44 protein-coding genes and 2 pseudogenes (1 of these 46 running past the window's edge) are annotated in these 57,671 nt (G+C 66.9%); 23 read left to right on the forward strand and 23 right to left on the reverse strand.

Features of this window, described 5'->3' with window-relative positions:
• A partial coding sequence (locus AC2EWF_RS09495; protein ID WP_483639139.1) for an STAND family AAA ATPase occupies positions 1-2,205 on the forward strand: 2,205 nt, incomplete at its 5' end.
• 96 nt (positions 2,206-2,301) lie between these two features.
• Here the strand turns inward: AC2EWF_RS09495 and AC2EWF_RS09500 are convergent.
• From AC2EWF_RS09500 to AC2EWF_RS09520, 5 genes are all read right to left on the reverse strand, one after another.
• Entirely contained in the window at positions 2,302-2,712 is a 411-nt protein-coding gene (locus AC2EWF_RS09500) for a hypothetical protein (protein WP_483639140.1), read from the reverse strand.
• Between the two features lie 341 nt (positions 2,713-3,053).
• A complete protein-coding gene (locus AC2EWF_RS09505; RefSeq protein WP_483639141.1) occupies positions 3,054-3,695 on the reverse strand; it encodes a hypothetical protein in 642 nt (213 codons plus the stop codon).
• A gap of 393 nt (positions 3,696-4,088) precedes the next feature.
• Positions 4,089-5,066 (reverse strand): hypothetical protein, encoded by a 978-nt coding sequence (locus AC2EWF_RS09510; protein ID WP_483639142.1) that lies wholly within the window; start codon positions 5,064-5,066, stop codon positions 4,089-4,091.
• Between the two features lie 176 nt (positions 5,067-5,242).
• Entirely contained in the window at positions 5,243-5,779 is a 537-nt protein-coding gene (locus AC2EWF_RS09515) for a flavodoxin family protein (RefSeq protein ID WP_483639143.1), read from the reverse strand.
• A gap of 339 nt (positions 5,780-6,118) precedes the next feature.
• Complete coding sequence (locus AC2EWF_RS09520) at positions 6,119-7,141, reverse strand: alpha/beta fold hydrolase (protein WP_483639792.1); 1,023 nt, start codon at positions 7,139-7,141, stop codon at positions 6,119-6,121.
• Between the two features lie 512 nt (positions 7,142-7,653).
• On the opposite strand from AC2EWF_RS09520, the gene AC2EWF_RS09525 reads away from it, so the two are divergent.
• Entirely contained in the window at positions 7,654-9,420 is a 1,767-nt protein-coding gene (locus AC2EWF_RS09525) for a DUF2339 domain-containing protein (RefSeq protein WP_483639144.1), read from the forward strand.
• Between the two features lie 148 nt (positions 9,421-9,568).
• The gene (locus tag AC2EWF_RS09530) at positions 9,569-10,363 is read left to right on the forward strand and encodes a PA3715 family protein (protein ID WP_483639145.1); all 795 of its coding nucleotides are present in this window, start codon (positions 9,569-9,571) and stop codon (positions 10,361-10,363) included.
• Between the two features lie 472 nt (positions 10,364-10,835).
• Here the strand turns inward: AC2EWF_RS09530 and AC2EWF_RS09535 are convergent, their stop codons facing one another.
• Complete coding sequence (locus AC2EWF_RS09535; protein ID WP_483639146.1) at positions 10,836-11,831, reverse strand: sigma-70 family RNA polymerase sigma factor; 996 nt, start codon at positions 11,829-11,831, stop codon at positions 10,836-10,838.
• A gap of 152 nt (positions 11,832-11,983) precedes the next feature.
• On the opposite strand from AC2EWF_RS09535, the gene AC2EWF_RS09540 reads away from it, so the two are divergent.
• A complete protein-coding gene (locus tag AC2EWF_RS09540) occupies positions 11,984-12,568 on the forward strand; it encodes a dihydrofolate reductase family protein (RefSeq protein ID WP_483639147.1) in 585 nt (194 codons plus the stop codon).
• A gap of 418 nt (positions 12,569-12,986) precedes the next feature.
• Here the strand turns inward: AC2EWF_RS09540 and AC2EWF_RS09545 are convergent, their stop codons facing one another.
• A complete protein-coding gene (locus tag AC2EWF_RS09545) occupies positions 12,987-15,065 on the reverse strand; it encodes a beta-L-arabinofuranosidase domain-containing protein (protein ID WP_483639148.1) in 2,079 nt (692 codons plus the stop codon).
• A 332-nt stretch (positions 15,066-15,397) separates the two neighbouring features.
• On the opposite strand from AC2EWF_RS09545, the gene AC2EWF_RS09550 reads away from it, so the two are divergent.
• Together AC2EWF_RS09550 and AC2EWF_RS09555 are read left to right on the forward strand one after the other, a co-directional pair.
• Positions 15,398-15,763, forward strand: coding sequence for a YciI family protein (locus AC2EWF_RS09550; protein WP_483639149.1), 366 nt, complete (start codon positions 15,398-15,400; stop codon positions 15,761-15,763).
• 73 nt (positions 15,764-15,836) lie between these two features.
• The gene (locus AC2EWF_RS09555) at positions 15,837-16,385 is read left to right on the forward strand and encodes a DUF1801 domain-containing protein (protein ID WP_483639150.1); all 549 of its coding nucleotides are present in this window, start codon (positions 15,837-15,839) and stop codon (positions 16,383-16,385) included.
• Positions 16,386-16,408: 23 nt separating this feature from the next.
• On the opposite strand, the gene AC2EWF_RS09560 is transcribed toward AC2EWF_RS09555, so the two are convergent.
• Positions 16,409-18,628: an alpha-N-acetylglucosaminidase gene (locus tag AC2EWF_RS09560; RefSeq protein ID WP_483639151.1), complete on the reverse strand. Its 2,220-nt coding sequence runs from the start codon at positions 18,626-18,628 to the stop codon at positions 16,409-16,411.
• 95 nt (positions 18,629-18,723) lie between these two features.
• Positions 18,724-19,581, reverse strand: coding sequence for a hypothetical protein (locus AC2EWF_RS09565; protein WP_483639152.1), 858 nt, complete (start codon positions 19,579-19,581; stop codon positions 18,724-18,726).
• Between the two features lie 832 nt (positions 19,582-20,413).
• On the opposite strand from AC2EWF_RS09565, the gene AC2EWF_RS09570 reads away from it, so the two are divergent.
• From AC2EWF_RS09570 to AC2EWF_RS09580, 3 genes are all read left to right on the forward strand, one after another.
• Positions 20,414-23,344, forward strand: coding sequence for a PPC domain-containing protein (locus AC2EWF_RS09570; RefSeq protein ID WP_483639153.1), 2,931 nt, complete (start codon positions 20,414-20,416; stop codon positions 23,342-23,344).
• A 166-nt stretch (positions 23,345-23,510) separates the two neighbouring features.
• Entirely contained in the window at positions 23,511-23,792 is a 282-nt protein-coding gene (locus AC2EWF_RS09575) for a type II toxin-antitoxin system RelE/ParE family toxin (protein WP_483639154.1), read from the forward strand.
• A gap of 16 nt (positions 23,793-23,808) precedes the next feature.
• Positions 23,809-24,099 carry a HigA family addiction module antitoxin gene (locus tag AC2EWF_RS09580; protein ID WP_483639155.1) on the forward strand — a complete coding sequence of 97 codons (291 nt, stop codon included), beginning with the start codon at positions 23,809-23,811 and terminating at the stop codon, positions 24,097-24,099.
• Positions 24,100-24,174: 75 nt separating this feature from the next.
• Here AC2EWF_RS09580 and AC2EWF_RS09585 read toward each other — a convergent pair whose 3' ends face one another.
• A complete protein-coding gene (locus AC2EWF_RS09585) occupies positions 24,175-25,983 on the reverse strand; it encodes an amidase (RefSeq protein WP_483639156.1) in 1,809 nt (602 codons plus the stop codon).
• 803 nt (positions 25,984-26,786) lie between these two features.
• Between AC2EWF_RS09585 and AC2EWF_RS09590 the strand changes: the two genes are divergently transcribed.
• On the forward strand, positions 26,787-27,509 hold the full coding sequence (locus tag AC2EWF_RS09590) for a hypothetical protein (RefSeq protein ID WP_483639157.1): 723 nt from the start codon (positions 26,787-26,789) through the stop codon (positions 27,507-27,509).
• 85 nt (positions 27,510-27,594) lie between these two features.
• Here the strand turns inward: AC2EWF_RS09590 and AC2EWF_RS09595 are convergent, their stop codons facing one another.
• The 3 genes from AC2EWF_RS09595 to msrB all read right to left on the reverse strand — a co-directional run bounded on the left by AC2EWF_RS09595 (position 27,595) and on the right by msrB (position 29,434).
• On the reverse strand, positions 27,595-28,350 hold the full coding sequence (locus AC2EWF_RS09595; protein WP_483639158.1) for a M90 family metallopeptidase: 756 nt from the start codon (positions 28,348-28,350) through the stop codon (positions 27,595-27,597).
• 125 nt (positions 28,351-28,475) lie between these two features.
• Positions 28,476-28,988 (reverse strand): peptide-methionine (S)-S-oxide reductase MsrA, encoded by a 513-nt coding sequence (gene msrA / locus AC2EWF_RS09600; RefSeq protein WP_483639159.1) that lies wholly within the window; start codon positions 28,986-28,988, stop codon positions 28,476-28,478.
• On the reverse strand, positions 28,985-29,434 hold the full coding sequence (msrB, locus tag AC2EWF_RS09605; protein ID WP_483639160.1) for a peptide-methionine (R)-S-oxide reductase MsrB: 450 nt from the start codon (positions 29,432-29,434) through the stop codon (positions 28,985-28,987). Before msrB ends, msrA begins: the two co-directional genes overlap by 4 nt.
• 159 nt (positions 29,435-29,593) lie before the next feature.
• Between msrB and AC2EWF_RS09610 the strand changes: the two genes are divergently transcribed.
• The 3 genes from AC2EWF_RS09610 (at position 29,594) to AC2EWF_RS09620 (ending at position 31,795) form a co-directional block, all read left to right on the forward strand.
• Positions 29,594-30,550 (forward strand): alpha/beta hydrolase, encoded by a 957-nt coding sequence (locus AC2EWF_RS09610; protein WP_483639161.1) that lies wholly within the window; start codon positions 29,594-29,596, stop codon positions 30,548-30,550.
• 88 nt (positions 30,551-30,638) lie between these two features.
• The gene (locus AC2EWF_RS09615) at positions 30,639-31,130 is read left to right on the forward strand and encodes a gluconokinase (protein ID WP_483639162.1); all 492 of its coding nucleotides are present in this window, start codon (positions 30,639-30,641) and stop codon (positions 31,128-31,130) included.
• Between the two features lie 131 nt (positions 31,131-31,261).
• The gene (locus AC2EWF_RS09620) at positions 31,262-31,795 is read left to right on the forward strand and encodes a dihydrofolate reductase family protein (protein ID WP_483639163.1); all 534 of its coding nucleotides are present in this window, start codon (positions 31,262-31,264) and stop codon (positions 31,793-31,795) included.
• Positions 31,796-31,905: 110 nt separating this feature from the next.
• On the opposite strand, the gene AC2EWF_RS09625 is transcribed toward AC2EWF_RS09620, so the two are convergent.
• From AC2EWF_RS09625 to AC2EWF_RS09635, 3 genes are read right to left on the reverse strand one after another with little or no spacing between them, the layout of a single operon-like run.
• Positions 31,906-34,167 (reverse strand): beta-glucosidase, encoded by a 2,262-nt coding sequence (locus tag AC2EWF_RS09625; RefSeq protein ID WP_483639164.1) that lies wholly within the window; start codon positions 34,165-34,167, stop codon positions 31,906-31,908.
• The gene (locus tag AC2EWF_RS09630) at positions 34,143-35,594 is read right to left on the reverse strand and encodes a hypothetical protein (protein ID WP_483639165.1); all 1,452 of its coding nucleotides are present in this window, start codon (positions 35,592-35,594) and stop codon (positions 34,143-34,145) included. The genes AC2EWF_RS09625 and AC2EWF_RS09630 overlap by 25 nt, the downstream gene beginning before the upstream one ends.
• Before the next feature lie 50 nt (positions 35,595-35,644).
• Positions 35,645-38,890, reverse strand: a complete 3,246-nt coding sequence (locus AC2EWF_RS09635) for a TonB-dependent receptor (RefSeq protein WP_483639166.1) — start codon at positions 38,888-38,890, stop codon at positions 35,645-35,647.
• 238 nt (positions 38,891-39,128) lie between these two features.
• On the opposite strand from AC2EWF_RS09635, the gene AC2EWF_RS09640 reads away from it, so the two are divergent.
• Positions 39,129-40,142, forward strand: a complete 1,014-nt coding sequence (locus AC2EWF_RS09640) for a LacI family DNA-binding transcriptional regulator (RefSeq protein ID WP_483639167.1) — start codon at positions 39,129-39,131, stop codon at positions 40,140-40,142.
• Positions 40,143-40,207: 65 nt separating this feature from the next.
• On the forward strand, positions 40,208-41,506 hold the full coding sequence (locus AC2EWF_RS09645) for an MFS transporter (RefSeq protein WP_483639168.1): 1,299 nt from the start codon (positions 40,208-40,210) through the stop codon (positions 41,504-41,506).
• 150 nt (positions 41,507-41,656) lie between these two features.
• Here AC2EWF_RS09645 and AC2EWF_RS09650 read toward each other — a convergent pair whose 3' ends face one another.
• Complete coding sequence (locus tag AC2EWF_RS09650) at positions 41,657-42,340, reverse strand: DsbA family oxidoreductase (RefSeq protein WP_483639169.1); 684 nt, start codon at positions 42,338-42,340, stop codon at positions 41,657-41,659.
• Positions 42,341-42,446: 106 nt separating this feature from the next.
• The gene (locus AC2EWF_RS09655; RefSeq protein WP_483639793.1) at positions 42,447-42,785 is read right to left on the reverse strand and encodes a dihydrofolate reductase family protein; all 339 of its coding nucleotides are present in this window, start codon (positions 42,783-42,785) and stop codon (positions 42,447-42,449) included.
• 248 nt (positions 42,786-43,033) lie between these two features.
• On the opposite strand from AC2EWF_RS09655, the gene AC2EWF_RS09660 reads away from it, so the two are divergent.
• Positions 43,034-43,714 (forward strand): hypothetical protein, encoded by a 681-nt coding sequence (locus AC2EWF_RS09660; protein ID WP_483639170.1) that lies wholly within the window; start codon positions 43,034-43,036, stop codon positions 43,712-43,714.
• An 18-nt stretch (positions 43,715-43,732) separates the two neighbouring features.
• On the opposite strand, the gene AC2EWF_RS09665 is transcribed toward AC2EWF_RS09660, so the two are convergent.
• From AC2EWF_RS09665 to AC2EWF_RS09675, 3 genes are all read right to left on the reverse strand, one after another.
• A complete protein-coding gene (locus AC2EWF_RS09665; protein WP_483639171.1) occupies positions 43,733-44,008 on the reverse strand; it encodes a hypothetical protein in 276 nt (91 codons plus the stop codon).
• Between the two features lie 155 nt (positions 44,009-44,163).
• Positions 44,164-44,430, reverse strand: coding sequence for a hypothetical protein (locus AC2EWF_RS09670; protein ID WP_483639172.1), 267 nt, complete (start codon positions 44,428-44,430; stop codon positions 44,164-44,166).
• 188 nt (positions 44,431-44,618) lie between these two features.
• Entirely contained in the window at positions 44,619-44,999 is a 381-nt protein-coding gene (locus AC2EWF_RS09675) for a YidH family protein (RefSeq protein WP_483639173.1), read from the reverse strand.
• A 158-nt stretch (positions 45,000-45,157) separates the two neighbouring features.
• Between AC2EWF_RS09675 and AC2EWF_RS09680 the strand changes: the two genes are divergently transcribed.
• From AC2EWF_RS09680 to AC2EWF_RS09695, 4 genes are all read left to right on the forward strand, one after another.
• Positions 45,158-46,093 (forward strand): GlxA family transcriptional regulator, encoded by a 936-nt coding sequence (locus AC2EWF_RS09680; protein WP_483639174.1) that lies wholly within the window; start codon positions 45,158-45,160, stop codon positions 46,091-46,093.
• Between the two features lie 172 nt (positions 46,094-46,265).
• Positions 46,266-47,255 (forward strand): VOC family protein, encoded by a 990-nt coding sequence (locus tag AC2EWF_RS09685; protein WP_483639175.1) that lies wholly within the window; start codon positions 46,266-46,268, stop codon positions 47,253-47,255.
• A 186-nt stretch (positions 47,256-47,441) separates the two neighbouring features.
• Complete coding sequence (locus AC2EWF_RS09690; protein ID WP_483639176.1) at positions 47,442-48,740, forward strand: M24 family metallopeptidase; 1,299 nt, start codon at positions 47,442-47,444, stop codon at positions 48,738-48,740.
• A 184-nt stretch (positions 48,741-48,924) separates the two neighbouring features.
• Positions 48,925-50,721, forward strand: coding sequence for a peptide-N4-asparagine amidase (locus AC2EWF_RS09695; RefSeq protein ID WP_483639177.1), 1,797 nt, complete (start codon positions 48,925-48,927; stop codon positions 50,719-50,721).
• A gap of 38 nt (positions 50,722-50,759) precedes the next feature.
• Here AC2EWF_RS09695 and AC2EWF_RS09700 read toward each other — a convergent pair whose 3' ends face one another.
• Positions 50,760-51,959 (reverse strand): amino acid deaminase, encoded by a 1,200-nt coding sequence (locus AC2EWF_RS09700; protein WP_483639178.1) that lies wholly within the window; start codon positions 51,957-51,959, stop codon positions 50,760-50,762.
• A gap of 325 nt (positions 51,960-52,284) precedes the next feature.
• On the opposite strand from AC2EWF_RS09700, the pseudogene AC2EWF_RS09705 reads away from it, so the two are divergent.
• From AC2EWF_RS09705 to AC2EWF_RS09715, 3 genes and pseudogenes are all read left to right on the forward strand, one after another.
• A pseudogene (locus AC2EWF_RS09705) lies at positions 52,285-52,734 on the forward strand (autotransporter-associated beta strand repeat-containing protein); the annotation flags it as partial.
• A gap of 89 nt (positions 52,735-52,823) precedes the next feature.
• A pseudogene (locus tag AC2EWF_RS09710) lies at positions 52,824-52,883 on the forward strand (hypothetical protein); the annotation flags it as partial.
• A gap of 12 nt (positions 52,884-52,895) precedes the next feature.
• Positions 52,896-57,065, forward strand: coding sequence for an autotransporter outer membrane beta-barrel domain-containing protein (locus tag AC2EWF_RS09715; protein ID WP_483639179.1), 4,170 nt, complete (start codon positions 52,896-52,898; stop codon positions 57,063-57,065).
• Positions 57,066-57,243: 178 nt separating this feature from the next.
• Here the strand turns inward: AC2EWF_RS09715 and trxC are convergent, their stop codons facing one another.
• Positions 57,244-57,671 carry the 3' portion of a thioredoxin TrxC gene (trxC, locus tag AC2EWF_RS09720; protein ID WP_483639180.1) on the reverse strand. It continues 10 nt past the right edge of the window, so the window shows 428 of its 438 coding nt (coding positions 11-438); its start codon lies off the right edge, out of view — the gene reads right to left on this strand; it ends in the stop codon at positions 57,244-57,246.

Here is a 57,671-nt window from a genome sequence, read left to right on the forward strand (position 1 = left end):
GACCGATACGTACGAAAACATGCCAAGCTGTTGGACGTCGGGGCTGCGCATCGGATCAAGCGGTCAGTGATTGAGAGCGTCTATGACCGCGGCGATGCGCGGAGGTTTCTCGACAGCCTGCTAGGTGTGATCCTCCGCGTCGGTGGGAGAGCAGACGTTTGTTTGGAAGATGTATTTATCTTTCCAGACCTTGAAGCCTCATCTGATGATGGTGAGGAGACGGGCGTGGTTTATGGCGAGTCCTTGATTCAAAGTGTAGAAAATGTTGCAGGTTTCGTGCTTCAGGGTGATGAGCGGTCTGGGCGCACGACATTATTGAAGTATCTCTTTAGGAAATACGTTGAGCTTAATGCTGTGCCGCTTCTTATGCCTGGATGGCGCATCACTCGCGCTACAGAAGACGAGATCGAATCGTTGCTGGAGGTGTTGGTACTTCAACAGTACAACAAGCGGTTAGATCAATACTTGCAGTTGCCATTGTCAAAGCGAGTGCTGCTGGTTGATGATTTTGACGAGGTGCCGATCAAGTCCGAAAAAGCTAGGCGGCAGCTCCTTTGTCGCTTGCGCGCCCGATGCGGTGTCTTTGTGTTGTCAGTGAGTGATGTTTTTGAGGCGACATACCTAGTTGATCAAGAGGACGGCAAGGTTTATGACCGTCTTCCTAAGTACCGCGTCCTTCCTTTTGGTCGCCTTAGTCGCGCCAAATTAATCAGTAAATGGGTGACGCTGGATTCGGATGAATTCCTCGATGAGGAGGATCGAATTCGCCGCATCGACGAGGCAACTAAATACGTCGAGCTCGTGATGCGGTGGAATGTGGTTCCCCGTTATCCGGTGTACTTGTTGACTTTGCTCCAAGCTCAGAAGACTGGTACACCGGAGAATTTCAAGGACAGCGGGCTTGGTTATTATTACCAATATCTAATCAGCGATGCGATGCTGGAGGCTGGAGTTGCGAAAAATCAACTCACGGATGTTGAACAGTATTGCACGCAGCTCGCGTGGCAGCTAATGGGTCTTGGTCGCTCTTATCTTTCGCTGGATGAGCTTGGTGACTTCAATAGAAAATTTACCGAACGATGGATAGAACTTGATTTTCTAAGGGTGCGCGAACAGCTTTTACGATCTCGTATCATTAATATTACGGGTGAAGTTGCGGAATTTAGGTACAGCTATATCTATTATTTCTTTGTGGCAAAGTATTTGGCGGAAAATTTTGATGACCCTGGAGTGCAGGATTTTGTGAATTCTGCAGCGAAGCAGCTGTACGTTCGCTCGAATGCAAATATTCTTATATTTTTAACTCATTTTGCTAACAAATCTAGTGTGATTTCGGCAATTGTTGACACATTGAATGATCAGTTTAAAGGATTGCCGGCCGCTCAGTTTGCGCTTCGTGATGAATCTGTGGAGGCTATGCTCCGGCAGTTGCCAGGTGTTGTCTATCGTGGCGGTAGTCCTGAAGAAAATCGTGAAAATGAGGCTAGGCGTACGGACGCCCTTGTCAAGGATGAGTCCGATGGATTGGTAGAGTGCGCTGAGGAAGCAAATATACTCAGTTTGTCGGCGCAGATGACGGTCGTCTTTAAGGCGATTGAAATACTCGGTCAAATATTGAAGACGCAATACTCGCGTATTCAAAGGTCGCAGAGGGAGTCGATTATTCGCGACATGCTTAACGGGCCGTTGAAGGCGCTTGAATTTTTCTACGCCAGCCTCAGGGAGGGTCCTGAAGCACTTGTTGCAGAATTTGAGGCTAGGCTTGCGGAGGCCGGTGGGGAGCAGACCCCGGAATCCAGAAGGGTGCTTGCGCAGCGTGTCGTTGGTTCTATTGTACTTGCCATCACTTTTGGATTTATTCGGAAAGCGGCGGAGTCTGTGGGCGCTGAAGCTATAGCAGATGATTTGCGCACTGTCGTTGGACGGAATGACGATCTTGGGCAGATGCTTATTCGTATCGCTGCTGTGCTAGACGGACAAAGGCCGCTGCCTCGGGTCGAGATTGAAAAGATCAGAAAATTGGGTGCAGGGAGCTTGATTGTTGATCGAGTGATTCAGGTGCTGGTCGTCTACCATATGTACATGTTTAGAACGAGTTATGCTGACATTCGTTGGGCGCATGAAGTACTTGGTATTCCAGACCGAGTCAAAGTGAGAACCATGCTTTCCATCGGAAAAGGAGTGGATACCCAAATTTGGCTCTAAAGAACGGGGTTAAGTTCACTTCCGAAACAGGGGTCGGAGTGCTTTTTTGGGGACACTCAGACCTCTGTTTCTATTGATGTAGCCGTCCGACGAAACTCAATACGACACGTCGTTCGAATGGACTGGAGTGGTCACCGGCATCTGACTAAGCCCTTCGGCTTGCTCGCTGAGGAAGTACAAAGCGGCGAAGAGGCCTTCGGTGGCGGGCGCATCCAACGGGCAGCAGCCGGGTTCGATGGTGTCGCTCTGACTGTTGGCGTGGAAGTCGCGGAAGGCTTCGCTGTTGGTGAGGACGCGGACGAGGGCGCGGATGGCGGTGGTGAGGCCGGCCAGGGTGGCGGCGTCCTGCTGGTCGGGATCGGCTTCGGCGAGGGTCCAGTAAGGGCGCGAAAGCGGATTGGTGGGGATGCGCGCATCGTCGTGCGCGACTGCCGTATGATCGGGCTTAGCCATGGTCAACTCCCAGAAGTTGGTTGTGGTCAGCGGGTCGTATGGGTTGCTGCCCATGCGGCCCGCGCTGCTTTTGGTCTTGCGGATTTCCTTTGGTTAGGATTTTCTCCGGCCGGCGGTCATTGCACTGCGGCGGTTTTCATTATAAAGCTGAAGTAAAACAAAATCTGCCAGGTAGGCGGGATCAATTTGTAGGAATTGGACTTTATTTTGTAGTCCATGTTTTGATTAATTCGTTGGGCGTTATTGGCGCTTTTTGCAATTAGGGTAAATAGGCCATGGGCGGTTTCTGGCGTCGGGAAAGGTGTCTGGAGCAATGCCCGACGGGGGAAGAGGTTGACGCGGTTTGTGCGGATGGTCGTTAGGGGCGGTTATCCGTGGTCGAGCTATGGCCTGCGTCACGTCGCCAGCGCTTTTTTCAGGAGCATGTCGTACAGCTCCAGGCGAAACCGCACTCCAACCTGCAGCAGGCTCAGCCAGTAGACGCCCATCAGTACGGCGAACAGGTAGACCTCGGGCCAGCTGACTTGCGGCGGCCAGTGCATATCCTTGAACTGGATGACGAGGGCGACGAGGACCGGCAGGATACCCAGCTTGTCCAGCCCGCCGGTCAACAGGGGGAGTTTGCTGCGTAACCGCTCAACGCGAAAATCCGTGAAGTCGCTCATGGCTTGCAGGCGCTCGCGCGGAAAATTCCGCAGCCAGCCGATCAGCGCTTCGTGATGCGGCATGTCGAAGTCCAGGACCTCGACAAACTCGCGGCGTTCGCTGGACGGCTTCAAGTTGAAGCCTGGCAGTTGCGCGGTGAAGGCCACAAAGAATCCCGACAGCTCGATGACCAGCAACACCATTACGGCGGCAAGTGCCCAGCGGTTGTTGGGCAGCGTTTTGCCGATGATCAGGGCCAGCAACGCCGATGCGAAGCCAATGCTGCTGCCCCATCCCGCGCGACGGCTGGGGGTGAACTGGCGAGACGGATGCAGCGGCAAGCCCTCGATCCGCTTGTCCAGCATGGCAAACGTCAGTGTCGATGATTCCATTCGCGTTGATCCCCTGTGATCGACGTTCGTGAGGCTCTAGCCTGCCACGGAAACCTGAGCCCCGTCCGTGATGCGAATTGAGCGCGCTCGTGCGGGATCTATTCCGACCCCGCGCTTGAGTCGACGCATGAACTCACAGGCGTGCTGCGATTCATCCGTCAACGACTGCAGGCCAGCTGCCAACCCGCCGGCTGTCCGCCTGGCCAGGACGTCATGCATGCGTCTCTTCCCTCATCGTTGAGTCTCCGCCGCCTGGTCGATGAGGGCATTTGCCTCGGCGACGACGCCGTGTCCGGGTCGAAGCACCCGCGGGACGCTTCGCCGCGGCCCGGTCACCCGGCAGGCCGCCGCGGCGTTCGAATTGTCCGTGATGCCTTTTGTTCCGTCCTTGGGCTAGGGGTGCCCGCCGTTGTCCTGGTTGTTGCCTCTCTGTTTCTTGCCCTTTTCGGCCGGGCCCTGCGCACCCTTCCTATCGGTGCCGCGGGCTCGCTGCGCGGGCGGTGCACCTTGCTGCTGGATGCGCTGCGGTCGGTGCTGCGGGATGGCCTGCTGCGGCCAGGCATGTTGCTGCTGTTGCTGCTGGACGCTCTGCGGCGGTCGGGCATTCCGCTGCTGCTGGAGGTTTTGCTGCGACCGGACACTCCGCTGTTGTTGTAGCTGGAGGTTCTGCGGCGGCCGGGCGCTCCGCTGCCGTTGCTGCTGCAGGTTCTGCTGCTGCACGGCATTCCGCTGCTGCTGTTGCTCCTGCTCGCGCGCTGGCACACCCTGGCGACGCTGTTCGAGTATCTGCCGGCTCACTGCTTCGCGCGGCTGGTAGTGATAGCTGCGCGACTCGATCGTGCGTTGCTGCTCCCGCTGGCGGGGGTAACGGTTGCCGGTGTAGCTGCGTTGGTAGCTCGGCAGCGGCGCGGCCACGGGTACGGAGCGACGGTCCCAGCGATCCCATCCGCTGCGCTGGCGCTCCCAGTCGCGCCCCCAGCGTTCGCCCCAGTGCGGGGCGGCATCGGCACGCCAGTACCGGAAATAGGTGGGCGGGCGGCGGTAATAGCGCACCGGGACGCGCAGGATGAACAAAGGCACGTAGATCGGTGGAATCATGTCCCACGGGCCGTTGTACCAGGCGCTCGAATACCAGTTGTCGTCCTCGTACAGCCAGTACAGGCCGTCGTAGAAGAAGTAGTTCGCGTCCACTTGCGGGTCGTAATAGACCGGATAGCCCGGGATGTGCACCAGCACCGGATACGTCGACATCACGAATCCGAGGCTGACGCCGCGATCTGAGATGCCGATGCTCAGCTGGGTCTGCGCCTGGGCCGGGGGCGGGACGGCCGGAGCGAGGAGTATCGCCATGGCAAGAAGTACGTATCGCATCGTCTGAACTCCTGAGAGATGGATCGGAGATCAAAACGGGGTCAGGTTCACTTGCGGCTATCCCGACGGCCCCGCACCGTTGAACCCCTGGCCTGACGTGGTCCGCTCACTGGGTGACCCGCCAGGCTTGTTCAGGGGCGCGCGCGTCCCGGCATGCCGTCGCCGCCTTTGCTCGCCTAAAGCTGCATAGGGACGCCGCTGGGTGCCGGCTGGCGTGATGGCGGCGAGTGCGCATTGCCGGTCAGTTGCATCGCGAAGCGGTCGAGCGCGCCCAGATAACTGTCCGTGTCCAGTGCCTTGGCGTCGAACGAGCAGCTTGCGCGCGGCGGCCTGCCCAGCCGCGCCTGCATGTCTTCGAAGGTGGTTGCGGCACCGCTGCCGCCCATGGTGCAGAAGAACGCCACCGCGGGCAGGCTCGGCCCGTAGTCCTTGAGAAACCGGCGCATCGGGGCCGCGGCGCGCCCTCCCCAGACCGGTGTTCCGAGCACGATCAGGTCGTAGTTATCGAGATGCGCCGCGATCGGGGCGATGGGTGGCAAGGTATTGAACAGGCGATCGAGCAGTGCCCGCCAGACGGACACGTGACCAGGCGCCCGCTTGTCCTGGATCATCGCCTCGTCCGCGCCCAGGCGCTGGGCCAGGGCGTGGCCCACGAGCGCGGTCGTGCCGCTGCGGCTGTAGTAGACGACGAGCGTGCGATTGGCGGGTGTCATGGCTTGTCCTCTCCGCCCGGTGAGGTGGTCGTGGACTCCATGGTGGGACGGCGGCGGGCGCTGCTGTTGATGCAGGTCAAGGACGAGCCGGGTCGAAGAGCCGGGTCAGGTTCACTTCCTGCCTTCAGCGGCGCCGGTCGGTGTCATGCAGCAAGCAGGGCAGGCGGTTGTTGCCTTGCTGGGGCGACGTGTTGCGGGATGCCTGGAAGGTCGAGTCGTGGCAGTCGGGCCAGGCGCCGCGCGGCCCCGGCGGCGGCAGCGCGACGAGGCCCGGGGCGGTGCAGGTGCGTAGTGCCAGGGGTTGTCAGGACGTGAACCTGACCCCGTCAGCTGGCCACCTTACTTCGGCGCAGGCTGCGCCATCCCCAGGGCTTGCACGACTGCCTTGACCACCGCCCCCGGCTGATCGATCTGGATGTCGTGCGAGGTATTCGCCACGTGCACCAGCGTGCCGCGGGAGGAGGTGGCGACGATCTGTGCCTGCGTGTGGGCGCGGGCCGCTTCCAGCCCATTGCGGTCGCGCGGCAGCGCATCGGCGTAGGTGTTGGCGGCGGACAGCACGATCAGGGGTGTGGCGCCGTGGGTCTCCTGCTTGGACACGGGCGGCTTGAATATCGCGGGATTGCTCTGGAGCACCGACAGCACGGTGTGCCAGTACGCGGGCTTCGTCATCAGGGCCAGGTTCACTGCGTTGAGCTTGGCGCTGGCGTGTGGATCGGGGCCGCCGAGGCACTGGCTCAGCTCCTTGTGGGTGGACGTCAGTTCGTGCTTTTCGGCGGCGGCCTCGCACTGGCGAAGAAACGCGAAGCGCTGTACCGAGAGGGTGTCCTCGTCCTTCTGCCAGCCGGGAGCGAACCGGCCGATGTCCTGCGCGGGCGGGTCGAGCAGCACCATTGCGCTCACGTCGCCGGGATAGCGGCTGGCGTACTGCCGCACGATGTTGCTGCCCAGCGAATGCCCCACCATTACCAGCGGGGTGGACAGGCGGGCGTGCTGGATCAGCGCGTGCAGGTCCGCCACGTCGGCGTCGAGATCGCGCGGCAACGGCCCCGCGCTGCTGAAGCCGAAGCCGGCCCGGTCGTAGGCGCAGACGCGGGCGTGGGCGGCCAGCCGCGGCTGCACTTTGAACCAGGTGGAGGAATCGTTGAGCGCGCCGGCCTCCAGCAGGACGGTCTGCGGCCCGCTGCCCGAGCAACGCAGGTTGAGGAAGCGGCCATGGCCGATGTCGACCCGCTTCGCCGCCTGCGCATAGCTGTCCGGTATGCGCTGCGGCGTGGGTGTGGAGGTGTGGCTGGCTTCGGCGGCCGCGGCCTGGCCGAACATCACGGCCAGCAGCAGGGCGCCGCCTGCTTTCAGGTGCATGCGGTTCACGGTGGGTCTCCCGTCGATGGCCCGGGCTGGAGCGCCGGGCAGGCTCCTTCATCGACTGGAGGCGGCGCCGGAAGTTCAGGGCGTTCGGGTCACTGGGCAATACGGGGCAGTTCGCTGGGTGACGGCGATCCGCGAAAGCGGGGTTCCGCGCAAACGGGTCGGAGTACGTTTTCCGGAAATTCGACGCTGCCCCTGTTTTCCGTCGCGCAAGAGTGAGCGGATCGCTTTGGCGCGATCAGCCAACGGGCCGCCCGCGCACAGGTGCAAATTGTGCCGGACAGTTTTTGCTGAGCCGCCTTGCTGGTCGGTTGACCTTGAAGCGCCAGCGCAATGATGATCGCGTGCAGCACGAGACAGCCGGGGCGTTGCCGGCTGGGCCGCTGGCGCCGCGGGGAGTCATGGCGAGGGGGCGTCGGCCGTATGGGCGAGCCTCCACGGCGGCGGCATGCAGGCTCGGGTCGCAACGGTTGGATGGGCACGATCGCTACGGAATGGGGGATGCCATGTCGACGGAGAGTGTGGAAGAGCGGCTGGCGGCGCTGGAAAGACGCCTTGCGCAGATCGAGGAACGTCTGGATGTGCGCTTTGTCTGGCCGCAATCGTCGCGCACGATGCCGCCGCCGCACGAGTCCTCGCCAGGGCCGGCGCGACAGGCATCGCCACCACCGCTGCAACCGTCGCGGCCGCAGCAGGCCCCGCCACCGGCGGCTGGCGCACCATCGCCGGCGGCCCGGCCGGCCGTTGCGGCGCAAAGCGCATCGGCCCAGGCCGCACTGGCACGCGCACGGGCGGCGCCCGACAACCCTTCGTTCGCGACGAGCATCCTGGGTTGGGGCGGCGCGGCGGCGTTCGTGCTGGCGGCGGCCTACCTGATACGCCTGGGTATCGACAGTGGCTGGCTGACTCCGCTGGTGCAGATCGCCGCGGCCGTGGTGGGAGGACTGCTGTTGATCGTCGCGGGGCTCTGGTTGCGCGACGCCCATCCGCATTACGCGGGCTACCTGCCGGCATGCGGCATCGTGATCCTGTTCCTCGCGATCTATGGCGGGCATCTCTACTACGCGTTGATTGCGGCGAAGATGGCGACGCTGTTCGTCATCGGCGTCTGCGCCCTGTCGCTGTGGCTGTGCCGGGTCTTCGACAGCGACCTGTACGCCTTGTTCGCGGTGGCGGGGTCCTATTCCGCGCCCTTCCTGCTCGCCCGCGACGGCGGCTCCATCACCGACCTGGTGATCTACTACTCGGCCTGGAGCGTGGTGTTCAGCATCTACGCCGTCTGGTGCGGGCGGCGCCTGATCTACTTGCTGGCGCTCTATCTGGCGCTGCTGGGATTCGACGCGATCTGGCAGATGCATGCGCCGAAGGAATGGATCGCCGGGCTGTCGTTCCAGACCGTGCAGTTCGTGATTTTCGGCATCGCCACGGTGGTGTTCTCGGTACGCCGGCAGCAGCCGCTGGACGAGGCCGGGGCGATGCTGCACCTGCCGCCGCTGCTGATTTTCTATGTGCTGCAATACGTGGTGCTGGACCAGCACGTGCCCGCCCTGGCGCCATGGATTTCATTCGCCAGCGTGGTGGCGGTGGGCGTGCTCTACCTGGTCGCGCGCCGGCTGTCGGGTGGGCCGCTTCCGGGCGGCGAATGGCTGCTGTGGTGCTACCTCGCCGTGGTGCTGCTGCATGCCGGCTACCTGGAGGCATGGCCGAGCGACTGGGCGCCCTGGGCCAGCTTCATCCTGGTGCCGGTTGCGTTCTGGATCACGCGCAGGCGCGCGGGCGGGATCGGGCCGTTGTGGGCACTGTGGGCGGCAGTGGGTGCGATCTTCCTGCTCAATTATGTCCGTGTCGTCGCCGGCTTCAACCTGGGCCAGGTGCCGGGACACGCCATCCTGGCCATCGCCTACGCGGCGATGCTCTACCTGGGATATGCCGTGGTTTCGCGCAGGGACGGCGGGCGCGAAACGCGCATGCTGCTGGTCTACGCGGGCCATGTCAGTGCGATGGCGGCCGCCGAGCATTGGCTCGATGCGCGCATCGTCGTATCCACCGCCTGGGGACTGCTGGCGCTGGCCTGCCTGGGCATCTCGATGTGGCGGCGCGACCGGATGCTCGGCCAGTCCTCGCTGCTGGTGTTCGGCGCCACCGCAGGCAAGGTGCTGCTGTATGACCTGAGCGGCGCGCAACCCCTGGCGCGCATCATCAGCCTGGTGGTGCTGGGCGCGACGTTCTACATCGGCGGGATGTTCTACCAGCGTTTGACGGGGGCGCGTTGACCGGGTCAGGACCGCCTGGATAACTGACGGAGGCCGGTCCACTGGCCGGGCGCGTGAAAGTGAACCGGGCGCCGTCAGGCACGCGCTCCGTGGCCAAGATCCGCGCCATGACGCCAGGCAAAGTCGGGGAAAGAAGGAGGAGGGCTCGATGAAGCGACTGGGAATGGTGGTGCTTGGCGTGGGACTGCTTGCAGCGCGCTGCCACGCGCGGGACGGCTCCGCCGGCGCGCCGCGGGATCCGTCCTGCCCGCCCGCGCTGGTCCAGTCGGTGTCGGAGCAACTGAAGCTGCCGGGCCGGGTGGGTGCCGCTGCAGGTGACGACGCCGATGCATCGATCGTGGTCGCGGCGGCATGCAAGGCCAGCCCCGCGGATCGCAGCCAGACCTATGTCGCCCTGGCGTATGACGCGGGCGACCAAGACGGCAAGCGCCTGGTGCTGGCGATCGTCCAGGGCGGTCGCGTGGTTGCCGACTACCGTGGCGAGATTTATGAAGACGCCACGCTGACCGTGCAGTCGGACAGCCTGCACATCGACACCGCACCCTACGTGCTTGCCCAGGGCGTGCGGGCGTTCGGCCTGGACGTGAGCGGCTGGGCCTCCCCCCATTGCGGCGATGGCGGCGAGGGGCCCACGCGCTCGCTCTATGTCCGCGAAGGGGCGCATATCCGTCGCGTGCTGGCGGACATGACCGTTTCTTCCTGGCGCTATGTGCAGGAGGGCAACGACCGCTGCAACCCCAGCGCGCCGGCGGATGCGCCGACCGTCGTCGAGAACACCCGCTATACCTTGAGTGTGCTGCCGGAAACCCACCACGGTTTCCACGACCTGCAGGTCACCGCCACCGCCACGCGCGACGACGGCAAGCCGAGCCAAGACGGCAGGCATTACCTCCTGAAATACGACGGCAAGCGGTATCCGGTGCCGGGTGCGTTGCAGGGGTAGGGCGGACAAGGGCGGCGCCGGGACGGGGAGCCGATGTTGCCTGCTGCGTGTGGATGGCAGGCAGGCCGCCTGCCGACGTGCAGTCGGGTGTCGTCAGCGGAAAACGACCGGAAGAGGGGGCGGATTCGCCAGATGGCACGGGCGCCAGCAGCGTGCCGGGGCCGGGGCGGTGCAGGCATGCGGTGCCCGGGTTTGCCGGGAAGTGAACCTGGCCCCGCTCCCCGACCTGATGATCGACATCGACCTTGATGCGACGGTGGCCGGATAGACCGGAACACCTCAGGGACGGGTAGGGGCGATAGGGGCGAGGGATCTCAATCTGACCGTCGACGGGGCAGTTTGCGTCGCTGTGCGCGCGCTGAAACCACGAAACGAAACTGCAAATGGGGGCTTTCCGCAAAACCGGACCCACAGACCAGTCTCCGGCGGACGCCTCCCGCCGCCGCCGCTGCGAAGGAAGGAGGCGATCAGCCTATTCATCCGCGGGGCCCGGCAGCGAATGCGGAAGACCGAACCGCGGGAGCAGGCTATTTTCGAAGCGGACGATGGCGTTGATTCGGTCACCGGCGAGCCTCAGGACGATGAGGCCGGTTCCGTGGCTGATGCCGGCGGGACTGCGTAGATAGACTCCGAAGGCCGCCTGCCCGTTGGCGCGCGTCGGCACGAGGCGGAATCGCCGGCCTGTGCGGAAGAGCAGGCCGAGGAACTGGGCGACGACGTTTCGGCCGTGGTATTCGAGGGGTATCGGCGGCATCGACAGGAAAACGTCGTCGGTCAGCAGACCCACCAGCATATCGATGTTGGCGGACTCGAAGGCGCTGACGAAATTCGCCACGATCGCACTCTCGGTCGCCGGTTTGCGGCTCGCATCGACCGGCCTCCGGTGGCGCTGCATGCCGGCTCGGGCGCGCTTGAGGGCGCTCTTGATCGAGTCGACCGTCGTGTCCAGCATGTGGGCTACCTCCAGCGCATGAAACCCGAGGACGTCGCGCAGAATCAGCACCGCGAGCTGGCGTGGCGGCAAGACCTGCAGCGCAGTCACGAAGGCCAGTGAGATGGCTTCGGTCTGCTCGTACCGGACCTTCGGGCCGTATGCCACGGCCTCATCGAGAAGCGCATCGGGATACGGCTCGAGCCAAGTGACTTCGCCCAGCCGGGTCGGCTCGGGCGGTTCAATCTCGGGGTGGTCCCACTCTTTGGCCGGGCGCCGGCTCGCCGTACGGAGCAGGCTCAGGCACCGGTTGGTGGCGATCCGGTAAAGCCAGGTGCGCAGCGACGCCCGTCCGTCGAACCCTTCCAGCCCGCGCCACGCCGACACCAGGGTGTCCTGCAGCGCATCCTCGGCGTCCTGCAACGAGCCGAGCATGCGGTAGCAATGCACCTGCAGTTCGCCGCGAAATGGCTCGGTCATCGCGCGGAACGCCTCACCGTCCCCGGTCCGCGCCCTCGCTATCAGTTCGGTCTCCACCCACTGCACCCCGCTCTACCCATGACGCACCTTCCCATAGAGACGCCGGCCGCCCGCGAAAGGGGGCGCTCCCCCGAGCGCCCCCTTTCGTGGGGTCACGGCGTCCACATCGAGCACCAAGGCAGCAACACCATCCTCCAAGGAGCTCGAAAATGGCAAGAATCATCATCACCACGAACATGACCCTCGACGGCGTGGTCCAAGACCCGGACGGCAAGGAGGGCACCGCATTCGGCGGCTGGTTCCGCCAGTACGTGGGCGAGGACTTCGACGCATGGACTGAACGCGAGATCGACGAAGCGATGCACGCCGATGCCTTGCTGGTGGGCAGGCACAGCGACGCATGGTTCGCCATCCGGATGCCGACGGCCTGGTCCGCCGAATGGGCGGCCAGGATCACCAGTCTGCCCAAGTACGTGGTGTCCTCGACTCTGGAGCACGCCGGATTGAGCAACGCGACGATACTCCGCGGCGATGTCGTGAAAGCGGTTTCCGAGCTGAAGCGCAAGCTGGACGGCGACATCATCGTCTACGGCAGCTGCCAGCTTTGTCGCACGCTGATGGCACAGGGCCTGGCTGATGAACTGCGGCTGGTCGTGTTTCCCGTTGTACTCGGCGCCGGCAGGCGCCTGTTCGATGAGATCGGCACCGCGAAACCGATGCGTCTGATCGACACCGGACGGCTCGGCAGCGGCCTGGTCTTCTGTTCCTACGAATTCCTGGCCGTTGCAGGGTAGTTCCCTGAGGGGGTCCGATCGCGAAGGTCGGGCCCCCAGCTCGATGCCGCTTGTATTCGATGTCGGCGACAAGTACCGATGCGGCCGTCCAGATTGCCGCGGTGTCTGTTGCGGCCAGAGTCCGCCCTCCGAAATGGCACAGGCGCCAGCAGCGTGCCGGGGCCGGGGCGGTGCAGGTATGCGGTGCCCTGGGCTTGTCAGGCGGTGAACCTGACCCCGTTTCCTGTTCGTTCAAGGTGTGTCTCCCGTCGATGGCCCGGGCAGGCGGGCTCTTTCATCGACCGGAGGCGGTGCGGGACGTTCAGGGAGCTTGCGGGCCGCAATAACAGGCAAGAACAACGGCGGCAGGTTCACTTTCTTCCCGCGTGTGCGTCGAACGCGACGAGCGGTCCTTGAACCCGAGACGTCGCTTCGCCCCTCAGCTCACGTGGTCATCCTTGGGGTGCTCGTTGCTGCCCGGTGCCAGCAGCGGGAAGGCGGTGATGCGGAGCTTGGGCGCCGCATAAGGCAGCAAGGTGAGCAGCTCCGGCGTGTCGGTGGCATCGGCCTGTGGCCGGCGCGGTACCGGGTCGGCGGCGCCTTCCTCGGCCTTCCAACTGGCCACCGCGCGCCCTTCCACGCTGAGCGTCACCGGGGGCTGGTGGCGCGAGAACGGCACGGCGCCGACCGGATGTTCGTTCCTGCGGAAGCTCGCGTTTTCCGGCAGGCCCATGTTCCAGCGCGAGGCCGGATACACCTGCCAGTCGGCGGTCAGCCCGCGCTGGCGCCACTTGATCCACGACTCGGCAATGGGCAGCGCGAACACCAGCGCACCATCGCGCACACTGACCGAGTCGTTGAAGCCGGACACCGTCGTCGGCTGGCTCGCAAACGTCAGCGCAATCGTGTCGCCGGGCCGCCACTCGCGGTGCAGCGTCACGAAGCGCCCGGCCTGCCCCGTGGCTTGCGCGTGGCCGTTCACGCTCAACGTCGATGCAGTGGCCCAGCCGGGAATGCGCAGCTTCAGCGCGAAGCTGGTGGCCCGTGCCGGATGCAGGACGATCTCCACGCGCGAGCGGAACGGGTAATCGGTATTCTGCTCGATCCGTAGCGGCACGCCCTGCACGACGGTCTGCACCGTGCAGGGCGCATAGACCATCGCCGCCATGCCACCGTCCGCCGTCGCCATCCACAGGCTGGCGGTGAGCTTGGGCCAACCTTGGTGGAAGTTGGCGGTGCAGCAGCCGAAGTGCGGCTCCAGCCCGAACAGGTTGGCTTCCGGGCCGTTGCTGGTCCATGGGCGCCGGTGCAGGCTGCATTCCACCTGGTTGGATTCCTGGTCGTACTGGTGCGCCCACATGTCGTCCGTGAAGGTGCCCGGCAGAGCGTTGTAGGCAATCGTCTCCAGCCGGTCGGCCAGGGCCGGGTCACCGGTGATGGCCAGCGCCACTTCCAGCGAAAACATCGTCTCGACCACCGTGCACAGCTCGGTGCCTTGCGAGGGGTTGCGGCCGGCCAGGTGCTCGTCGGCCGAGAACATGCCGTTCGGCATGCCGTGGTAGGTGTCGAGCATCTTCAGCTGGTGGTGCACGGCCTCGCGATCCTGTGCGCTGCCCGATACCAGTGACCAGACGGGCGAGGACTTGATCGACATGCCGATGTTGACGCCGTGCACGCGCTGGCCGAGGTCTTTCATGAAGACCGCGTCGCCACCCTTGGCCTCGAGTGCAGCTACGTCGACTTTTTCCTTGAAGCGGAAGTCGGCGAACATGCCCTGCCAGTCGAAGCCTTGCCGGTGGAGCAGGGCGGCCAGTTGCAGCAGGCGCGCATCGCCGGTGCGGTCGTAAAGCCACAGCACCGAGAGCAGTTCGTCCTGCCAGCGCGAGCGGCCCCAGTCGCGCAGCGGCCGCTGCGGCAGCGCGCCCAGCTGGTAGACGAAGTAATTCGTCATCAGCGGTATCACCCGCGCATCGCCGGTGAGCTCGTGGTACTGCGTGAGCACCTTGAGCATCACCATGCGCGGCCACCAGTCGTCATTGCTGCGCGGGCCGAACATGCCGTTGGGCCAGGGGTGCTCCAGTGTCCAGTCGATGAACTTCTGCGCCTTGGCCTTCAGTACCGCCGAGTCCAGCTGCCAGGCCAGCGGCAGCAGTCCGTCCAGAAAGTAGGGGCCACGTTCCCAGGATTCGCCGGTGCCGCCGAGCCAGCCGCTGTCGGGGCCGACATCGGCCCAGGTTTCGTCCAGGTGACCACCCAGCCCGGATGCCTGGATCTCCAACTGGCGCCGTAGCCAGCCGGCCGGCCGGATGGCGCCTGCGGGCAAGCGCCGGAAAGGCTGCGACGCCAGCGGCGCACGTGACGGCAAGGGCGCGCCTGCGGCGACGCCGGTAGCCCTGTGCAGTGGCGAGTCGACCGCGCGCACCGCGCCGGGCAGCATCGCCGCCAGCCCCAATGCGCCGGATGCGCGCAGAAAATCGCGTCTGCCCTGGAACGGGTCGAACGGGTCACGCTGGGTCATGCCTGGTCTCCGTGCAGGATCTGGCGCCTCTGCCGGCGCAGGAGCGGGGCGCGTGCCGCGGCCGTGGAGCGCTCATCGACGGAGCGGATAATAGTACGACAAATGCGCGTGCCTCCCGGCCGAAGAACCAGAGCGGGATCAGGTTCATCCCTGTCCCGGGGCCTTGCAGGTGTGCGGTGTGGGGTTTGTAAGGAGGTGGATCCGACCCTTTCAGGCGGCGTCGTGCCGGTTCCGCCTGGGAGGCCCGGCGTCCGCTTTTGTCGATCCGGGCGGCGCCCGTTCGTCGCGAGGAGGAAGGCAGCCACCGGGGCTGCGTGGCCTTGGGGTAGGACGTGAGCGAGTATCTGATCTACTTCAACCAGCCGTGGGTCGGCGAGCACACCGAGGCATGGTTCAGCGAGCGCGGGCCGCTGGCGAAGGCCGTGGTGGATGCGATGAAGGCGGCGGGTGTCTACGTGTTCGCCGGCGGCCTGGAGGAGGATCCGGGTGCAGCCTTCACTGCGGACGCCACCAGTGGCACGCTGAAGTTCACCGACGGGCCGTACGTGCGGAATCTCCAGTTTCTGGGCGGGTTCACCGTGATCGACGTGGCCGACGAGCGGGCGGCACGACAGTGGGCCGGCCAGCTGGCCGAAGCCTGCGGCTGGCCGCAGGAGGTCCGCCGGTTCAAGCCGCGGCCGGGAGGAAGCAGAGCATAAGGGTCGCCTTCAGGCGTTTGATTGGAGGCGGTGGCAGGGATATCTCTCCAGATTCCACGACGGGAGGCTGGCGATGGCACGCACCGTTGATACCGAGAAAGCAGGCGGCAAGGCGGCGGGAAAACGCGGTGCCGAGCCGGCCGCCAAGGCCCGGTCGAAAGCACGCCAACCCGGCGCGGGCGCGGAAGCGCCGGCGGTGGCCACGACGCTGCCGGTGGCCATGACGGGCCGGGCCAGCCCGGCGAAAGCCAAGGAAGGCGACGAGCCGGTTTTTGCCTATATCCGCAGCCTGCCGCAGCCGCAGCGCGGCATCGCCGAACACGTGGATGCGCTGGCAGCCCGTACGCTGCCGGGTTTGCAGCGCGCCGTGAAATGGGGCATGGCGTGGTACGGCGTCGGCGACGGCTGGTGCTTCTCCTGCGGCGGCTTCGTTGGCCACGTCAAGCTGACGTTCGGCCGCGGCACCTCGCTCACGCCGGTGCCACCGGTGACGCCGATCGGGATGGGCAGGGACTCGCGGGGCGTGAACCTTGCATCGGTGGAAGACCTCGACGAACGCCAGGCCGCGTCGTGGATGAAACAGGCCACCGCCCTCCCAGGCTTCGGGGGAAAGAAGCGCTGAGTGCGGGCAGGGCGCGGGAAACGCTAGTCCTGTGCGTTGCGCGTCAGGTCGCTCAGCACTTCCTCCGCGATGGCGTGGATGTCGCCGCTGGGTCGGACCGGGTAGGTATTCCGCGCGTGCGACCACTGCTCGCCGATGGCGTACCAGTCGATGGTCCGGGGTTTGCCGCCGGTGCTGAGCGCCGTATCCAGCGCGTCGAAGTAAAGCTTCCAGCGCGCGTAGTAGTAGTCGCCGACCAGCCCCTGCCACTCGCGGCGCGCGTAGTCCGCTTCCTGGGGGTTGCCCCAGATCGTGATCAGCGCCCGTGCGTCGTATTCGATCCCCGCCCACGCTTCGGGGGAATGCGCATAGGACTTCGCGTTGGCCAGCCACGGCCCCAGCATGAACTGCCGGTTGGTGCCCAGCACGGTGTCGAGCTCCTTCATCTGGTGCAGCCACTGCGCCGTCAGGCGGTCCAGCCGGACCTTGTCCTTCGCCTCGAACGCGGCCTTGATCCTGGGCAACAGGACCCGGCTGTGCACCGACAGTGCCTGCCGGGTGAGGTCGGCCAGGTCGTAGCGATAGGCGCTGCTGCTCCGCAGCGCGGGAGCGACCTGGAGCAACTCGGCCAGCGCCCGGTCGATTTGCGCCGGGTCGTAATGCAGTGGCCGGCCGCCGGGTTCGGACAGGTTCGGAGCCAGTTCGTAAAACCCGGTCTGGTACTTGCTGTCCCAGTTGGCGGGCAGGTTGTAGGCGGTCTGTTGCAGGATGTGCCACGCGGCTACCGCGTGCGGATCAGGCGCGGAGCCGCCGTAACGACGCCATGCCCAGTTGCGGAACCACTGGTCGAGATCGGCCGGTGTCTCGCGCCATGCCAGCTCGGTGAAAAACGCCGATGCCGCCGGGTTGTTGTCGCTGGCTTCCGGCATCAAGGCGATGCCTGCCAGCGCGCTGTCCGGTTTGCCTTTCCACGCCCAGTACCGGCTGTTCCATATCGAAACATTGGCGCCCATGTTGGTATGGCCGCCGAAGTTCCAGATCGTGCCGAAGGCGTACGGCGTGCCGCGCCACTCGGCCTCCCGGTCGGCCGTGGCCGTGCTGGATTCGGCGCTGCCATCCACGATCAGGGCGTGGGATTTGTCCAGCCCCTGGATCACCGCCGGCAGCGGATTGCCCTCCCAGCCCAGCAGCACCCAGATGGCGCCGGGGTGGGCCCGTTCCAGCGCTTTCTGCGTGTCCCTGACGGCGGCGGTCAAGTCGATGTCGCCGCTCTCCGCACCCTCGCTGCCTTCGTGCAGCGGATCCATCTTGTACAGGTGGCTGTCGCCATACAGGGCCGATTGCCTGCGATAGAAATCGGCGGCGACCTTGGCGAACCAGGCATTGGTCGGGTCGAGCCAGTCCGGCCGGGGGAAGTTGTCCCATGTGCCCGTGCTCACCGCGTGCGCGCCGGGGTTGCGGTCGTTGAAGTGGGGCGGCACGGTGCCGTAGTAGCCGGGGAACACCGGCATCATGCCCAGTTCGCGCAGCCGTGCGACCAGTTTGCGGGTGAGTGCGGCGTCCTGGTCGATGACGCTCTGCGGGATCGGATCGTGCGAACAGCACATGTTCTGCAGCAGCCACCACGGCTGGTGCGTGATCTGCGGTATCCAGTGCAGCATCTCGGCCTGGCTGTAGCCGAAATCCTGGAGCGTCTGCTCGTACACCTTGGCCTGTCCCTGGTACACCAGCACCTCGTTGATGCCTTGCAGGGCCAGTACGTCGATCTTGTGCTGCCAGTAATCCCAGTTCGCGTACGGCTGCGTGTAGGCCTTGTCCACATCGTTGAACGCAAATCGGTGGACGCCCGTGGCTTTGCGGGCGATCGGCTGCCGGGGCAGCGGCAGGGTGTCCGGCAGGTCCAGTTGCTCGCCATTCAACGAGATGTCGGCATGCGCCACTTCATCCAGATACCAGCCAAAACCGGCGAGCAGCGTGGCCGGCGAGGTGGCCTTGATGACGAGCCGGTGGTTCTTCCCCGCAACCCGGAAATAGTCGCCTTGCGCACGTTTGGGTACGGCCTGCAGGCTCACCTGGTCGGCGTACTTGCTGCCCACCAGCCGCTCCAGGGCGGCGTGCGCCGGAGCGACGTCGAATGCGGGTTGACCGGTGCCTGCCCTTGCCGCGGAGACTCCCGCAAACGCGCCTGGCCCTGACGCCATCCATAGAACGGCTCCCGCAAGGCCCATGGCGGGAAGCATCTTGAATCGACGGTTTGAGAGCATGGAGCGGCCTTTTCCTGCGTTCTATGGTTGTCGCTGCATTGCCGCGGGAAGGGCTCCGGCCCGCGTCGATCCCGGCGTCCGGCCGGTGCCGTGGCTTACTGCGAGGCCGGCGTGAGGGATGCCGATGTGGCCGCCGCGGGCGACGCGGCCGTGGTGGCGCCGGCCGGTTGTGCGCCGCCGGCCGCGAATTGACCGACCTGCAGCGCGAACGTTGCCCGTTGTCCGGACGGCATCGCCGCGGGATCGACGTACACCTGGATCGTGTAGGTCGTCGCCGTGGCCACTGGCGCGGACCAGGTGTTGGTGGCGGTCGTGCCGGTGTCGACCAGCTGTTGGTGGCTCGGGTCCTGCACCTTGAAATGCAACTGGGGGTTGCTCGCGACGAGGTGGACCGAGACGGTGGTGCCTGCCGCCAGGGCGACGGTGTAGTCGTGCGCGGTGGCGCCGGCCGCCAGGCTCGCCTGTTCCACCGCCCAGGGCTGGTTGGGCTGGAAGGTCACGGCGGTGGTCGGTGGCTGCAGGTCCGCGGCCCCGTATTGCCCGACCTGCAAGGCGTATTTCGCGACTTCGTTGCGCTTCACCGCGGCAGGGTCCATGTACACCTGGATCGTGTAGGTGGTGGCCGTCGCGTTGGGCGTCGACCAGGTCGAGGCACCCGTCTTGTGGGAGTCGAGCAGCTCTTTGCCGAGTGTCTGGTCGGTGACCTTGAAATACACATTCGCATTGTTGCTGAGCAGGTTGAGCTGCAAGGTCTTGCCTGCCGCGATCGCCACCGTGTAGTCGTGCGCGATGGTGGCAGGGTCGAGGTTGCCGATTTCCTGCGCCCAGACGCTGTTGGCCGCGAAGGTCACCGTGTCCGGCGCGGTGGCGAAGGCGGCCGGCGCCATGCAGGCAGCGGCCAGGCCGAGGCTCACGCCCAGGGCGGTGCGGCGGAGAACGTGGAAACGTGGCATGGGTGGAATCCTCGCGTTTGGAATTCGGCTGTCGAACACGGGAGCGGTGTCCGGAAATCTGTCGGATGGTAGTTGGAGCTTGCGGCTCAAGGCTGCGGACGAAGCGGAAAGGGAGCGGAAGCCACCCAAGGCGCTACGCAGCAGGTGGCAAGCATGGCGGCCAAAGCATCCCAGCCATCGGCGTCGGTTTCATGAGTGCCCCTGTTGTCGCCGATACATTAAAAGGGCCATGGGTTTTGGCCAAGTGGCGCCAGCCAAGGCTTCATGCCGAGGCGATAGAAGGTCCTGGCGCGATCTGGTACCGCGGCGACAAGGGCGGTGCAGGCCGTGTGGGGCGTGAGCTGCGCATTGTCACGTTGGCCGCAGTGGGAGGGGAGGCTCCGCATCCGGTGCGCACGGTGTGCCGAGCGGTGCCTGGCGCAGCAAGTGCAGGTGGCGGCGCCGGTCGGTGTCATCCAGGAAACAGGGCAGGCCGTTAGTGCCTTGCTGGACGATGTGTTGCGGGGTATCGGATAGGTCGAGTCGTGGGAGTCGGGCCATCCCAGGGCGGTGGTGGCGTGCCTGGGGCCGGGGCGGTGCAGGTGATGCCCGCCCTCGCGGGCAAGCGAATCGCCCCCTCGTTGGGCGGGTGAAGGCCCCGCTTCGGGGCCGGTTGCGAAAACAGGGATAGTGATCACGTTTTTCTTGCGCCGCCCCGGGGCGGCCTAACGATTGGTAAAGGTTCGCCTGCGTAGCTTGCTACGTCGGATCGGAGCTTGGTCCATTCCCCCCCGAGATGTAGACGAAGGCTTGTCGCAGGCACCCGGGGAACCGACGAGTCTTGGAGTCTTGAATGAATTTTCCCCGCAATGTCGCGGCGGGGCGTCTCGCGTGCGCCCTCGCTTCCAACCCTGCCGTCGCTTCAACCGTTGCCGCCGCCGCTCCGCGCGCGCTGGGCAAGCCGTCCAGGTTCCTGCGCGGTGTGGGCGCAGGTAGTTGCGCCACGCTGTTGACCCTGCTGATCACTACGTTGTCCGCGAATGCTTTTGCCGCGACGGCGCCCGCCGTGACCGCGGCGCATCCCCGGCTGATCCTCGACGCGCCGACCCTTTCGGCCCTGCGCCAGAACGCCGCCGCCAACACGCCCGAGTGGCAGATGCTGAAGACGGTCTGCGACTCCTACATCGGCGGCACGGTGAATTATCCGACCGGCACCGCCTACCCGAACCTGCCCAATATCGGCTCGGGTTACCAGGGCGAGTCCTACCTGCCGGCACTGCTGTCCGAGGGGCTGTGCTATCAGACCTTGAAGACCAGCAACCCGACCGCTGCGGCCACTTACGGTGCGAAGGCGGTCGATATCCTGATGAAGATGGCTGCACCGTACGGCAGCCAGGGTGAGAACCCGAACGTCGATGACGGCTACGCCATACGCTTCTACGGTGTGGGCTTCGGCCTGGGCTACGACTGGCTGTACGACCTGCTGACCCCGGCGCAGCGGACCCAGGTCTACACCACCGCCAATGCGTGGGTGACGTCCTTCGAAACGCAGACGTTCGAATACAACCACCCGCAGAGCAACTACTTCGCCGGCTATTTCCACGCCAAGGCGGCCATTGCACTGGGCACCTACGGGGACAACCCCAGCGCGCCGGCGCAGTGGAACGACTGGTACACCAACCAGTTCGGCCAGCGCGTGCAGCCGTTCTACGCGCAGCACCTGGCCGGCGGCGGCTGGCCGGAAGGCTATGGCAACTACGCGCCGTTCGGCATCCTCAACATGACGCTGCCCGCCCGCGAAGTGATGACGGCGACCGGCACGGACATCATCCACGCCACGGCGGCACCGTACAGCTTCCCGCTGGACAGCGCCGACTACATGATCCAATTCACCTGGCCGTCGCGTGCGTATTTCGACGACCGCGACACGAACCACGCGGATGGCTCGCCTGTCGGCATCGGGATGCCCGGCACCACGCAGGTAGGCCTGGCGGAGATGATCCTGGGCGAGATCGGGTTCTGGAAGTCGCCCAGTGTGGGCGTATTCCACGAGTACCTCAACGAGGTCAGCACGGCCACCAATGGTTTCAATTCCTCGGCGCCATGGCTGCTGTTCCTGGAGACCAACCCTGCCGCGCCCACCACATCGCTTACGTCCCTGCCGCTGTCGTACTTCGCCAAGGGCATGAACGCGGTGGCGGCGCGCTCGGACTGGGGCACCGCCGCCAGCTGGATGTCATTCCGCGCAGGGCCCTACACCAATGCGCCGTCGCAGGGCGAGGAGTACTTCGACCAAGGCAGCCTGGCGCTGACGCAGGGCAATACGCCGCTGCTGGTCAACGCCGGCGGCTGGATGGTGCACGGACCCACCGGCAGTGCGGACGAAAACCTCATCTACAACGACAACTACGGCAGCAGCAACGGTACGCTCTACATGGGCAACCGCCAGCTCTACAACATCTTCTACGTATTCAACAAAAACGGCAGCACGATCGTCGAAGGCGGTTCGCAGGCCGCGGCAACCACCGAAGACAACCAGGTGCGCACGCACATCGCGGCGTTCGAGGACGGTGGGCCGTACGTCTATACCCGCGCCGAACATATCGAGGACATGTATCGCACGTTCTCCGCCGGCCCGGCCGTGGCGGCCTGGTCGCGCGAGGTGGTGTACCTGCGGCCGCACCGGTTCGTCGTTCACGACCGCACCACCGCCGGTAGCAGCGCCTACGACCAGTACCTGGCGTGGCATTTCCCGGCCGCCCCGGCCAAGGGCTCGGCGCCCACCGGCGAGACACGGCTGGACGTGACCTACAACGGAACCTACGCCGGCGCGATGACCTCGGTGCTCCCCGCCAATGCGACTACCACCACGGTCGGCCTGTATCCGACCAGCAACCCGGTGAAGGTGTGGCAGGTGCAGGAGCGCGCGCCTGCCGCAGGCCTCAGCCAGCAGTGGTTGAACGTGTTCGATACCTCGTCGTCGCCGACGGCCGTGGCCTCCGCCACGCCCGTCACCGTCAACGCGGGCGCCATCGTGGGCGTGAGCCTGTCGGGCAGTGATGGCAACGACGTGGTGATCAACAGCGCCGGGGCCGCCGGCACGCCCATCAGCGGGGCCATCAGCTACACCGTGCCCGCGAATGCCGCCACTCACGTGGTCACCGAGCTGGTCCCGCAGACGGGCTATTCGGTGACGGTGGCCAACGTCAACGGACAGCAGCAGGTAAGCGTGTCGCCCGGCGGTACGTTCATGGTTAGCGCCAACGGCGTGCTTGCCTTCAACGTCAGCGGCGGCGGCACCGTGACCGCGGTTCCGCCGCCCCCGGCACCTGCGCCCGCACCTGCGCCCGCACCTGCGCCCGCACCTGCACCGGCACCCGCACCCGCACCCGCACCCGCACCCGCACCCGCACCCGCACCCGCACCCGCACCCGCACCCGCACCTGCACCTGCACCTGCACCTGCACCGGGCGGCCAGCTGCAGAACGACATCCCCGTGACCGGTTTGAAGATCTCCACGGGTGGGGATCTGCGGTACACCGTGACGATCCCCAGCGGCACCACCTACAGCGAGGTGATGACCGTGAACGGGACGGGCAACGCCGATCTGTACGTCAAATACGGCTCGGCGCCGACGCTGACCAGCTACAACTGCCGCTCGTACCATGCCGGCAACAACGAGCTGTGCACCTGGAGCAATCCGAAGCCCGGTACGTACTACGTCCTGGTGCATGCCCGGGCCGCCGTCACCGGCCTGACCATCCGAGCCCAGTGGTTGCCGTAAGGGCGAGTGACGTCACCCTTCGGTGACGTTGTGGAAAGGGATGCTCCGCGATGGCCGGCCCGGCCATCGCGGAGGTCCGGAGCCGGCGTCGTCGCAACAGCTGGCATTCCCTGCGGTCGGGCCATGACGATTTGCGTCATATGACGGATGGCGTTATGGTTCGTCCGTGATCAGGAACTTTGCCGACAGGGAAGCGGAGAAGATCTGGGGCGGGACGCTCTCCCGGCGCTTGCCTGCCGATATCCAGTCCGTAGCGCGCCGCAAGCTTCGCATGCTGGCAAACGCTTCGGTGCTGGATGATCTGCGCATTCCTCCAGCCAATCGGCTGGAAGCCCTGAAGGGCCAACGCAAAGGCCAGCACAGCATCCGCATCAACGATCAATGGCGCGTTTGTTTCCGCTGGATTGACGGTGACGCCCACGACGTGGAAATCGTCGACTACCACTGATGCCAACGAGTCGATCATGAAGAGCCTGCCCAACATCCATCCCGGCGAAGTGTTGCTCGAGGAGTTCCTTACGCCGATGGGCATCAGCCAGAACGCCCTGGCGCGCGCGGCCGGCGTGTCGCCGCGCCGCATCAACGAGATCGTGCTCGGCAAGCGCGGTGTCACGGCAGATACGGCCGTGCGCCTGGCTGCGGCCCTGGGGACCAGCGAGCGCTTCTGGCTGGGACTCCAGGCGGACTACGATCTGGAAGAGGCGCACCGGACACTCGGCGAGGCCGTCGACCGGATCGAGCGGATTGCGGCGTAATTGGGTATTACCAAGAGACGCGCCGGGTCGCCCCGGCACGTTTTCGATCCAGCCGACCGCACCGGACCACGCGGATCAGAAGCCAGGAGGCCGCTCCCCGCCCGCCGCCGCCTTGGCCTCCAGCGCGCGGCCCACGCGGCCCAGCGTGCCTTCCTCGAACAGGCGGCCGATCAGGGTGACGCCGTAGGGCACGCGGTGCGGCTTGCCCAGTTTCGGCAGCGGGTGCTGCGGATCGGGCGCCCAGTCGCTGCGTACTTCGCTCACTTCCACGAAGCCGGTGCGCAGGGTGAGCGAGGGCTGGCCGGTCATGTTGGAGATCACCATCATCTCGTCGCGCAGCGAGGGCACGAGCAGCAGGTCCACCTCGCCCATCACGCGCTCCATCTCCTTCGCCACCTTGCGACGCAGGCGGTCGGCCTGCACGAAGTCCACGGCGGAGAGGAAGCGCGATTCGCGGAACAGGTTGGGCCAGGCATCCGGGGTCTGCACGCGCATCCGGTCGGCGGCGCCGGAGAGGGTGAGCTCTTCGAAGGCCGCGGCGGATTCGGCGAACAGCAGCACGTTGAGGTCGTCGTACGGCCAGTCGGGCAGGGACACCTCGGTGGGCACCAGGCCGAGCGCGCGCAGCTGGTCGAGGGCGGCGCGGTCGAGATCCGTGGCCGGCGCCTCCTTCATCCAGCCGGGGAAGTAGCCGACCTTGAGGCCCTTGATCGAAGCGCCCGCGTCGTAGTCGAAGTGCGCCGCCACGCTGGCGGTGTCGCCCGGATCGGTGCCGCGGATGGTTTCGAGCACCAGCATGGTGTCCTCCACCGTGCGGGTGATCGCCCCGAGCTTGTCCATCGTCCAGCACAAGGTCATGGCGCCGGTGCGCGGCACGCGGCCGTAGGTGGGGCGCAGGCCGGTGGTGCCGCAGCGCATGCACGGGCTGATGATGCTGCCCTGGGTTTCGCTGCCGATGGCGAAGGCCACCAGGCCGGCCGCCGTGGCCGAGGCCGGGCCGGCGCTGGAGCCGGAGGCGCCTTCCTTGAGCAGCCACGGGTTCATGGTCTGGCCGCCGAACCAGATGTCGTTGAGCGCCAGTGCGCCCAGGCTGAGCTTGGCCACCAGAACCGCGCCCGCCTCGTTGAGCTTGCGGGTGACCGCGCCGTCGTCCTTCGGCACGCGGTGCTTGAACGGCTCGGCGCCGTAGGTGGTGGCGATGCCGGCGGTGTCGAGCAGGTCCTTGGCGCCCCACGGGATGCCGTGCAGCGGGCCGCGGTAGTGGCCGGCGGCGATTTCCTTGTCGGCCTGCGCGGCCTGCTTCAGCGCGTGCTCCTCGCACAGCGTGATGACGCAGCGCAGCTGTGGGTCGTAGCGCTTCAGGCGTTCGAGGTAGATCTTCGTGAGCCGGGTAGAGCTGAGCTTGCGCGCGCGGATCCACGCGCCGAGCTGGGCCACGGAAGCGAAGGCGATGTCTTCGTCCTTCGCCGGCAGCGGCGCGGCCGCCACCTTGGATGGCGCGAAGCGATCCTGCGCGGGGCCGACGTGGGCGCGGCCCATCGCCGGGAACCAGGTGGTGGCCGGCGCCAGCCCTTCTTGCAGTGCGACCTTGCGCGGGCCGGTGCGGCGCTCCAGCAGCGCGGCCATGGAAGTGGGCCAGTTGGCCACCGCCATCGCGCGCTGCGCCTCGGTCATGCTCACCTGTGCCAGCTTCTCCGCTTCGGCGAAGGTGGCCGTGCTGAGCTTCGGCCCCGCCGGCGGCGCGGTGTTGAACGCGCCCGGCGAACCGGGCGGCGGCGTGGCCGGGGCGGGGTTCTGCCCGGTCTGCGCCAGGGCATTGCCGGCCACCACGGCACCCAGCAGGCCCAGCGGCGCCTGGGTGAGAAAATCGCGACGAGTCTTCATGCTGCTCCCCGATGCGCTCCGCAGCCGGAGCGCGTTGCTGTCGAATCCGGCGAGGCCGCGGCCTGCGCCACTCCCCGGCATCCCGAACGGGTCGGAATGGCTGCCCACTGTGAACGAGCGCCGGCGCGGGCACAACTCGACGGCGACACGGTGCCCGCCCTTCCGGCAGACCGCAGGGCGGAGCGGGCGGTGCCGACGTTCCTGGGCTTGACGGCTCGCCCACGTCGGGCCCCGGTCTCAGGCAAGGAACGTGGCCAGGTGGCGTTGGTCCGTTCGGCATCGCCCATAGTGTCCCTGGCACCTTTTTGCCTTCCGGCCCGGGCTGTTGCGCGCCGGGTCCGGAAAGCACACCATGGCCGCCGCGCAAATACTTGCGCCCGGTCGAGCCGCCTGGGGGCGTTGGCTTTTCCTGGGATGGGCGGCGAGGCATGGCCCCGAAGGCTTGCGGGGTTGTGCCGCGCCGGCTCCGCCACCGCGGCAGGAGTCTTTCGGGAGAGAGCTGTGGTGGCGCCGGAGGCGTGGTGTCCGTCCGGAGAGGGCGTGCTGGGGTAGTGAGGGGACGTATCGGCTTCAAGGGGCGCAAGCGCCTTCGTTCCAGCGCGTCGCGGCGGGAGCGGAGGCGCATTGCGCAATCGGGCTCATCGGTGCATCCGGCGCCTTGGACTACCAAGGTGGCCGGTCCCGGTTGAGCCATCCGTTGCGGAACGAGTAGGGGGTGTGTGATGGCCACGAATTACGCGCAACCGCTGCATGTGCCTGCCAGGCCGCTTGCCCTGGCGATCGATCGCTGGATCTGGGTCTTCATGGCGGTGTTCTTCATCGCCATCACGCTGACCGGTTTCGTTCCGGACGCGATCATGAAAGTGGCAATGGTGCGGGCCGGGGCCCGGCCGCCTTTCCCGCCCATCCTGCACGTGCATGCGGTGCTGATGGGGGCCTTCCTGCTGGTGCTGCTGGCCCAGGCCTGGCTGATGGCGACCGGACGGCGCGACCGGCACATGCTGCTGGGACGCGTGGCTTTCCTGCTCGTTCCGGCCATCGTCGTCGCCGGGTTCATCCTGGTGCCGAAGATCTACCAGCAGGTCTGGCACGGCGCCCAGGCGGCACCGCCGCCGGTGCAGGAAAAGCTGCGGCAGACGCTGCAGTTCCTCGACAACATCGCCTTGCTCCAGGCGACCGCCGGCGTCCTGTTCCCCATCTGCATCGGGCTGGCCCTGCACGCGCGGCGGACCGATCCGGGCTTCCACAAGCGGATGATGTTCCTTGCGGTGGCCGTCCCGCTGATGGCGGCGGTCGACCGCATCGCCTGGCTGCCGACCACCGGCCCGGCCAGCCCGCTGTCGACCCTGCTTTACCCGCTGCTGGTGGTGTCGCCGATCTTCCTGTGGGACGTGGTCCGGCATCGGACGGTGGAACGCGCGTACCTGGTCTGGCTGGGCCTGTACCTGCCGTTTGCCGTGGCCACCTACTTCTTGTGGGACACGCCAGGGTGGCACGCGCTGGTGCCGCGGATCCTGGCGCCGTAAGCGGTGCCCGCGGCACCTGAGCCGCGCCGGCAAACTTTTCCGGCGCCGGGCGTGACCCGGAGGGGGAGCGATGGAGTCTTGCCTCTCAGAACGGATGCTGCCGGTAGAACAACTCAAGCTGGCGGTAGACCTCCGGCAGATGCTGCTGCAGGTGGGCCGGGCTTTCGAAGAACTGTTCGCTGGCCACCGCGAAGAATTCGGCCGGGCTCTCCAGCGCATACGGGTCGATCGGCAACTCGGCGCCGTTGCGCCGGTCTTCGTGCAGGCGGTCCCATGCGCCCGAGAACACCCGGGTCCACACGCGGCGGTCCATGCGCCGGTGCAGGGGCGGGAAACCGTTGGCGTCGCCGTTGAGCATGTCGAGCTTGTGGGCCATTTCGTGGACGACCACGTTGTGGCCCGGCCGGCTGCCGCCGTGCAGCACGTCCGCCCACGAGACGATCACCGGCCCGCGCCCCCATGCTTCGCCGGCCATCACGGTGCGGGTCCGGTGTTCCACGCCGGCAGCGTCGGTTTGCGTGCGGCCGGGAATGAATGCGCCGGGGTAGACGATGAGGCTGTGCCAGCCGTCGTACCAGTCGAGCCCCAGTTTCAGGATGGGCAGGCAGGCGTGGGTGGCGAGCAGCACGCGGTCGGCGTCGTCCAGTTCCAGCCCCTTCACCGGCTCCAGCGACTTGCGCTCCAGGAACAGCGTTGCCAGCACGCGCAAGGCGGCCTGGTCGGAAGCGCCCAGCCGGCGCGCCGGCGCGCAGCGCCGGAGCGCGTCCTGCCAGGGCGCCTCGGCGAGCGGGTGCCGCGCGACGATGCGCCGCGCGCGCCAGTTTCGGATCGTGTTGAACATGTTCGGCCGGGGCAACTCGGCTGCGTGGCGGATCAGGCCCCGCCGTGCGCGCGGTCAGGCGAGGGTGGCGTGGTTCGCAGCGCGCGCCGTGGAGGCCGGCCACGTGCGGCGGGCTGTGCCACGATTCAGCGGGCCACGCTTTCTTTGCGCGGCAGGCGCCAGCCCGGCCGCGGGTAGTGGCAGGTGTAGCCGTCGGGGTAGTGCTGCAGGTAGTCCTGGTGCTCCGGTTCGGCCTCCCAGAAATCGCCCGCCGGCGCGACCTCGGTCACTGCCTTGCCCGGCCACAGGCCGGAAGCGTCCACGTCGGCGATGGTTTCCAGGGCGATGCGTTTCTGCGCCTCGCTGGTGTAGAGGATCATCGAGCGGTACGAGCTGCCGCGGTCGTTGCCCTGCCGGTTCGGCGTGCTGGGGTCGTGGATTTGGAAAAAGAATTCCAGCAGCGCGCGGTAACTCGTGCGCGCGGGGTCGAACACGATCTCCACCGCTTCGGCATGCGTGCCGTGGTGGCGGTAGGTGGCGTTCGGCACGTCGCCGCCGGCGTAGCCCACGCGGGTGGAGAGCACGCCCGGTTGCCGGCGGATCAGCTCCTGCATGCCCCAAAAGCAGCCGCCGGCGAGGATGGCGCGTTCGCTGCTCATCGCACGTCCTCCACCTGGTCGAGGTAGCGGCCGTAGCCTTCGGCCTCCATCGCCTCGCGCGGTATGAAGCGCAGCGAGGCGGAGTTGATGCAGTAGCGCAGGCCGCCGCGCTCGCGCGGGCCGTCGGGGAAGACGTGGCCGAGGTGGCTGTCGCCGTGGGCGGAGCGCACCTCGGTGCGGATCATGCCGTGCGAGGTGTCACGCAGCTCCCGCACGCTGGCCGGCTCGATCGGCTTGGTGAAGCTGGGCCAGCCGCAACCGGATTCGAACTTGTCCGAGGAGGCGAACAGCGGCTCGCCGGATACCACGTCGACATAGATGCCCGCCGCCGACTGGTGCAGGTGTTCGCCGGTGCCGGGGTATTCGGTGGCACCCTGCTGGGTTACCCGGTATTGCTCGGGAGTGAGCGCGGCCAGCGCTTCGGGCGTCTTGCGGTAGGCGGTCATGGCGATCTCCGGCGGCGGGACTGCCTGCTACATGGTGGCGTTTGCGGCAGCCTAAAGTGCTTGCCGTCACCGCGGCCGGAACCCGCCCGGTCTTTGCTACAGTCCGCCGACCATGCCACGGGCGCAGCGGCGCACGGCGGCGACCACGGGAGAACCGTCATGCATCGCGCAGCGACCACCGTCGCCTTCTCGTTTGTCCTTGCCGGCCTGCTCGGCCTGGCACCTGCGCGGCTGGGCGCACAGCCGGCGGCGGACAAGCCCGTCGTCGCCCCCAAGGGGGGCGATCGCGCGGAAATGCAGGTGATGCAGATCCCCAGCCACGGTGCGGGGCTGAATGCGCTGGTCTATGTCGCCGCCGGCGCCGGACCGCACCCGGCGGTGGTCCTGCTGCACGGGCTCCCCGGCTACGAGCGCAACCTCGACCTGGCGCAGGACATGCGCCGCGCGGGCTGGGACGTGCTGTATTTCGACTACCGCGGCTCGTGGGGCACGCCGGGCGACTTCTCGTTCGCGCACGGCATCGAGGACACTGCGGCCGCGCTGGCCTACCTGCGCCAGCCCGGCGTCGCCGCCAAGCTGCGGCTCGACCCGGACCGCATCGTGCTGATCGGCCACAGCATGGGCGGTTTCACGGCGGTGGAAGCGGCGGCCGGCGATCCGGCCATCAAGGCCTTCGCCACGATTTCCGCCGTCGACTTCGGTGGACGCATGCAGTCGCTGCGGGCCACGCAGGGCGAGCACGGGGCGATTGCCCGCGCCAGCGCGGCGCTTGCCGGCCAAAGCATGGTGCCGCTGGCCGGCTGCACCCCGGAGGGTCTCGCCCGCGAGCTGCTGCGGCACGCCGCCGGCTGGTCGTTCCAGGCCAGGGCCGGCGCCCTGAAGGATCGCCGCGTGCTGGTGGTCACCTCGGACGACGGCATGGCCGCGGAGAACGACGCCTTCGTCGCGGCCTTGCGCAAGGCGGGCGACACCCGCGTGAGCACCGCGCACCTGCCGACTGACCATGTCTATTCCGACCAGCGCCTCGAACTGTCGAAGACGGTGCTGGCGTGGCTGGCGGGCTTGCCGGACGCGCCCGGTGCGGCGGGGAGCGGGGAACCCCTGCACGGACGGTGATCCCTCGATGGACGCAGCAGGTCAATCCGTCGTTCCTGGGCCAGCCTTGCAGGTGGAGCCGACGCCGGCATGCCCGACGATCGTCGTGATGGGCGTTTCCGGCAGTGGCAAGAGCCATGTCGGCGCCGCGCTGGCGCAGGCCTGCGGCGTGGACTTCGTGGAAGGCGACACGCTGCATTCCGCCGCGAACATCGCGAAGATGAGCGCCGGCCTGCCGCTGGACGACGCGGACCGCGAGCCCTGGCTCGAAGCGGTGGCCGCGGCGATCGCGACGCGCCGCGGGAAGGGCGCGGTACTGGCCTGCTCCGCGTTGCGCCGCGCCTACCGCGATGTGCTGCGCCGGGCGGATCCGGCGCTGCGCCTGCTCTACCTGCGCGTGCCGCGCGACGAACTTGCGCGCCGCCTGCGCGAGCGGCGGCACTTCATGCCGGCCAGCCTGCTCGACAGCCAGCTGGCGACGCTGGAGGAACCCGCCGCGGACGAGCACGCCATCGTGCTGGAAGCCGGCGCCGACCTCGCGGCCACGGTTGCGATGGCGCGGCGCGCGCTGTCGGTGCCGGCGCCACCGGCCGGAGACTGAAAGCCTTGGCCGCCCCGGGTCGAATCCGGGCCCGGCCGTTCGTCGCAGCGATGAAGGGCAGCCAGGGCGCGCCCCGGCGCGCGGGTCGGCTGCCTGCGCATTTCCTGGCGAAGCGGGAGTGGAGGTTTTCCATGGCGAAACTCGTGTTCGAAATGAACCAGTCCCTCGACGGCTACGTCGACCACCAGGCTCTGGGGCCGCCGGATCCGGCGCTCTTTCGCCACTTCACGGAGCGGGTGCGCGAGCTGGCGGGCATGGTGTACGGCCGCGGCATGTACGAGGTCATGCGTTACTGGGACGAGGACCATCCGGAATGGGATACGGCGGGGCGCGACTACGCGGCGGCATGGCGGAGCCGGCCGAAGTGGGTGGTGTCGCGCTCGCTGGCGTCGGTCGGCCCGAACGCCACCCTGGTCGCCGACGGCATCGAGACGGTGGTGCGGGGACTGAAGTCGGAGCTCGCCGGGGAGCTCGAAGTCGCCGGGCCGGGCCTGGCGCGAAGCCTGGGCGACCTCGGCCTGATCGACGAGTATCGGATCTACCTCCATCCCGTCGTGCTTGGCCACGGCAAGCCGTTCTTCGCAGGTCCTCGCCCGCGGCTGCGACTGGTGGCCAGCGACTTGATCGTCGAGGACGTGGTCCGGCTGACCTACGTTCCCGCTTGATGGCGAAGCACCGAAAAAGCGGCAGCGGCGCACCGGATGCGTACCGGGTCGCGGCTCCGGACGGGCGCCGCCCCGCTGCGGCAGGCCGCAGCAGGGCGGCGTGGTACGCATCACCGCGCCTCGTCGACCAGGCAGGGCTGCGCCACGCCGGCCGGCGAGGCATCCGCGGCCCAGGCGGCGGCCGGCAGCGCCAGCTTGCCTTCACCCTGGAAGGACGTCGCCGAGTGGCCCAGCTGCAGGCGGTAGTCGCCCGTCGGCTGCTGCCAGCGCTGGCCCTTGCCGTCGAAGTTCACCAGCAGGCGCGGGTCGGCGTTGACCGTGAGGTGCGCGGACTGGCCGGGCTTCAGGCTGATGCGGCACCAGCCGGCCAGACGGCGCACCTGGGCCGAACCGGGCAGGGTCACGTAGAGCTGCGGCACGTCCACGCCGGCGCGCGCGCCGCGGTTGGTCACGGTGAACGAGGCGGTGACCTTGCCGCTGGCCAGGTGCGGCGCGAAGCCGCTGTAGTCGAAGTGCGTGTAGGTGAGGCCGTAGCCGAACGGGAACAGCGGTTCGAGCCGCTTGCGCTGGTACCAGCGGTAACCCACGTCGGCGCCTTCGATGGTGTAGTCCACCTCCTGCGCCGGCTGTCCCTGCGGCGGCAGGCCGATGGCGGCGAGGCCGGCACCGGAGATGCCCGGGCGCGGCAGTTGCGATTCGTCGCGCGGCCAGCTCAGCGGCAGGCGGCCGGACGGATCGACGTCGCCGTACAACAGCCGCGCGATCGCCTCGCCGCCGCCCGCGCCGGGGTACCACGCTTCCAGCACGGCGCCGACCTTGTCCAGCCACGGCATGGCGACCGGACCGTTGTTCTCCAGCACGACGACGGTGTGCGGGTTGGCCCTGGCCACGGCTTCCACCAGCGCGTCCTGATTGCCCGGCAGGGCGAGGTGTGGCGCGTCGAAACTTTCCGCCGCCCATTGCTCGACGAATACCACCGCCACTTTTGATTGGGCGGCCAGTTTCGCGGCGGCGGCGATGTCCTGGCCGTCGGCGTAGCTCACCGTGCCGTGCGCGTGTTGCCGGATGGCGGCCAGCGGCGCGGACGGCTGGTAGATGCGCGGCCCCGGCCATTCCGTGGGCGGCAGGCCCGGCACCGCGTTGCCCTGTGGCGACTGCACCGCGGAGGAACCGCCGCCGGTGAGCACGCCCTTGTCGGCATGGCCGCCGATCACCGCTACGGACTGCGCGGCGGGCAAGGGTAGCAGCGCTTCCTGGTTGCGCAGCAGCACCGCGCCGGCTTCCTCGGCGCGCTGCGCCACCTTGCGGTCGGCGGCGAAATCGATGGTCGCCTGCTTCGCCGGATGATCCATCACGCCGGCCGCGAACAGGCTGCGCAGGATGCGCCGCGCCATGTCGTCGATGCGCGACTGCGGCACCGCGCCGGAGGCCACCGCGGCGCGCAGCGGCCGGTCGAAGTACACCTCCTTGTCGAAGGTTTCGCCGGCGGATTCCTGGTCCAGCCCGGCCAGCGCGGCTTTCGCGCCGCTGTGCACCGCGCCCCAGTCCGACATCACGAAGCCGGGGTAGTGCCAGTCGTGCTTCAGCACCTGGTTGAGCAGCCAGTCGTTCTCACACGCGTAGACGCTGTTGATGCGGTTGTACGAGCACATCACCGAACCGGGATGGCCGGTGGCGATGGCGATCTCGAAGGCGAGCAGGTCCGATTCGCGCGCGGCGGCGCGGTCGATGTTCGCGCTCAGCGTGGTGCGGTCGGTTTCCAGGTCGTTGAGCGCGTAGTGCTTGATGGTGGAGACGAGGTGCTGGCTCTGGATGCCGGCAATGGCGTTGCCGGCGATCACGCCGGCCAGCAACGGGTCTTCGCCCGCGTATTCGAAATTGCGGCCGTTGCGCGGGTCGCGCACCAGGTCCACGCCGCCGGCCAGCATCACGTTGAAGCCGCGGCGATGCGCCTCGCCGCCGATCATCGCGCCGCCGGCATAGGCGATTGCCGGATCGAAACTGGCTGCGGTGGCCAGGCCCGAGGGCAGGGCGGTGGCGCCGAGCTTGTGCGGCTTGGCCACGCCCAGGCCGGCGTCGCTCTCCTGCAGGGCCGGCAGGCCCAGCCGCGTGATCGCCGGGCCGTAGCCGGCGGAACCCAGCGCGCCGGGCGCCATGACGTGGCCGTTCTCGGTATCGCCGAAATCGACGCGGATTAGCCGGAACTTCTCGTCCTGCGTCATCGCCTTCAGCACCAGTCCGGCGCGCTGGTCGGGCGTGAGCGCGGGATTCATCCACGGGCGCGCCTCGCCGCTCGCGTTCGCGGTTGTCCCGCCCAGGGCGAGCAGGGCGATGCCGATCAAGGAAGCTATGCGGGTCTTGTGAAGTGCCATGACGTTCCCTTCGTTTTTGCGGAACAGGTTGGAAGCATGCTCATCGCAGGCGCGGGATGGCAAGCGCGACTGGGAGCCTGGGCGGCAGAAAGCATCCGGGCTTTTCGCCTCGAATTGTTTCTACCGTCCAAGCTCCTGGGCAGGTAGGGGTTGCGGTCTGACGCGGCGATCACGGCCCACGCCGTCGCGGCGAGGCATGGCCGGCGGTAGTACCAGGCATACAGCGCCACGATGCGCGGCTCGGGTGTGGCGTAGAGGAAGCCGCCCGGCGCGGCCTGTTGCGCGACCGAGGCGAGCAGCATGTCCGCCATGGCCTCGTCGCCGATCCGGCGCCAGGCGAGCGCGGCCTGCGCGGTGCCTTCGGTCCACATGCCGTCGCGGGCGTCGGTGAACGCGTAACCGCCCTTGACCGCATGCGCGCGTTCGACCCAGTCCAGCGCGCGCCGCCAGGTCGGCGGTGCGTCCGGCAGGAGCTGCGCCCAGAGCTGCACGTCGAGGGCGGACGGCGAGCGCAGCGGTGTCGCGCCGTCACTCTCGGTGCCCGCCCAGAAATGCCCGCTCACGGCATCCCATTGCATCGCCACGAAGTCGCGGGCGCGCCGCGCCTGTGCGCTCCAGTCGCCGCCCGGCGCGGAGATCCGCGCCAGCCATGCGAACATCGCGGCGAGGTCGATGTTGTGCTCGGTTGATTTCCACGACGCCTTGCGCGGCACCCGCAGGTAGGATTCGACGCCGCCGAGGAAGCCGGCCGCGCCGCGCGCGTCCGACGCGTGGGCGACGACCCAGCCGGCGAGGTGCACGGCGGCATCGCGCCAGCGCGTGTCGCCGGTGGCGTCGTGCAGCGCCAGCAACGCCAGCGCCGTCCAGGCGACGTTCCCGCACGAGCTGCCGTCCTGGTACGCGCCGGCATACTGCCGCGCGGCATCGATCCAGCGCTTCCGCTGCGTGTCGCGCCAGCCGTTCGGCCGGGGCATGTCACCTTCGACGACGCCGGCGCGGTACGCATCGCGCAGGCGCGTGTCGTGCATGGCCGCGCGCCGCAGCGCCTCGCCGATGCGTTCCGCCTGTGGCCGCCTGCCGCAGGTGAGCAGGGCGATGACGGCGAGCGCGTTGTCGTAGGTGAACGCCGCCGAATGCAACGGCGGCAGGGCGGGCGCGCCTTGTCCGCGCCCGCTGTCGTAGCTGCGCAGCAGGAGCGGGGCGTTGCCCGGCAGCGCGTCGACGCGGGCGGCGATGGCGTCGCAGCCTGCGCGTTCGAGCGCGGCAATCCCGGGCGCCGCCGCCGCCACCCTTGCCGTCGTTGCCGCCTGCGCCCGCGTTGCCGTGGATGTGGCGAGCAGCAGGCAGGCGAACAAGGCCGCCATTCCCGCCTTCGCGGGAATGGCGGCAACCGGGGAGTTCGCCGTGTTGCCTTGCCATCCCGCCATGGCACGTGGTCCGGCATGCGCCATGGCGGGAGCCTGTTGCACGGGCCCGGTCAGAAGTCCGCGCGCAGGCTGAGGTTGTAGCGGGTGTCGTCGCGGAAGAAGCCCTTGGGCACGGTGGTGCCGTTGGTGTCGATGATCTCGCGGCTCTTGAACGTTGAATTCAACAGGTTGGCCACCTGCAGCGCCACCTTGACGTGGTCGTTGAGCGCGTAGATCAGCGAACCGTCCAGCCGGCCCTGGGAGGCGGCCATGACCGGCAGGAACGGATAATCCGCCTCCTGGCCCGTGATGAGGAACTGCGAGCGCCAATTCCAGGCCAGGCGTGCCGACAGCGGGCCTTTTTCGTAATACGCGGTGAAGTTGAAGGTGTCGCGGGACAATTCGCTTGGCGGCAGCTTGAGCTGGTTGACGCACTGCGTGGCCGGCAGATAGGTGGCGGGGCAGTAGTTGACCTTGCCGAAGGCCAGTCCATGCGGCTTGATGTAGGTGTAGTTGGTCTGCACGCCGAAGCCGGACAGCCAACCAGGCAGGAAATCGAATTTCTGCTGGTAGGCCAGCTCCGCACCGCCCACGCTACCCTTCTGGTCGAGATTGGCCAGGCCCGCCGTGTACTGCTCCGGATAGGTCACGCCGTTGTTCGTCACCGTGGTGTTCACTACGTTGGTGATGTACTGGATGGTGTGGTTCAACTGCTTCCAGAACAGCATGCCGGTCAGCGAACCGGCGTTGCCGAAATACCACTCCTGGCTCAGGTCGAAATTGTGCGCCGTGATGGGCTTGAGGTAGGGGTTCGTGCCGTTGTAGCCGTTGCCCACCGTCGGCTCGGTGCTGCCATTGGTGCCGTAAGGCAACAGCCCGCTGATCGACTGGCCCGCCTCCAACTGGTTGAGCGCCGGCCGGAAGATCGACTCGGAGAAGGCGAAACGGGTGATGAGATCGTCCGTCCAGCCGATCGCCAGGTTGAAGCTGGGCAGCCAGTTGCCGTAGCCGTTGCTGGCCGTTATCCGGCTGTACCCGCCGTTGGCGAAGGTCACGTATTGCTGCTGCTGCGCCGGGGTGAGCGCACAGAACGTGCCCGGCGAGGCCGCTTGGGTGCCGTTCTTCGTTACGCCCTGGCAATACTGCGAGATGGTGGCGTTGCCGAGAGCCTGCTTCATGTCCGGCAGCAGCAGGTAGCCCGAGGCATCGTCCTGGGTATGCACGTAGCGCAGGCCGATGTTGCCGCTGATTTGCAGGCCGCTCAGGAAATCCATGTTGCCGTTGCTGAAGTTGAGGCGCAGATAGGTGGCGTTGGTCTTCTCTCCGTTGGAGGAGATTTCCTGCGGCAGGTAGTGCGTGCCCGGCACGAAGGTATAGCCGTACTGGTCGCGTTCGTAGTTGGTGTAGTAGGGGCTCCACCAGCTCCAGCCCGGGTTGATGGCCAGCGACTGCTGGTTGATCTGCTTCATCGCGGCGACGGATTGCCAGAATTGCGACTGCGGGTTCAGGTTGAAGAAGGGCGCGACCACACCGAAATCGCCGTTGCTGAAGGCGGGCAGGTTGACGTGGTACGGGGACGCATAGGCGGGTGTGTCTGCGGCCGTGACCGCCAGGCTATTGCCGCCAGCGTACGGCGTACTGATGTCCCAGAAGTAGCTGTACGGCGAGTAATACAGCGTTTCTTCCTGGTCGCTGTGCCGGAAGCCGAACTGGATGTTGTCCAGCGGCCCCTTGTCCACGTCGAAGCTGCCGTCCAGCCGGAAGGCGCGCTGGTTGCCCCAGGATTTTTCCTGGTGATCTTGTGCCGCTGACCAGTAGGTGTTGTTGGGGTTGGAGAAATACTGCGCCGTCGTTTCGTTGGGATCGGGCGACAACAGCCTGATCGTAGGCACGTTGTCGCCGTGCGTGGCGATGTACCAGTTCGCCTGGGTCATCTGGCGAATGTAGTAGTAGGAATCCGAGTAGTCGGAATGAGTGTCCTGCGCGTCCAGGCTCAGGTGCAGCCGATCATTGACGTTCCACTTCAGGTTGAAGGCGTAGTCGTTGGTCACATAGCGCCGCTTGAAGCCGGCGGTATCGAGCTGCGTCGGCACGCCGCCATAGGTGAGCGGCAGAAAGGTCGATGCAGCCGGGTCGCCCGAGATGATGCCGGACTGGAATACGCCGTTGGCGTCGTACGCCGGCGTGGTGCCCGCCAGCGGCACGGCACAGCCGGCCAGCGTCTGACCGTTGCAACCATCCGTCGATGCCTGAAGGGTGTGCTCGAAGGTGGCTTCGGAGTCCGATGCCCGATTCCATGTCAGCGCGGCCTGCCAAGTCTTGTCCGGGCTTTCCCATTGCAGGGCCAGTGCATGGCCGAAGCGCGTGCTTGTTTCGTCCTGGTGGCGAAGGTCACCCCCGACCGGCACATAGCGGTATTCGCCCGGCGCAAGGCCGGGAAAGGCGTCGGTTCTGCCGCCCGGCAGATCGCAGCCGTTGCAGCGCCGCTGGTAATCGACCACGGAGATCGCATTGTCGGTCTGGTCGATGCGGTCGTAGGCCACGTTGGCGAGGATGCCGAAGCGGCCGATGTCGGTGTTCCAGTTGTGGCTGAGCAGGCCGGCGATCTGCGGCGTGCCCTTCTTGGCCAGGTCGCCCCAGTAGTCGCCCAGGGTGATGGAGGCCTGGGTGTCCTTGGCGCTGTCGAAGGGCATGCGCGTGTTCAGGTCGATCGAGCCGGCGATGCCGCCTTCGATCATGTCCGCCGTCTGGTTCTTGCTCACCACCACCGAGCCGATCAGCTCGGGCGACACCGTGGCGAAGTTCAGCCCCTGGCCGCCGCCGGCGGAGAACACCTCGCGGCCGTTGAACAGCGTGCTGGTGTAGGGCAGGCCCTGCAGGCTGATGTCCGAACCCTGGATCGAGAAATGGTCCGGGTCGGCGGCGACGCCGAACGCGCTGACGGCCACGCCCGGCACGCGCTGGAGTGCCTCGGTCACCGACAGGTCGGGCAGCGAGCCGGCGTCCTGCGCCGAGATCGCGTCGACTACGGTGTCGGCGTAGCGCTTGATGTCCTGCGCGCGATTCAGGCTGGACGAGTAGCCGTTGACGGTCAGTCCGGTGAGCTGCTTCGCCTGCTTCTCGTCCGCCTTGGTGGACGCGCTCTTCTTCTTTGCCGCGGCCCCGGAATCTTTCCCGGCGGCCGGTGCGGCCTGGCCGGTTTCCTGTGGCGCGGGCTGCGCGGCCTGGGCATGCGACGGCCCGGCGGCGAACAACGTCATCGCGATCGCAAGGGGCAGCAGGCGCAGCTGGCCGGCCTTGCGCGCACGCGTATGCATGGATGGCTTCCTCACTTCGGTATCTCCCCAGTGTCGAGTGAACGCCCGGTCGACGCGACCCTTCTCCCCTGCGTCGCGGGCTCCTGCGCTGTCGCACGCTAGTCAAATGTACAAGCGCTGTCAATAGAAAATACCAGCGCTGGTATTTTCCGGAGGACGGGCGGCATCCGGATGGTTGCGCGTCTTCATGCTTGGGGTAGCATGGGGCGCTGCAAGCCACACGGGACCAGACCTGCACATGCCTGCGAGAATCGAAGACGTCGCTGCGCATGCCGGCGTGTCCACCAAGACGGTGTCCCGCGTGCTCAACGGCCACACGAGCGTGCGAGCGAAGCTGCGCACGCGGATCGAGGCCTCGATCCGCGCGCTCAATTACGTGCCGAACGCGTCGGCGCGCAGCCTGGCGGGGAACCGCTCGTATCTGGTCGCGCTGCTGTACGACAACCCGATGGCCGGTTCCAGCTACACCATGGAGCTGATCGTCGGCGTGCTGCAGGCGTGCAAGGGAACGCCGTACAACGCGGTGCTGCACCCCTTCGACGCGGCCGACGACCTCGCCGCGCGGATCGACGGCTTCGTGGCGACGCACCGGCCGGACGCGCTGGTGCTGGTGCCGCCGCATGCGAACAACGCCGAGTTGCTGCAGCGCCTCGACGAGCTGGAGATTCCCTACGCGACGATTTCCTCCAGGCTGCGCCAGTCGCGCATCGACGTCGGCTTCGACGAGCGCAGGGCGGCGGCCGAGATCGTCGAGCACCTGGTTTCGCTAGGGCACCGGCGGATAGCCCACATCGCCGGGCTGAAGGGGCACGGTGCACGCACCTGGCGGCTCGGCGGCTATCGCGACGCGTTGCGCAAGGCCGGCATCGCCTACGACGAGTCGCTCGTGGTGGACGGGGATTTCGCTTTCGCGTCGGGTGTCGCCGCCGCTCGGGCGCTGCTTGACCGGCGGCGCCCGCCCACCGCGATCTTCGCGGCGAACGACGACATGGCCTGCGGCGTGATGCGCGAAGCCTACGAACGCGGGCTGGCGATTCCTGGCGACCTCTCGGTATGCGGCTTCGACGGCACGCCGGTGTCGCAGCTGATCTCGCCCGGCCTGACGACGGTGCACCAGCCGTGCCGCGAACTCGGTTGCCTGGCCGTCCAGAGCGTGTTGCAGTGGATCCGCGACTCCGCCGTGCCGCAGCAGTCGCGCGTGCCATACCAGGTACACCTGCGCGCATCCACGGCCGCACCCCGGAAACCGTAGTATTCGCCCTGTGCCGGCGCCGGGTTCGCCGGGAGCGTGGCACGCGGAACCACGGGGCGGAGACGGTGATCGACGACAAGGCTGAGGCGGCGATGCGCGGGCTTCCCGTGCCGGCTGGCGCGCATGCGGGCGCAGCGCCGCAGCTGCGCCGCGCCGGCTGGCCGTTCATCGTGATCTACGGCTTGGCCTACATGAGCCTGTGGATGGCCTTGCTTCCGCCCATCCTGGTGGGCCTGGCGATGCGCGTGCGCGAGATCGCGCCGGCGCATGCGACCGGCAGCCTGTCGCTGGTGGTGGGCGCGGGCGCGTTGATTGCACTGTTCGGCAACCCGTTCTTCGGCCGCCTCTCGGACCGCACGACCTCGCGTTTCGGCATGCGCCGTCCGTGGCTGGTCGCCGGCGCCCTGGGCGGCGTGGCGGCGTTGGCGTTGACCGCGACGGCCGTGTCGGTTCCGCAGCTGCTGCTGGGCTGGTGCCTCACCCAACTCGCCTGCAACGCGCAATTGGCCGCGCTGGCGGCGATCCTCGCCGACCAGGTCCCGGCGCCGCAGCGCGGCACGGTGTCCGGCATCGTGAACATCAGCCTGCCGCTGGGCATGACGGGGGGCACCTTCCTGGTGGAAGCGCTCGCGGATTCGACGCCCGCCATGTTCCTGGTGCCGGCGGCGATTTCGCTGGCCGGGGCGCTCCTGCTGGCCTGGGTGCTGCCCGACCACCGGCTGGCCGTGGCACGGCGGCCACGCTACGGCTGGCGCGAGTTCCTGGGCAGTTTCTGGATCCATCCGCTGCGCTTCCCCGATTTCTCCTGGGCCTGGGGCAGCCGTTTCCTGCTCTATGCCGGGGTTTCGCTGTTGATGACCTACCAGGAGTTCTACCTGATCGGCCAGCTCGGTTGCGCGCCCGCCGAGGTGCCGCGCCGGATCTTCCTGTCCACCCTGGTGCAGTCGTGCGCGGTGGCGGTGGCCGGTGTCCTGGGCGGCGGCCTGTCCGATGCGCTGGGGCGGCGCAAGGTTTTCGTGTCCGGCGCGGCGCTGCTCTATGCACTGGCCTTGCTGGCCATCGCCTTCGTCGCCTCGTATCCCTGGTTCCTGACGGCGATGGCGCTTGCCGGCGTCGCGCAGGGCGTGTACCTGGCGGCGGATCTCGCGCTGGTGACCGACGTGCTGCCGGAGCGCGAGACCCATGCGGCCAGGAACCTGGGCATCTTCAACATCGCCAGCGTCCTGCCGCAGTCGCTGATGCCGGCGATCGCCCCGGGCATCCTGTCCGCGAGTGGTGGAAGCTATACGGTCCTGTTCGTCGTCGCGGCGATCCTGGTCGCGCTCGGCGCCTGGGCCATCCTGCCGGTGCGCGGAGTGCGCTGAGAATATTCCCTGCCGCTTTCCGGCCGCCGCTTGCGCGAGGTCCCCGTCGACGCACGGCGCCGGGTACCGTGGGCGACCGGCTTCGCCTCGATACGCCGCCGCTTGGCAGGTCGCTGCGGACCTTGCGGAAACACGACCTGCGGGTTCCTTTCAGCCAGGCACGCCGCCTGCGCCGACGACCTGCTCCGCAATCTCCCGCAGCGCGCGTTCGAACACTTCCGGCGGCTGTCCGCCGGAGATCAGATGCGTGCCGTTGACGATGGTGGCCGGCACGGAATGGATGCCGGCCTGCTGGAAACGCCGCTCCTGCGCGCGCACTTCGCCGGCGTATTCGCCGCTGTCCAGCACGCGGCGTGCTTCGCCGGCATCGAGGCCGGCATTCGTGGCGACGCGGACGAGTACCTCACGGTCGGAAACATTCTCGCCGTCGCTGAAGTACGCGCGCAGCAGCGCCTGCTTCAGCGCCAGTGCGCGTGCGCCGTCCTGCAATCCGGCCCAGTGCAGCAGCCGGTGCGCGTCGAAGGTGTTCCAGACGCGGCTGCCGCGCCCCACGTTGTAGGCGAAGCCGAGCGCCGCGGCACGCTCGCGTATCACCGCGCGGCTGGCATCCATCCGTGCCTCGTCGATGCCGTACTTGCGCATGATGTGTTCACCGGCATCCTCGCCTTCGGCCGCCATCCGGGGATTCAGTTCGAACGGCTGCAGGTGGATGTCCGCGCGCAGCTCGCCATCGAGCGCTGCCAGCGCCTGCTGCAGGCTGGCCAGCCCGACCGCGCACCACGGGCAGGCGACATCGGAAACGAAATCGATGCGGAGCGGGGCAGGGGCGGTCATGGGCGATCCTGGTCGGGTTCGGATACCCCCGAGATGGAGGCGCCGACGGGCATCTCAATCGCGCGGGCCACCGGCACCGGGTGGTCTTACTCGAACGATCCGCTCTTCACCACGGCCACGCGGACATGGCGGTTGACCAGCACGCCACTGGACGTGGCCTTGACGTTTCGAGCCGGAACGCCGAGGCCTGTACGCGGCCGTCGAACAGGTGCGTGCCCTGGCCGGGCAGGATCGGATGGACCAGCAGGCGCAGCTCGTCGACCAGGTCCGTGGCCAGCAATGGGTGCACCAGCTCGCAGCTGCCCTGGATGACGAGATCGGGGCCGCCGCCACGCTTGAGCCCGTGTACCGCGGCGACGATGTCCGGCCCCAGCGTGGGGCTGTGTTGCCAGTCCAGTGTGTCGGGGCGGTGGGTGGCGACGTGCTTGATGCTGCCGTCGAACAGGTTGGCAACGCCCCGGTGCGGCGCCCCGGCATCGACCGCGGTGGGGGTTCCGGGCCCTCGGGGTGCGTGCGGCCTGGCCGGATGTCGATTTTTTCCTGCGCCGTTCGTCGTTGGAGCGGTTCGCTCACGGGTGCGGTTGCCCGGGCGCGAGCCGGGTTCGGTCCGATGCGAGTCGGATCGTCATGATGCCTGCGCGATCCATTCGGGAGACAGAGATGAAGCGACATGTCGCCGGTCCGAAGATTTGCATGATGCTGGGCTTGTTCTTGACGATGGCGGTTGCGGGAAGTTCGCCAGCCAGGGACGTGCAACGCGCCTATCCGGGCATGGCGCCCCTGTCGCAATACCTCATGGCGGACCGCCCTGCGGAAATCGCGCTGGCACGCAGTGCGGCGCCCAAGTCCATTTCCGCGAAGGCCACCATCCTGGCGCTCGGGCCGCATGGCTATGTCACGGCGGTCAGGGGCAGCAACGGCTTCGTGTGCCTGGTCGACCGGTCGTGGACGGCGCAGTTCGATTTCCCGGAATTCTGGAATCCGAAGTTGCGCGGGCCCATGTGCCTCAACCCGCAGGCGGTGCGCTCGATCCTGCCGATCACCTTCAAGCGGACCGAACTGGCGCTCGCCGGAAAATCCAGGGAGCAGATCATGCAGGGCATGAAGGCCGCATTCGCCGCGAAACAGCTGCCGCCGCTGGAGCCTGGGGCGATGTGCTACATGATGTCGAAACAGGGCTACCTGAATGACGACGCGGGGCACTGGATGCCGCACCTGATGTTTTACCTCCCGCGCGGAGTGGATTGGGGAGCCGACCTGCCGGGCTCGCCGGTCATGCTGAATCCGCAGTTCCACGACGGGATGGTGCCGGTGCAGGTATTGATGATCACCTCCACGACGTGGTCCGACGGAACGCCCGCGCCGAAGAGCTAGACGAGCCCGAAAGCCGGGTCAGCGCATGGCGCGGCTCCACCAGTGCCGCGCCATGCCTGCGGCCACGCTCAGTATTCGCCGTAGCGCCCCTGCACCGATTGCAGCCAGGATGATCTGGTTCGCGCGCGCGGGCGCGCCGGTGCCGTCGATCACGCGCGCGTGCAGCAGCGCGACTGCGGGTGCGTCCAGGCGGACGTATCGCTGCACCGCTTTCCCCGGCGCCACGGCCTGCGGCAACACGATGGGCGTGAGATCCCGGGTCGCGGCGTGCGCCGCGCCCGCGCCGATCGACAAGGCTCGGCAACCGCTGTCGCAGATCACATGGTGGTTCCCCTCAGGCGCTGCCGGCGTGAGTGTGGGGTCCAGGGGCCGGCGCTACTGTAGCGCTGCGGGGCAAGGGCATCGGGCTGCGCCAGGCAGGGAGGGCAGCCGTGACGCAATGCAGTGGTTCAATGCGCCGTTGTGGCGTAAGCTGACGTGGCGTGCTCGTTCAGCACCGCCAGCATGTCGATGAACTCCCTGCCGCTGGCCAGCGGATGCAGCAGCAGGAAGCAGCAGCCCGAACTGCCCGCCGTACGGCGGGCCGCAACGGTGCAGATCTGCCCGTCCTGCCTGGATTGCAGGGGCGGCAAGGCATATCGGGTATCCCACAGCTGGCGCCGGATCAGGCCGTGCTCGGGCCCTCCGGCGATGATGCATTCAATGAACTGGTGCATGGCGGCGATCCGTGGCTTCCCGTCGGGAAGCTTGCGATAGAGGCAGCATCTCCCGCGCCAGAAGAAGGCATTCAAGTGTGGTGCGCATCACATATTGCGGGTCCGCTCGCCTGCCTTGGCGGCGCGGGCGGCAAGAGCGCCGTCGGTGCCGTCCATCCGGAACGCCTTGCTGCGGCGTCCGCCAGGCGTCACTGCAGGCTGGTGAGCTGGAATCCCACGTACAGCACCAGGAACAGCGCTAGCGCGACCAGCAGCACCGTCAGCACGCGTTCGAGCATGGTGCCGTGGTAGGCCGCGTCGGCCTGGGCCTGGATCATGCGGGCGTTGCGGTAAAAGCTGCGGGTGGCGAGCAGGATCAGCACCGCGCCGAGCAGGATCATGCCCAGGCCCAGCCATTCCGAGGCACGCATGTGCAGACCGCTGTTGAGTATCGCGCCGCGCGTCGTGTAGACGAGGAACACGTCGAAGCGCTCGATCAGGAAGCCGAAGCCCATCAGCGACACCGCAGTGCGGATCCAGGCGAGGTAGGTGCGTTCGTTGGCGGAGAGGTCGCTGAAGTGGGGGATCATGGAGGCGGCCGCGCGGAAGGTGGGGCCAGTCTAGCCCGCGTCTGCCGGATGTCGTTTCGCCGGGGCCTGCAGCCTGCCGCACGCAGCGCGCTCCGGCTTGACGCGCGGCTCGCGCGTACGCCACTTTCCCGCCACTGCACATGCGAGTGGCCGGCACCATGCGACGCGAGATCGCCATCGTCGTTTTCCCGGGATTCCAGCTGCTGGATGCCGCCGGTCCGGTCGCGGTGTTCGAGATGGCCGAGCGTTTCCGGCCGGACAGCTACGCGATCAAGGTGCTCGCCCCGGGCGGCGGCAGCGTGCGCAGTTCCTCGGGCGTTTGCCTGGCGGCCGCGCCGCTGGGGCAGGAGCGCTTCGACACGGTGATCGTCTCGGGCGGCAACCTGGCGCAGGTTGAGGAGAGCCAGCGGGACATCATGACGTGGCTGGGCGTCGACGCGTGGCGGCGGACGGCGGGCGTCTGCTCCGGCGCGTTCTTCCTCGCGGAAGCCGGCTTGCTGGACGGCCGGCGCGCCACCACCCACTGGGACGCGGCCGAACGCTTCCGGCTGCGCTACCCGAAGGTGCGGCTGGATGCCGACCGGATGTTCGTTCGGGACGGCGATCTGTGGACCTCGGCGGGCATTTCCGCAGGGATCGACCTGGCGCTGGCGCTGGTCGAGGACGACCTCGGCCCCGCCATCGCGCGCCGCGCCGCGCAGCAGCTGGTGGTGCACCAGCGGCGGCACGGCGGCCAATCGCAGTATTCCGCCCTGGTGGAGCGGGGCGGCCGCACCGGGCGCTTCGGCGAGCTGATCGGGTGGATGCGCGCGCGTCTCGCCGAACCGATGACGGTGGAGCGGCTGGCCGAGCGCGCGGCGATGAGCCCGCGCAACTTCGCCCGCGCCTTCGCGGCGGAGATCGGCGCGACACCGGCCAAGGTGGTCGAGGGCCTGCGCCTGGAGTCCGCGCGCATCGCGGTGGAGACCAGCCACCGCGGCCTGGAGCAGATCGCCGCATCGACGGGTTTTGGCGACGCCAGCCGTATGCGCCGCGCCTTCGTCCGCGCCTTCGGCATGTCGCCGCAGTCGCTGCGCCGGGGCGCGGGCGCCTGATCGCACCGGCTTGTCGCCGATCGATGCCGCTCCGCACAGGCGGGGCGCGCTGGCCGTTTTTGTCCGGATATTGTCCTTGCGGGCGACGGGCGATGCGCCGATAAAAGGGCGCCTCGACGCGCGTCCGCCGCTTGCCGAGGAAAACTCCCAAAACTTGCACGTGAGGATACGCATGCGCCTGATCCGCTACGTTTCGGCATGGTTGCTGTTGTGCGCGGGTATCGCGCAGGCCTCCACCCCGGAGCCGGTTCCCGCCGCACCCGCCACGCGGCTCGACCACATCCTGCTGTGGGGGCGCGGCATCGACCACGTCACGTCGGTCATGGCGGTGAAGCTGGGCTTCCAGGTGCGGCCGGGGCACGATCCTGGCGGCGTGGCCAATCGCTACATCCGCTTCGCCGACAGCAGCTTCATCGAGCTGCTCGGCATCACCCGCCCCGATCCCGCGTTCGATCCGGGCATGAAGGAAGACCAGCGGGCGCTGAAGGGTGGTCCGGGCTCGCGCAGCTTCGGCTTCCGTACCTCGTCGCTGGATACAATCCACCAGTCGCTACAGGCGCTGCACTACGCGGTCACGCCGTTCTTCTCCGGCCCCGACGGTGCCAAGCCGGGCTGGCGGCTGTTCGCGTTCGACCGTGCGCCGCTGTCGAGCAACACCTTTTTCATCGACTACGCGGACGGCTATGCGCCCGACCAGTTCGATCCCGCCAACGCCGACGACTACCGCGTGACGCGCGAGCATCCCAACGGCGCGCGCGAGCTGTCGTCGATCTGGCTGGTGTCTGCCAATGCCGATGCCGACCGCCGCCAGCTCGAGAAGATGGGCTACGGCCATGCCGTACCAGTCACGCTGCCTGCGCTCGGCGCGAAGGGCTATTGCGTTCCGGTCGGCCCGACCGCGCTGCTGGCGCTGCAGCCCGATGGCGCTGGCATCGCCGCGCAGACCATGGCGAACGGCGGCCCGCGCATCCTGGGCCTGAGTCTCGGCGTGGGCGACCTCGGGCGAGCGCAGCGCTGGGTGGAGCGCGGCTACGAGCGCAAGCTGGCGACTTATCGCGGCCTGTCCGGCGAATCCTTCCTCGCCCCGACGCGGGACGACCTCGGCCTGTCCATCGAATTCCACGCGATGCAGCCGGGCGAGTCCGCTTGTGCGGGCGCGTGATGCCGGACCGCGCGCACCGGGTTGGTCGTGGCGGAGTCGCGCGGTGACGCCCGGGATCCGCCTCCGGCTGCCGCCGCGGCATCGGGCGCCACTGGCGAATCGCGCGGGTGGCCATGCCTTTTGCCAGTGGCGGGTAGCCTGCGGCCGTGCCGCAATGGCGGCACGATTCCGCACGAGAGGGCACCCATGAACACGCGTCACGATGCGATGCACCCTGGCCGCCGCCGCTTCCTGCAGTCCACGGCCCTGGGCGCGGCGGCGCTCCCGGCGGTGCTGCTGGGTGGCCGGGCGACGGCCGCGGAAGTCGGTGGCGTCAAACTGCCGCCGGCCATCCTCGCCTTGCAGCCGGTGAAGTCGCGGATCGTGCCGATCACCGACGACGAGCGTCGCGCGCGTCTGGCCAGGGCGCAGGAGCTGATGGGCCGGCACGGCATGGACGCCATCTATCTCGACGGCGGCACCACGCTCGACTACTACACCGGCATGCACTGGTGGACCAGCGAGCGGCTGATGGGCATGTTGCTGCCGAAGTCGGGCGAGCCGGTCTACATCGTGCCCGCGTTCGAGCACAGCCGTGCGCTGGAGCAGATCCGCTTCGGCCACGACGTGCGGACCTGGCAGGAGAACCAGAGTCCCTACGCGCTGCTTGCGCAGGTGATGCGCGAGCAGCATGCGGGTGCCGGCGTGCTGGGCATCGAGGAGAAGGTGCCGTTCTTCCGCGCCACCGGGATCGCCGGCGCCATGCCGCAGGCCACGCTGGTGCCGGCGACGCCGGTCACCGCCGGCTGCCGCGCGATCAAGAGCCCGGCGGAACTCGCGCTGATGCAGGTGGCGAATGATGCCACGCTGGCCTTGTACAAGGCGATCTGGCAGGGCCTGGAGCCCGGCATGACCCAGCAGCACATCGCCGCGTGGGTAGATGCAGGCTATGCGCGCATGGGCCTGCGCGGCGAGGCCAGCATCAACGTCGGTACCTACACCGCGCTGCCGCACGGCTCGCGCGAGCCGCAGGTGATCCGCGAAGGCACGCCGGTGATGCTGGACGACGGCTGCTACGTGGAGGGCTACCAGAGCGACATCACCCGCACCTTCACGCTGGGCAAGGCCAGCGACAAGATGCGGCGGGTGTTCGACATCGTGCGCAGGGCGCAGCAGGCCGCGCTCGCGGCGGCGCGGCCGGGCGCCACGATGGAGTCGGTGGACGCCGCCGCGCGCAAGGTGATCGCCGATGCCGGCTACGGCCCGGGCTACAAGTATTTCTCGCACCGCGTCGGCCATGGCATCGGCATGGACATGCACGAGTGGTACTACCTCGTCGAGGGCAACACGCGGAAGATCGAGGCCGGCATGAGCTTCAGCGACGAGCCCGGCATCTACATCCCCGGCGAATTCGGCGTGCGGCTGGAAGACGACATGCACGTCGGTGCCGGCGGCGCGCGCTGGTTCACGCCGCAAAGCCCGTCCATCGAGCGGCCGTTCGGTTAGGGATCGGAGCGCCGATCGCCGCTGCCTCGCCGCGACGGTGCGCGCCCGTCGCCGGGTTTGCCCCGTTCAAACCGCCGGCCGTGCCACGATGCCCTCCGTGGCAGACCATCCATGAACGGGGGGTACGGCAGTGGCGAATGCGAAGAAGGGTGCCGGGTGGCGATGGCTGCCTGCGGGTGTTGCCTTGCTGGCGACGTGCGCGGCGTCGGCGGCTGGCGCGCAGGCCGCCGCGGGGCGGTTCGATATCGGTTCGCGCGTGGTGGCCACGGCCGAACCCACGGTGTCGCGACCCGCGGGCAAGCCCTGCGTGGTGACGCTGTTCTCCCATGAAGCCTTCGACGACCGTGGCGACGGCTCGTCGATGGCGGCGCGCCCGCACCGCTTCGAATTCGCACCGCCCAGGGGCTGCGCGGGCGGGTGGAGCAAGGTGGTGCTGGAGGCGGACTTCGGCGTCCCGGCCGGGCGCCAGTTCGACCGCACCGTGGCGCTGTGGCTCGGCGGCGTGAACCTGTATTTCGGCACCACCATCGAGCCCGAGCCGGACGTCGCCCAGCACTGGCGCGTGGAGCGCGACCTCAGCGACTACGCCGCGCTGTTCAAGCAGGCGCAGGCGGGGCAGATGATCCTCAACAATTGGGTGAGTCCCACCACCGACCAGCCGATCTTCGTCGACCTGCGCCTGGCGTTCTATCCCGCGGGCAAGGGACAGCCGTCCGCGTCGTCGGCCGACCGCGTCTATCCGCTGGGCAGCGACCCGCGCGGCGAGCAGGCGCCGCTGGAGAACGGCGGCGCCAGCCTGTCGCGCGAGATCGTCTTCCCCCGCAATGTCGAGCGCGCCTACCTCGACGTCATCGCGCAGAGCCAGGCCCACGACGAACGCTGGTACACCTGCGTCGACAAGGCCTACCTGGAAAAGACGCGCGACTACTCGCTGGAATCGTTCGAGGCTTGCGACGGCGGCAGCTTCCGCGGCGTGGAGGTGCTGGTGGACGGCAAGCCGGCCGGACTGGCGCCGGTCTACCCGTGGATTTTCACCGGCGGCGTGGCGCCGCACCTGTGGCTGCCGACGCCGGCGATCCAGACCACGAACTTCATCCCGGCGCGGGTGGACCTGACGCCCTTCGCCGGGCTGTTCGACGACGGCAAGCCGCATGCGGTGGCCGTGCGCGTGCCGGGCGCCGACCACTTCTTCAACGTCGCGGCCAACCTGCTGGTCTACCAGGATCCGCACGCCGGCCCATTGAGCGGCGCGCTGACGCAGGACACGCTGGCCGCACGGCAACCGGCAGGCCTCACCGTGCGCGACACGCTGCACGCCGATGCTGCCGGCCGCATCGTGGGCACCATCGACACCGACCAGACGCAGACCTACGTGATCGCCGGCCGCCTGCACACGCCGCGCGGCGATATCGACACCACCGTGCGCTACGCCGGCGGTTTCCACAACCACCAGACGTTCGCGCGGCCGGGCGCCAGGCGCTACGACGAGACCATCGACCAGCTGGGCTCGATGGCGCTGACGGTGCAGCGCACGCTGGACGGCCGCCCCCTGGACGGCTACACGGTGGAGCAGCGCGATCCGCTGTTCCTCTCCTCGCGCAAGGCCATGCTGACCACGGGGCAGGACTTCACCGCGGAGGTGGCGATGAAGCAGGGCCATCGCATCGAGACCCGGCGCACCGATGCGCAGGGCGCGACCTACCATGCGGTGCTGGACGAGAACCTGGCCGCCCGCGACCATGCCGACGGCAAGACCATTCCCGATCCGCTCGACAGGACGACCTTCCCGCACGACGAGGCCGGCAGCGAGCAGGTGAGCTTCACCGACTCGCTGGGCAGCTGCTACCGCGCCGCCATCCAATCGCGCGACGAACGCCTGACGGCGGCGGGCGAGGGGAGCGGATGCCCCGGCAACGCGAACCGCCTGGACAGCCGATCGCGTCCCGACCATCCCTGGCTGGCGCCTCTGGGCGGCCCGTAACGATCCCGGTTCGCGAGGGAGCCGCTGGCAGCGGGGCGCTAGAAGAAGGTCGGCATCGCTTCCAGCACGCGCAGCTCGTCGTCGACACGCAGGACTTGCCGCCACTTGTCGAACGTCAGGCACGGATGGGAGGCGCCGAACGAGACGATGTCGCCGATGCGGAGGTCGGCGTCGTCCGGGATCGCGAGCATGGTGTGCTGGTCCATCACCTTGCGGGTCGCGCAACGCCGCAGCGGATGCGCCGGCTCGCCGGGGCGATGCCGTTGCAGCGGGATCGGCAGGTCGGGATCGCAGGAGATGTCGCGCTTGCCCATCGCGACGACCGCCAGGCCGGGCTCGGGCAGCGATTGCACGTGCGCGAACACGGCCAGCGCGGGCTGCAGTTCGCCCTCCAGCTGCGGATGGCGCGCCTTCACTTCGGCCATTGCGTCGCGGTACGAGCGGTGGTCGTGCACGACATAGCAACCCGGCCGCAGGATGGCCGTGCAGTGCTGGCGCAGGTCCCCCTGGTCGAACGCCTCGGCGATCAGGTCGAACCACTGCGAACCGGCTGCCGTGACGATCGGCCTGCGATCGGCAAACGCGCCGGCCTCCATCAGGCCGCGCAGGGTGGCGACCAGCCGCAGGGCGTAGCCGCGGACATCGTCGGCTGCCCGGTCGCCGCCGATCAGCCCCTCGTAGCCTTCGATGCCGCAGAGCACCAGCGCCGGTGCGGCGGCGATGGCGTCGACCAGCGCCGCGAGCGCGGCTTGGTCGCGCACGCCGCAGCGGCCGCCGGGCACGCCCAGTTCGACCAGCACGTGCAGTGTCAGGCCGCGGGCCCCGAAGTACCGGTCCAGCGCTGCGGCGTTGGCCACGCTGTCGACCACGCAGCAGTAGTCCGCGCCGCGCTCGATCAGGCCGGCGACGATCGCCATGTTGGGTACGCCGACGAGCTGGTTCGCCATCAGCAGGCGCGTGACGCCGTGTTCGAAGGCCGCAGCGCACTGCACCGCCGTGGCCAGCGTGATGCCCCAGGCGCCGGCGTCGAGCTGGCGCCGGAACAGCGCGGGCGCCATCGTGGTCTTGCCGTGCGGCGCGAGCCGCGCGCCGTGGCCGTCGGCGTAGCGCTGCATCCAGGCGATGTTGCTGGCGAGCGGCGAGTCGAAGATCGCCGCGGCCGGCAGGCTCACATCGTCGAGCAGCGACGGGCCGGTGACGGGTGCGCCTTTTTCAAGTTGATGTGCCTGGAAAGTCATGGGTGGCGACCTGGTCGGGAGCTGGTAGTCGGTGTTGTTGCGACCGGGGTATTTGCTGCTTGATTTGTGCTGGCGGAGTTGGCGTTTACGGCCACTGCATCGCCCACCATCACCCATCATCAGCGACGCGCACGGGACCGAACGGGCAGATTACTCATGTCCTGGTGCGGCGGCATCTGCTCCTTCCAGTTGGTGCACTGCGGCAACGATCGTTGCGACGGCCCCATGCCCTGAGGCCCAGGACTTTTCATCGGTTTTCGTGTAGTACATCACGGATGCAAGTCGATGCGTCGGCTATGTGCCAGGGGAAAAGGGGAGGGGATTCATGTCCGACAGGAAGCATGGACTGCGGCCGTGTGCCGTGGCGTTTGCAGTGGCATTCGCGCTGGGGTTGTCGGGTTGTGGAGGCGGAGGTGGGGGAGGGGCAAACGTCAGGCCCACGCCGTCGCCGCCGCCACAGATTGGGGGCAGCGACTTTGCCGGAGGCACTGTCAATGTCGATGCCGGCAATACCACCGTCTGGCCCGCCGATATAGGCGGCTCGATTGACCTGGTTAAAGGCGGGGCTGGCACGCTGGTGCTGACGGGTACCGACAGCTACACCGGTGGCACCACGATAAGTGCCGGCACCTTGCAACTAGGCAACGGCGGCACGACAGGCTGGATCGTCGACGACGTGACGGACAACGGCTCCCTGGTATTCGACCGCAGCGACAACGTGACCTTCGCGGGCGTCGTCAGTGGCAACGGTTCGCTGACGCAGGCGGGTACGGGCACTTTGACCTTGACGGGAAACAACACTTACACGGGCGGGACCGCGATCAACGCCGGTACCTTGCAGCTTGGCAGTGGTGGCACGACAGGCTGGATCGTCGACGACGTGACGGACANGGAAACAACACTTACACGGGCGGGACCGCGATCAACGCCGGTACCTTGCAGCTTGGCAGTGGTGGCACGACAGGCTGGATCGTCGACGACGTGACGGACAACGGCTCCCTGGTATTCGACCGCAGCGACAACGCGACCTTTGCGGGCGTCGTCAGTGGCAACGGTTCGCTGACGCAGGCGGGTACGGGCACTTTGACCTTGACGGGAAACAACACTTACACGGGCGGGACCGCGATCAACGCCGGTACCTTGCAGCTTGGCAGTGGTGGCACGACAGGCTGGATCGTCGACGACGTGACGGACAACGGCTCCCTGGTATTCGACCGCAGCAACAACGTGACCTTCGCGGGCGTCGTCAGTGGCAACGGTTCGCTGACGCAGGCGGGTACGGGCACGTTGACCTTGACGGGAAACAACACTTACACGGGCGGGACCGCGATCAACGCCGGTACCTTGCAGCTTGGCAACGGTGGCACGGCGGGCTGGATCGTCGGCGGCGTGACGGACAACGGCTCCCTGGTATTCGACCGCAGCGACGATGTGACCTTCCCGGGCGTCGTCAATGGCAGCGGCTCGCTGGCGCAAGCCGGTACGGGCACACTGACCCTGACGGGAAACAGCACGTACACGGGTGGCACCACGATCAGCGCCGGTACCTTGCAGCTTGGCAGTGGTGGCACGACAGCCTGGATCGTCGGCGACGTGACGGACAACGGTTCCCTGGTATTCGACCGCAGCGACGACGTGACCTTCCCGGGCGTCGTCAATGGCAGCGGCTCGCTGGCGCAAGCCGGTACGGGCAAACTGACCCTGACGGGAAACAGCACGTACACGGGTGGCACCACGATCAGCGCCGGTACCTTGCAGCTTGGCAGTGGTGGCACGACAGGCTGGATAGTCGGCGACGTGACGGACAACGGGTCCCTGGCATTCGACCGCAGCGACGACGTGACCTTCCCGGGCGTCGTCAATGGCAGCGGCTCGCTGGCGCAAGCCGGTGCGGACACACTGACCCTGACGGGAAACAGCACCTATACAGGTAACACCACGATCAGCTCCGGTACCTTGCAGCTCGGCAACGGTGGTACGACAGGCTGGATCATCAGCAACGTCGTCGACAATGGTGCCTTGGTGTTTGATCGCAGCGACAATGTGACCTTTCCAGGTATCGTTAGTGGAAGCGGTTCGCTGAAGCAGGTTGGTACGGGCACGTTGATTCTGACAGGCGTCAATACGAACACCAATGTCAACTTGGTTAGTAGCGGCACGATGGAAATTGCGGCAGGAGCCGCCCTGGGCACAGGTGATGTCGACGTAGACAATACGGCTAGACAAAACGCCACTTTGAAAGTTGATCCTGGTGCGTCCATCAGTAATAGCGTTTCTCTTAGAAATGCAGCGACGCTGGATAACAGCGGAGCAATCTCTGGATCGTTGGGTTATGTGGTGGAAGGGGCTCACGTCGCTGACGCCAATGCCGCGGCGACTGTATTCAATCATGCCGGAGGCGTCCTCCAAGGTTCGGGTAATCAAACCGTGGGCCTGCTGATGATGTGCAATGCCTCAATCACCAACCAAGGAGATATTGAAGGTAATGGTGATGCGATCATCCTGGGTGGCGGCGGGTCGGTTGATAATGATGGCGGAACGATTAACACAGTTTCGACCTTTTACAATTATACGATCTCAACTACTCTTGGAACTACGGTCACAAATAGAGCCGGTGGCAAGATCATCAGCAGTGGTAGCGGAGCGGTTGACACGCTACACATGAATGGTGGCGGCAAGGTTTACAACGATGGATCGGGCAGTGTCATTAGCGCCGACCTTACTGCCGTATATATGGAGACAGCTCCGGGCCTTGTAAAAAACAGCAATGGTGCTTCGATCGTCGGTCAGCTCGGTGGTGTATATCTACAGTACAGTGGCGAAGTCGAGAATGACGGCAGTGGCAGCGTCATCAGTGCCACAGGCTCGTCCTCGGCAACCGTGTACATCGGTGGCGGTGGCAGTAGCATCATCAAGAATACCAATGGTGCGACCATTTACGACGGAGGTGCGGATGGACGGGCTGTTATGGCGCCGGCCAATGTCTTCAATGACGGCAGCGCCATCAACGCTACAGGTGTGGGCTCGCTCGGCATTGATCTGATAGGGTCGGGTCTCGAGGTTGTCAATTCCGGCGGTGCAAGTATTACCGGACAAAGGGTGGGTATCTTCCTTTATTACGGCGGCACGGTAATTAATGGTGGCGGGTCCATCATCCAAGCGACGGGATCGGGCGCAGGGGGTTGTTACCAGACGGGTTCCTGCGCCATTTTTGAGGCTGCGCCAAGCGATGATCCGGTTTCTGGTAGTGACTTTGGTGGACCCCTGATACTCCGCAATGCTGGGAGCATTGTCGGTAACGTGCAGATGGATACGGCGGCTGCCAATACCGTAGAGTTGACCGCGGGGGGTTCCATTCAGGGTGATCTGTCGATTGGCGCCAATACGCAGTCGATGCTGACGCTGGACGGTGACAACTCGACACCGCAGTTGTATTCACGTGCTGTTACAGGTGCTACGACCTTCGCCGGAAACCTCGTCAAGAGCGGGAGTGGCACCTGGGTCATCGATAACGGCAATCTCCAGAATGTAGTCGATACATCCGTCAATGCCGGGACGTTGCAGGCAACTCAAATGCTCTCGGGCGAAGTAAACGTGGGCGCTTCAGGTAATCTCGATGCAGTGCCGGGGGTGGTCGGTGATCTGTCCAATGCCGGGAGAGTCGCCGTTCACGGCGGAGACTCCGCTGTCGGCAGAAACTACACCCAAGCCTCCACGGGCACATTGGCCGTCAGCCTGGGCAGCAAGCTCGCCGTGACCGGCACGGCCACGCTCGGTGGCGGTACGCTGGAAGTGACTGGCGCTGACAGCGGGTACGTGGCCAATACCCACACCAATGTCCTTACTGCGACAGGAGGCCTCACCGGCACCTTCGCCCAGCTGGTCAAGGACTCCGGCGTCGTGTTCACTGCGACCACTATTCAGTACGACGCCAATAGCGCCTGGTTGGATACCACCGGCCTCAATGTGACCACTGCAGCCGCGGGCGCCGGCGTGAGCTATACCCCGGCTTCCATGAGCGGTGCGCTGCGTGTGGAGGCGGCCTTCGAGCAACTCGATAGCAAGATCGCGACCAACAATCTTTCGAGCGTGTCGAGTGTGTTCCTGCAGGCCGCAGGCCAGTTCCAGCAGGCGCCAACCCTGCAGTTCGCGCAGGCTTCGCTGCAAAGCCTGTCCGGTGAGTTGCATGCAGCCAGCGCGGCGATGACCTTCGAGGCCATCGATGCGTCCAGCAGCGCGTTGTCTGACCGCTTCGACAGCCTCCTGGACAAGCGCACCAGCTTCGGTGTGTGGACACAGAGCCTCAACGTCGGGGGTGACATGGCGCGCACCGGCTATGACGGTGTGGGTTTCCAGTTGAACGGCTGGCTAGTGGGCAACGACCGCCAGATTGGCCACTCCGGGGTGGCGGGGTTTGCGTTCGGCCAGAGCCAGGGTCTGCAGCAATTAGATCAGGGCTACGGCCGTGACAATAGCCGCAGTACTGAAAGCATGGTCTACGCGGGTTGGCTCGATGGCAATTGGTACACGCAGGGACGCGTAGGTTTTGGCCATTTCCAACAGGACGTCAACCGGCAGCTCCTGCTGGGCTACAGCACGCAGGGCGTTTCGACCCAATACAGCGGCAACTACAGCGTAGCCTACGGTGAAAGCGGCTTTTATCTGAATTCTGCTGGTACCCGCATCACACCTTTCGTCGATGTGGAGTATGCAAGAGTCGATCGTGGTGGTTTCGCCGAGCAGGGCGCCGGTGGCTTCGGCCTGCGCAGCGGTGCCCAGGCACTGGATCGCTGGCAGTCAGGCCTCGGTGTGCGCGCGGACCGTCGTTGGGACCTTGGCGACGGCCGTGCCGTGAGCCTCAACGCACATGCGCAATGGCAGCGCACCTTGGCTTCGCATGGTGACGTATTCGACGCCAGCTTCGTTGGCCTGCAGCAGTGGCAGCCGCTGGCTGGTATCGGGTTGTCGCGCTACAGCGGTACGTTTGGTTTCGGGTTGGACACGACCTTGTCGGCACGTACGGCGCTGAATTTCGGCTACGACTACGAAATGGGCCAGCGCGTCAGTGCGCAGATGTTGTCGGCACGCCTCAATGTGGCGTTCTGATGCCATCGACCATAGTCACGGGCAAACCGGAGGAGGGCGGTGGCAGCCTCCGGTGCAATGGATGTCAGAAACCGCCCGGTGTGACAAATGCACGGGAACATGAATGAAGCGGGTGGCCTGTGGCCGGCCGTGATGCCTGCGCTCATCACGACATGCACTCATGGCTTGCTGCAGCCCGTCATCCGCCCTGTGCCCGCACCCATTGCACGATGCCGGCGGCCTGCATCGCGCCGGCTTGCCGCGCCACTTCGCGGCCGCCCTTGAACAGGGCGAGGGTGGGAATGCTGCGGATCGCGTAGCGGGTGCCCAGCGCCTGCTCGGCGTCGGTGTCGACCTTGAGCAGGCGCACGCGCGGTTCGAGCTGCGCGGCAGCCTGCGCATAGTGCGGCGCCATCATCTGGCAGGGGCCGCACCAGGTCGCCCAGAAATCCACCAGCACGGGGATGTCGTTGCGCGCGAGGTGTTTCTGGAAGGCGGCCTCGTCGACGGCCAGCGGATGGCCGGTGAACAGCGGCCGGTGGCACTGGCCGCAGGCGGGCGCCGCGCCGAGGCGCTCGGCCGTCAGGCGGTTCACGGCCTGGCAGTGCGGGCAGACAAGATGCAGCG

The organism is Rhodanobacter sp. sgz306013, from assembly GCF_057031145.1.

Coding starts and splice junctions, on each gene's coding strand:
- AC2EWF_RS09500 (WP_483639140.1), bottom strand. CDS start 2,712: ATGGGCAGCAACCCATACGACCCGCTGACCACAACCAACTTCTGGGAG.
- AC2EWF_RS09505 (WP_483639141.1), bottom strand. CDS start 3,695: ATGGAATCATCGACACTGACGTTTGCCATGCTGGACAAGCGGATCGAG.
- AC2EWF_RS09510 (WP_483639142.1), bottom strand. CDS start 5,066: ATGCGATACGTACTTCTTGCCATGGCGATACTCCTCGCTCCGGCCGTC.
- AC2EWF_RS09515 (WP_483639143.1), bottom strand. CDS start 5,779: ATGACACCCGCCAATCGCACGCTCGTCGTCTACTACAGCCGCAGCGGC.
- AC2EWF_RS09520 (WP_483639792.1), bottom strand. CDS start 7,141: ATGCACCTGAAAGCAGGCGGCGCCCTGCTGCTGGCCGTGATGTTCGGC.
- AC2EWF_RS09525 (WP_483639144.1), top strand. CDS start 7,654: ATGTCGACGGAGAGTGTGGAAGAGCGGCTGGCGGCGCTGGAAAGACGC.
- AC2EWF_RS09530 (WP_483639145.1), top strand. CDS start 9,569: ATGAAGCGACTGGGAATGGTGGTGCTTGGCGTGGGACTGCTTGCAGCG.
- AC2EWF_RS09540 (WP_483639147.1), top strand. CDS start 11,984: ATGGCAAGAATCATCATCACCACGAACATGACCCTCGACGGCGTGGTC.
- AC2EWF_RS09545 (WP_483639148.1), bottom strand. CDS start 15,065: ATGACCCAGCGTGACCCGTTCGACCCGTTCCAGGGCAGACGCGATTTT.
- AC2EWF_RS09555 (WP_483639150.1), top strand. CDS start 15,837: ATGGCACGCACCGTTGATACCGAGAAAGCAGGCGGCAAGGCGGCGGGA.
- AC2EWF_RS09560 (WP_483639151.1), bottom strand. CDS start 18,628: ATGCTCTCAAACCGTCGATTCAAGATGCTTCCCGCCATGGGCCTTGCG.
- AC2EWF_RS09565 (WP_483639152.1), bottom strand. CDS start 19,581: ATGCCACGTTTCCACGTTCTCCGCCGCACCGCCCTGGGCGTGAGCCTC.
- AC2EWF_RS09570 (WP_483639153.1), top strand. CDS start 20,414: ATGAATTTTCCCCGCAATGTCGCGGCGGGGCGTCTCGCGTGCGCCCTC.
- AC2EWF_RS09580 (WP_483639155.1), top strand. CDS start 23,809: ATGAAGAGCCTGCCCAACATCCATCCCGGCGAAGTGTTGCTCGAGGAG.
- AC2EWF_RS09585 (WP_483639156.1), bottom strand. CDS start 25,983: ATGAAGACTCGTCGCGATTTTCTCACCCAGGCGCCGCTGGGCCTGCTG.
- AC2EWF_RS09590 (WP_483639157.1), top strand. CDS start 26,787: ATGGCGGTGTTCTTCATCGCCATCACGCTGACCGGTTTCGTTCCGGAC.
- AC2EWF_RS09595 (WP_483639158.1), bottom strand. CDS start 28,350: ATGTTCAACACGATCCGAAACTGGCGCGCGCGGCGCATCGTCGCGCGG.
- msrA (WP_483639159.1), bottom strand. CDS start 28,988: ATGAGCAGCGAACGCGCCATCCTCGCCGGCGGCTGCTTTTGGGGCATG.
- msrB (WP_483639160.1), bottom strand. CDS start 29,434: ATGACCGCCTACCGCAAGACGCCCGAAGCGCTGGCCGCGCTCACTCCC.
- AC2EWF_RS09610 (WP_483639161.1), top strand. CDS start 29,594: ATGCATCGCGCAGCGACCACCGTCGCCTTCTCGTTTGTCCTTGCCGGC.
- AC2EWF_RS09615 (WP_483639162.1), top strand. CDS start 30,639: ATGGGCGTTTCCGGCAGTGGCAAGAGCCATGTCGGCGCCGCGCTGGCG.
- AC2EWF_RS09620 (WP_483639163.1), top strand. CDS start 31,262: ATGGCGAAACTCGTGTTCGAAATGAACCAGTCCCTCGACGGCTACGTC.
- AC2EWF_RS09625 (WP_483639164.1), bottom strand. CDS start 34,167: ATGGCACTTCACAAGACCCGCATAGCTTCCTTGATCGGCATCGCCCTG.
- AC2EWF_RS09630 (WP_483639165.1), bottom strand. CDS start 35,594: ATGGCGGGATGGCAAGGCAACACGGCGAACTCCCCGGTTGCCGCCATT.
- AC2EWF_RS09635 (WP_483639166.1), bottom strand. CDS start 38,890: ATGCATACGCGTGCGCGCAAGGCCGGCCAGCTGCGCCTGCTGCCCCTT.
- AC2EWF_RS09640 (WP_483639167.1), top strand. CDS start 39,129: ATGCCTGCGAGAATCGAAGACGTCGCTGCGCATGCCGGCGTGTCCACC.
- AC2EWF_RS09650 (WP_483639169.1), bottom strand. CDS start 42,340: ATGACCGCCCCTGCCCCGCTCCGCATCGATTTCGTTTCCGATGTCGCC.
- AC2EWF_RS09660 (WP_483639170.1), top strand. CDS start 43,034: ATGATGCTGGGCTTGTTCTTGACGATGGCGGTTGCGGGAAGTTCGCCA.
- AC2EWF_RS09670 (WP_483639172.1), bottom strand. CDS start 44,430: ATGCACCAGTTCATTGAATGCATCATCGCCGGAGGGCCCGAGCACGGC.
- AC2EWF_RS09675 (WP_483639173.1), bottom strand. CDS start 44,999: ATGATCCCCCACTTCAGCGACCTCTCCGCCAACGAACGCACCTACCTC.
- AC2EWF_RS09680 (WP_483639174.1), top strand. CDS start 45,158: ATGCGACGCGAGATCGCCATCGTCGTTTTCCCGGGATTCCAGCTGCTG.
- AC2EWF_RS09685 (WP_483639175.1), top strand. CDS start 46,266: ATGCGCCTGATCCGCTACGTTTCGGCATGGTTGCTGTTGTGCGCGGGT.
- AC2EWF_RS09690 (WP_483639176.1), top strand. CDS start 47,442: ATGAACACGCGTCACGATGCGATGCACCCTGGCCGCCGCCGCTTCCTG.
- AC2EWF_RS09700 (WP_483639178.1), bottom strand. CDS start 51,959: ATGACTTTCCAGGCACATCAACTTGAAAAAGGCGCACCCGTCACCGGC.